The organism is Blastococcus sp. SYSU DS0753 (genome assembly GCF_054051175.1).
The window spans coordinates 1-57005 of the sequence record NZ_JBJHAT010000031.1 but is presented as its reverse complement, the minus strand read 5'-3'; the positions used below and the strand labels follow the sequence as shown (position 1 = coordinate 57005).

The 57005-nt window shown below is 75.1% G+C and carries 49 protein-coding genes and 1 riboswitch; of the genes, 28 read left to right on the top strand and 21 right to left on the bottom strand.

Annotated elements, in window-relative coordinates; translation table 11 throughout:
• Nucleotides 1-104 precede the first annotated feature (104 nt).
• The gene (locus ACI799_RS18595) at nucleotides 105-1394 is read right to left on the bottom strand and encodes a hypothetical protein (RefSeq protein WP_456613661.1); all 1290 of its coding nucleotides are present in this window, start codon (nucleotides 1392-1394) and stop codon (nucleotides 105-107) included.
• Nucleotides 1395-1462: 68 nt separating this feature from the next.
• Here ACI799_RS18595 and ACI799_RS18590 point away from each other — a divergent pair, with 68 nt between their 5' ends.
• The gene (locus ACI799_RS18590; RefSeq protein WP_456590734.1) at nucleotides 1463-3202 is read left to right on the top strand and encodes a hypothetical protein; all 1740 of its coding nucleotides are present in this window, start codon (nucleotides 1463-1465) and stop codon (nucleotides 3200-3202) included.
• Here the strand turns inward: ACI799_RS18590 and ACI799_RS18585 are convergent.
• Entirely contained in the window at nucleotides 3094-4458 is a 1365-nt protein-coding gene (locus tag ACI799_RS18585) for a glycosyltransferase family 4 protein (RefSeq protein ID WP_456590737.1), read from the bottom strand. The two genes, ACI799_RS18590 and ACI799_RS18585, sit on opposite strands and share 109 nt — an antisense overlap.
• Nucleotides 4459-4534: 76 nt before the next feature.
• Here ACI799_RS18585 and ACI799_RS18580 point away from each other — a divergent pair, with 76 nt between their 5' ends.
• From ACI799_RS18580 to ACI799_RS18570, 3 genes are all read left to right on the top strand, one after another.
• On the top strand, nucleotides 4535-5260 hold the full coding sequence (locus tag ACI799_RS18580; RefSeq protein ID WP_456613660.1) for a class I SAM-dependent methyltransferase: 726 nt from the start codon (nucleotides 4535-4537) through the stop codon (nucleotides 5258-5260).
• Between the two features lie 253 nt (nucleotides 5261-5513).
• The gene (locus ACI799_RS18575) at nucleotides 5514-6485 is read left to right on the top strand and encodes a DUF3068 domain-containing protein (RefSeq protein WP_456613659.1); all 972 of its coding nucleotides are present in this window, start codon (nucleotides 5514-5516) and stop codon (nucleotides 6483-6485) included.
• Between the two features lie 38 nt (nucleotides 6486-6523).
• On the top strand, nucleotides 6524-10720 hold the full coding sequence (locus tag ACI799_RS18570) for an alpha-(1->3)-arabinofuranosyltransferase domain-containing protein (protein WP_456613658.1): 4197 nt from the start codon (nucleotides 6524-6526) through the stop codon (nucleotides 10718-10720).
• Nucleotides 10721-10727: 7 nt separating this feature from the next.
• Here the strand turns inward: ACI799_RS18570 and ACI799_RS18565 are convergent, their stop codons facing one another.
• The 3 genes from ACI799_RS18565 to ACI799_RS18555 all read right to left on the bottom strand — a co-directional run bounded on the left by ACI799_RS18565 (nucleotide 10728) and on the right by ACI799_RS18555 (nucleotide 14525).
• Nucleotides 10728-11933, bottom strand: a complete 1206-nt coding sequence (locus tag ACI799_RS18565) for an acyltransferase family protein (RefSeq protein ID WP_456590730.1) — start codon at nucleotides 11931-11933, stop codon at nucleotides 10728-10730.
• Nucleotides 11934-11935: 2 nt separating this feature from the next.
• Nucleotides 11936-13801 carry a hypothetical protein gene (locus ACI799_RS18560; RefSeq protein WP_456613657.1) on the bottom strand — a complete coding sequence of 622 codons (1866 nt, stop codon included), beginning with the start codon at nucleotides 13799-13801 and terminating at the stop codon, nucleotides 11936-11938.
• A gap of 91 nt (nucleotides 13802-13892) precedes the next feature.
• Complete coding sequence (locus ACI799_RS18555) at nucleotides 13893-14525, bottom strand: TetR/AcrR family transcriptional regulator (protein WP_456613656.1); 633 nt, start codon at nucleotides 14523-14525, stop codon at nucleotides 13893-13895.
• A gap of 92 nt (nucleotides 14526-14617) precedes the next feature.
• Between ACI799_RS18555 and ACI799_RS18550 the strand changes: the two genes are divergently transcribed.
• The 6 genes from ACI799_RS18550 to ACI799_RS18525 all read left to right on the top strand — a co-directional run bounded on the left by ACI799_RS18550 (nucleotide 14618) and on the right by ACI799_RS18525 (nucleotide 21867).
• Nucleotides 14618-15997 carry an MFS transporter gene (locus ACI799_RS18550; RefSeq protein WP_456613655.1) on the top strand — a complete coding sequence of 460 codons (1380 nt, stop codon included), beginning with the start codon at nucleotides 14618-14620 and terminating at the stop codon, nucleotides 15995-15997.
• Between the two features lie 35 nt (nucleotides 15998-16032).
• Nucleotides 16033-16791 carry a class I SAM-dependent methyltransferase gene (locus ACI799_RS18545; RefSeq protein ID WP_456600338.1) on the top strand — a complete coding sequence of 253 codons (759 nt, stop codon included), beginning with the start codon at nucleotides 16033-16035 and terminating at the stop codon, nucleotides 16789-16791.
• 92 nt (nucleotides 16792-16883) lie between these two features.
• Nucleotides 16884-18437 (top strand): gluconokinase, encoded by a 1554-nt coding sequence (locus tag ACI799_RS18540; RefSeq protein ID WP_456590725.1) that lies wholly within the window; start codon nucleotides 16884-16886, stop codon nucleotides 18435-18437.
• A gap of 16 nt (nucleotides 18438-18453) precedes the next feature.
• Nucleotides 18454-19914 carry a GntP family permease gene (locus ACI799_RS18535; protein WP_456590724.1) on the top strand — a complete coding sequence of 487 codons (1461 nt, stop codon included), beginning with the start codon at nucleotides 18454-18456 and terminating at the stop codon, nucleotides 19912-19914.
• Nucleotides 19915-19972: 58 nt separating this feature from the next.
• Complete coding sequence (locus tag ACI799_RS18530; RefSeq protein WP_456590723.1) at nucleotides 19973-21547, top strand: FMN-binding glutamate synthase family protein; 1575 nt, start codon at nucleotides 19973-19975, stop codon at nucleotides 21545-21547.
• Between the two features lie 134 nt (nucleotides 21548-21681).
• Nucleotides 21682-21867, top strand: a complete 186-nt coding sequence (locus ACI799_RS18525) for a hypothetical protein (protein WP_456600336.1) — start codon at nucleotides 21682-21684, stop codon at nucleotides 21865-21867.
• 31 nt (nucleotides 21868-21898) lie between these two features.
• Here the strand turns inward: ACI799_RS18525 and ACI799_RS18520 are convergent, their stop codons facing one another.
• Both ACI799_RS18520 and ACI799_RS18515 read right to left on the bottom strand, forming a co-directional pair.
• Entirely contained in the window at nucleotides 21899-22519 is a 621-nt protein-coding gene (locus ACI799_RS18520) for an FMN reductase (RefSeq protein WP_456613654.1), read from the bottom strand.
• A complete protein-coding gene (locus tag ACI799_RS18515) occupies nucleotides 22516-23697 on the bottom strand; it encodes an LLM class flavin-dependent oxidoreductase (protein WP_456613653.1) in 1182 nt (393 codons plus the stop codon). Before ACI799_RS18515 ends, ACI799_RS18520 begins: the two co-directional genes overlap by 4 nt.
• Before the next feature lie 216 nt (nucleotides 23698-23913).
• Between ACI799_RS18515 and ACI799_RS18510 the strand changes: the two genes are divergently transcribed.
• The 3 genes from ACI799_RS18510 to ACI799_RS18500 all read left to right on the top strand — a co-directional run bounded on the left by ACI799_RS18510 (nucleotide 23914) and on the right by ACI799_RS18500 (nucleotide 26450).
• A complete protein-coding gene (locus ACI799_RS18510; protein ID WP_456613652.1) occupies nucleotides 23914-24837 on the top strand; it encodes a DivIVA domain-containing protein in 924 nt (307 codons plus the stop codon).
• A 100-nt stretch (nucleotides 24838-24937) separates the two neighbouring features.
• Entirely contained in the window at nucleotides 24938-25447 is a 510-nt protein-coding gene (locus ACI799_RS18505; RefSeq protein WP_456590718.1) for a universal stress protein, read from the top strand.
• 82 nt (nucleotides 25448-25529) lie between these two features.
• Entirely contained in the window at nucleotides 25530-26450 is a 921-nt protein-coding gene (locus ACI799_RS18500) for an SMP-30/gluconolactonase/LRE family protein (RefSeq protein ID WP_456613651.1), read from the top strand.
• Nucleotides 26451-26459: 9 nt separating this feature from the next.
• Here ACI799_RS18500 and ACI799_RS18495 read toward each other — a convergent pair whose 3' ends face one another.
• On the bottom strand, nucleotides 26460-27113 hold the full coding sequence (locus ACI799_RS18495) for a TetR/AcrR family transcriptional regulator (protein WP_456600332.1): 654 nt from the start codon (nucleotides 27111-27113) through the stop codon (nucleotides 26460-26462).
• Nucleotides 27114-27251: 138 nt separating this feature from the next.
• Between ACI799_RS18495 and ACI799_RS18490 the strand changes: the two genes are divergently transcribed.
• The 6 genes from ACI799_RS18490 to ACI799_RS18465 all read left to right on the top strand — a co-directional run bounded on the left by ACI799_RS18490 (nucleotide 27252) and on the right by ACI799_RS18465 (nucleotide 33269).
• Nucleotides 27252-28739: a flavin-containing monooxygenase gene (locus ACI799_RS18490; RefSeq protein WP_456590715.1), complete on the top strand. Its 1488-nt coding sequence runs from the start codon at nucleotides 27252-27254 to the stop codon at nucleotides 28737-28739.
• Nucleotides 28739-29575 carry an SDR family NAD(P)-dependent oxidoreductase gene (locus ACI799_RS18485; RefSeq protein WP_456590714.1) on the top strand — a complete coding sequence of 279 codons (837 nt, stop codon included), beginning with the start codon at nucleotides 28739-28741 and terminating at the stop codon, nucleotides 29573-29575. Before ACI799_RS18490 ends, ACI799_RS18485 begins: the two co-directional genes overlap by 1 nt.
• 40 nt (nucleotides 29576-29615) lie before the next feature.
• Complete coding sequence (locus ACI799_RS18480; RefSeq protein ID WP_456613650.1) at nucleotides 29616-30617, top strand: GNAT family N-acetyltransferase; 1002 nt, start codon at nucleotides 29616-29618, stop codon at nucleotides 30615-30617.
• A gap of 46 nt (nucleotides 30618-30663) precedes the next feature.
• On the top strand, nucleotides 30664-31320 hold the full coding sequence (locus ACI799_RS18475) for a class I SAM-dependent methyltransferase (protein WP_456613649.1): 657 nt from the start codon (nucleotides 30664-30666) through the stop codon (nucleotides 31318-31320).
• Nucleotides 31321-31437: 117 nt separating this feature from the next.
• Nucleotides 31438-31564, top strand: a riboswitch (cyclic di-AMP (ydaO/yuaA leader).
• A 210-nt stretch (nucleotides 31565-31774) separates the two neighbouring features.
• Complete coding sequence (locus ACI799_RS18470) at nucleotides 31775-32644, top strand: aggregation-promoting factor C-terminal-like domain-containing protein (protein ID WP_456613648.1); 870 nt, start codon at nucleotides 31775-31777, stop codon at nucleotides 32642-32644.
• Nucleotides 32645-32885: 241 nt separating this feature from the next.
• Nucleotides 32886-33269 carry a hypothetical protein gene (locus ACI799_RS18465; RefSeq protein ID WP_456590710.1) on the top strand — a complete coding sequence of 128 codons (384 nt, stop codon included), beginning with the start codon at nucleotides 32886-32888 and terminating at the stop codon, nucleotides 33267-33269.
• 3 nt (nucleotides 33270-33272) lie between these two features.
• On the opposite strand, the gene ACI799_RS18460 is transcribed toward ACI799_RS18465, so the two are convergent.
• From ACI799_RS18460 to ACI799_RS18440, 5 genes are all read right to left on the bottom strand, one after another.
• Entirely contained in the window at nucleotides 33273-34004 is a 732-nt protein-coding gene (locus ACI799_RS18460) for a TSUP family transporter (RefSeq protein WP_456613647.1), read from the bottom strand.
• A 2-nt stretch (nucleotides 34005-34006) separates the two neighbouring features.
• Entirely contained in the window at nucleotides 34007-34441 is a 435-nt protein-coding gene (locus tag ACI799_RS18455) for a hypothetical protein (protein ID WP_456590708.1), read from the bottom strand.
• Between the two features lie 102 nt (nucleotides 34442-34543).
• A complete protein-coding gene (locus tag ACI799_RS18450) occupies nucleotides 34544-34945 on the bottom strand; it encodes an STAS domain-containing protein (protein ID WP_456590707.1) in 402 nt (133 codons plus the stop codon).
• 46 nt (nucleotides 34946-34991) lie between these two features.
• On the bottom strand, nucleotides 34992-36407 hold the full coding sequence (gene pntB / locus ACI799_RS18445) for a Re/Si-specific NAD(P)(+) transhydrogenase subunit beta (protein WP_456590706.1): 1416 nt from the start codon (nucleotides 36405-36407) through the stop codon (nucleotides 34992-34994).
• Nucleotides 36404-37990 carry a Re/Si-specific NAD(P)(+) transhydrogenase subunit alpha gene (locus ACI799_RS18440; RefSeq protein WP_456598145.1) on the bottom strand — a complete coding sequence of 529 codons (1587 nt, stop codon included), beginning with the start codon at nucleotides 37988-37990 and terminating at the stop codon, nucleotides 36404-36406. The genes pntB and ACI799_RS18440 overlap by 4 nt, the downstream gene beginning before the upstream one ends.
• 294 nt (nucleotides 37991-38284) lie before the next feature.
• On the opposite strand from ACI799_RS18440, the gene ACI799_RS18435 reads away from it, so the two are divergent.
• Both ACI799_RS18435 and ACI799_RS18430 read left to right on the top strand, forming a co-directional pair.
• On the top strand, nucleotides 38285-40360 hold the full coding sequence (locus ACI799_RS18435) for a putative bifunctional diguanylate cyclase/phosphodiesterase (RefSeq protein WP_456613646.1): 2076 nt from the start codon (nucleotides 38285-38287) through the stop codon (nucleotides 40358-40360).
• Nucleotides 40357-41193, top strand: a complete 837-nt coding sequence (locus tag ACI799_RS18430) for an HDOD domain-containing protein (RefSeq protein ID WP_456590703.1) — start codon at nucleotides 40357-40359, stop codon at nucleotides 41191-41193. The genes ACI799_RS18435 and ACI799_RS18430 overlap by 4 nt, the downstream gene beginning before the upstream one ends.
• Nucleotides 41194-41355: 162 nt before the next feature.
• On the opposite strand, the gene ACI799_RS18425 is transcribed toward ACI799_RS18430, so the two are convergent.
• From ACI799_RS18425 to ACI799_RS18415, 3 genes are all read right to left on the bottom strand, one after another.
• On the bottom strand, nucleotides 41356-42504 hold the full coding sequence (locus tag ACI799_RS18425; RefSeq protein ID WP_456590702.1) for an acyl-CoA dehydrogenase family protein: 1149 nt from the start codon (nucleotides 42502-42504) through the stop codon (nucleotides 41356-41358).
• Nucleotides 42505-42510: 6 nt separating this feature from the next.
• Nucleotides 42511-43686, bottom strand: coding sequence for an acyl-CoA dehydrogenase family protein (locus ACI799_RS18420; protein ID WP_456590701.1), 1176 nt, complete (start codon nucleotides 43684-43686; stop codon nucleotides 42511-42513).
• Between the two features lie 177 nt (nucleotides 43687-43863).
• Nucleotides 43864-45492, bottom strand: a complete 1629-nt coding sequence (locus tag ACI799_RS18415) for a carboxylesterase/lipase family protein (RefSeq protein ID WP_456590700.1) — start codon at nucleotides 45490-45492, stop codon at nucleotides 43864-43866.
• Nucleotides 45493-45633: 141 nt separating this feature from the next.
• On the opposite strand from ACI799_RS18415, the gene ACI799_RS18410 reads away from it, so the two are divergent.
• Nucleotides 45634-47100 (top strand): mannitol dehydrogenase family protein, encoded by a 1467-nt coding sequence (locus ACI799_RS18410; protein WP_456613645.1) that lies wholly within the window; start codon nucleotides 45634-45636, stop codon nucleotides 47098-47100.
• Nucleotides 47101-47141: 41 nt separating this feature from the next.
• On the opposite strand, the gene ACI799_RS18405 is transcribed toward ACI799_RS18410, so the two are convergent.
• Nucleotides 47142-48314 (bottom strand): 4-hydroxybenzoate 3-monooxygenase, encoded by a 1173-nt coding sequence (locus tag ACI799_RS18405; RefSeq protein ID WP_456613644.1) that lies wholly within the window; start codon nucleotides 48312-48314, stop codon nucleotides 47142-47144.
• A gap of 50 nt (nucleotides 48315-48364) precedes the next feature.
• Nucleotides 48365-49141, bottom strand: coding sequence for an IclR family transcriptional regulator (locus ACI799_RS18400; RefSeq protein WP_456600322.1), 777 nt, complete (start codon nucleotides 49139-49141; stop codon nucleotides 48365-48367).
• 68 nt (nucleotides 49142-49209) lie between these two features.
• Here ACI799_RS18400 and pcaH point away from each other — a divergent pair, with 68 nt between their 5' ends.
• From pcaH to ACI799_RS18370, 6 genes are all read left to right on the top strand, one after another.
• Nucleotides 49210-49956: a protocatechuate 3,4-dioxygenase subunit beta gene (gene pcaH, locus ACI799_RS18395; RefSeq protein ID WP_456600321.1), complete on the top strand. Its 747-nt coding sequence runs from the start codon at nucleotides 49210-49212 to the stop codon at nucleotides 49954-49956.
• Complete coding sequence (pcaG, locus tag ACI799_RS18390; protein ID WP_456600320.1) at nucleotides 49953-50606, top strand: protocatechuate 3,4-dioxygenase subunit alpha; 654 nt, start codon at nucleotides 49953-49955, stop codon at nucleotides 50604-50606. Before pcaH ends, pcaG begins: the two co-directional genes overlap by 4 nt.
• 37 nt (nucleotides 50607-50643) lie before the next feature.
• Complete coding sequence (gene pcaB / locus ACI799_RS18385) at nucleotides 50644-51969, top strand: 3-carboxy-cis,cis-muconate cycloisomerase (RefSeq protein ID WP_456600319.1); 1326 nt, start codon at nucleotides 50644-50646, stop codon at nucleotides 51967-51969.
• Complete coding sequence (pcaD, locus tag ACI799_RS18380) at nucleotides 51966-52745, top strand: 3-oxoadipate enol-lactonase (protein WP_456613643.1); 780 nt, start codon at nucleotides 51966-51968, stop codon at nucleotides 52743-52745. Before pcaB ends, pcaD begins: the two co-directional genes overlap by 4 nt.
• A complete protein-coding gene (gene pcaC / locus ACI799_RS18375; RefSeq protein WP_456590692.1) occupies nucleotides 52742-53146 on the top strand; it encodes a 4-carboxymuconolactone decarboxylase in 405 nt (134 codons plus the stop codon). Before pcaD ends, pcaC begins: the two co-directional genes overlap by 4 nt.
• 115 nt (nucleotides 53147-53261) lie before the next feature.
• Nucleotides 53262-54137, top strand: coding sequence for a hypothetical protein (locus tag ACI799_RS18370; protein ID WP_456613642.1), 876 nt, complete (start codon nucleotides 53262-53264; stop codon nucleotides 54135-54137).
• Between the two features lie 65 nt (nucleotides 54138-54202).
• Here ACI799_RS18370 and ACI799_RS18365 read toward each other — a convergent pair whose 3' ends face one another.
• From ACI799_RS18365 to ACI799_RS18355, 3 genes are all read right to left on the bottom strand, one after another.
• The gene (locus ACI799_RS18365; RefSeq protein WP_456590690.1) at nucleotides 54203-54871 is read right to left on the bottom strand and encodes a CoA transferase subunit B; all 669 of its coding nucleotides are present in this window, start codon (nucleotides 54869-54871) and stop codon (nucleotides 54203-54205) included.
• Nucleotides 54871-55680 (bottom strand): CoA transferase subunit A, encoded by an 810-nt coding sequence (locus ACI799_RS18360; protein ID WP_456590689.1) that lies wholly within the window; start codon nucleotides 55678-55680, stop codon nucleotides 54871-54873. The genes ACI799_RS18365 and ACI799_RS18360 overlap by 1 nt, the downstream gene beginning before the upstream one ends.
• Before the next feature lie 168 nt (nucleotides 55681-55848).
• Entirely contained in the window at nucleotides 55849-56835 is a 987-nt protein-coding gene (locus ACI799_RS18355) for an anti-sigma factor RsbA family regulatory protein (RefSeq protein ID WP_456590688.1), read from the bottom strand.
• Nucleotides 56836-57005: the final 170 nt, after the last annotated feature.

Sequence of the window (57005 nt, the reverse complement as noted above, 5' to 3'; positions counted from 1 at the left end):
GGACGGACGGCTGCGGTCGGCCGCCCGCGGAGGCCGCCGACCGACGACGTGGTCCTCCTGCCCTGTCCGGCCCGCGAGTAGTCGTCCCGTCCCGGCGGTGTGGATCACGCCCGCGGGGCCGGCACCACGCCGTCGGCGGTCATCGCGGGGACCGCGCGGGCGCGGTGCAGCCGGGTCAGCCCCACCCCCACGAGCAGCAGGGCGGTCAGCAGGGCCGTGGAGACCAGGGAGAGCAGCGTCAACCGGCCGGCGGCGGCGAGGGCCGAGACCACGACCGTCTCGAGGACGGCGGCCGACCACACCGCGACGCCGGCGAGCCGGTCGGCCGCGGCGATCCCGGAGAACAGCAGCAGCTGGGCGAGCGCCAGCAGCGTGCCCAGCGCCGCGAAGAGCCATGTGGCGCTCCCGAGCTCGTCGCCGTACGCCGCACCCCCGATCAGCGGGAGGGCAGCTCCGCCCAGGGCGGCGGTGCCGGCCGTCAGCAGCGCGCCGACGGCCGCCACGGCGGCCAGCGCCGAAGGCAGCACCGCGTGCCGGCCGGCGGCGTCGCCCAGCCGGGGGAGCAGGACCACGCCGACGCCCTGCGGCAGCCAGAACGCGACCTTGGCGATGATCGAGGCGACGGCGTACTCACCCGTCGTCGCGCCGGGCAGGTGGTGGCGGGCCAGCAGCACGTCGAGGTTGAGCAGCACCACCAGGCCGAGCAACGCGCCGGCCGCCCGCAGCGACGCGGCGAGGGGCCGGCCCAGGCCGCGCACCAGCCCCGGTCGGCCCGCGGCCACCCAGCCGCCGAGCGCGGCGAGGGCCGCCCCGGCGGTCATGCCGGCGAGCGCGCCCGACGAGCTGCCGCCGATGAGCAACCCGGCGAGCCCACCGCTCAGCTTGCCCGCGCCGAAGGCCACCGTCAGGACGGCCAGCCGGCGGAACCGCCCCACGCCCTGCAGCAGCCCCTGGTACCCCACGACCATGGTCTGCGGGAGGAGCAGCAGCGCCAGCCACACCGCGGCGCCGGCGGTGGGGAGGTGCAGGAGGGCCACCAGCAGGGGTGCGAGCGCCAGCGCTCCGGCGCTGACGCCCAGGCCCACGGCCAGGGCGGTGCTGTGCAACCGGCCGGTCGTCCGCGGGTCGCCCGCGCGTCCGCCGAGGACCAGCGCGGCGGTGGTCTGGACCCCGGTGCCCGGCACCGCGCCGACGAGCACGACGCCCAGCAGCGCGGCGAGCTCCCCGTAGGCGGCGGGGGCGAGCAGCCGGGCGGCGAGCACGGTGAACACGTAGGCGAGCGCGTTGGCGCCCAGGAATGCCACGGTCACCAGGGCCGCCGAGCCGAGCGCACGGGGTGACCGCGCCGCCGGGCCGACGTCCCGCCGGCGATTGCTCGATCCCAGTGCGCTCACCCCCATACTCTGCGCTCGTCCGCCGGGAGCCCGGCGTGCCGGCTGTCGGGACGGAGGTGCGAGCGCACGTGGACCAGCGATGGGCCCGGCCCGACGCATCGCCGTGGCCCGCGCGGGTGCTCGCGCTGGCCGTGGCCCTGCTCGTGACCGGTCCGGCGCTCGCCCCCGGCTTCGTCCTCCTCCGTGACATGGTGTTCGTACCGAGGCAGGATCTCGACCTGGACGCCCTGGGCCTCGGTGGTTCCCTGCCGCGCGCCGTGCCGGTGGACGCCGTCATGGGTCTGCTGACGGCCGTCGTGCCCGGGGACGTGGTGCAGAAGGCGGTCCTCCTGGGCACGGTCTTCGCCGCCGTCCTCGGCGCCGCGCGGCTGGTTCCGCCGGGTGCCGACGGCCGGCGCGGAGTCGCGGCCGCCGTCGCGGGGCTGGTGTACGGGTGGAGCCCCTACCTCGCCGAGCGGCTGCTCATGGGGCACTGGGCGCTGCTGCTCGCCTACGCCGCGCTGCCCTGGATCGCCCGGGCGTCGCTGCGGGTGCGCGAGCGCCTGCCGGGCGCCCTGCCCCGGCTGCTGCTGGTCTGCGCGCCGGCGGCGCTCACCCCGACGGGCGCCCTGCTGGCCGCCGGCCTCGTGCTCGTGCTGGTCGGTCGCGAGCGGCTGCTCGTGGCCGGGAGCGGGGTCCTGGTGCTCTCCCTGCCGTGGATCGTGGCCGGCGCGCTGCACCCCGCGGGCGGCGCCTCCGATCCCGCGGGCGTGGGCGCCTTCGCCGCGCGCCCGGAGGGCTGGGGCGGAACGCTGCTGTCGGTGCTCGGGACCGGCGGCATCTGGAACGCCGGCGCGGTCCCCGGCAGCCGCACCTCGGTGCTCGTCCCGCTGCTCACCCTGGTGCTGCTGGCCGTGGCCGCGGTCGGCTGGACCACCCGGGAGGCGCTGACCGGGCCCGCGCGCCGGCTGCTGCTGCTCGCCGCAGCCGGCGTGGTGCTGGCCTGTGCCGGCGCCGTCCCCGGCCTCGCCGACCTGTTCGAGTGGGTGGTGCGGACGGTGCCGGGCGCCGGGCTGCTGCGGGACGGGCAGAAGTGGGCGGCGTGGTGGGCGCTGGCCCTGGCCGTCGGTACCGGGCTCGGCGCCCGCCGCCTCGCCGCGGCGGTCACGGCGCGGAGCGGTTCGCCGGGCCTGGGCGGGGTCGCCGTCGCGGCCGTGCTGGCGCTCCCGCTGGTCGCCCTGCCGGACCTGGCCTGGGGCGCCGGGGGCCGGCTGCAGCCGGTCAGCTACCCGGCCGACTGGGAACGGGTCCGCGAGCGGTTGTCGGCCGAGGACGCCACCGGCGACGTCCTCGTGCTGCCCTTCGGCAGCTACCGGGCGTTCGAGTGGAACGCGGGCCGGCCGCTGCTGGATCCGGCGCCTCGCTGGCTGCCTCGCCCGACCGTCACCGACGACGAGCTCGTGGTCGGTGGCCGGGCGGTGGCGGGGGAGGACCAGCGGGCGCGCGCGGTGGCCGCGGCCGTCGACGACCCGCGGGCGCTCGCCGACCTCGGCATCGGTTGGGTGCTCGTCGAACGGGGCACCCCCGGCCGCCCCGTGCCCGCCGCCGTGATCGGGTTGCCGCTGGTGGTGGACGGTCCCGATCTCCGGCTGCACCGGGTGCCCGGCGCCCGGCCGGCGCCCGAGCCGTCCTCCGTCCGGGTGACGGCGGTGGTGGCCGCTCACGCGGTGGCGCTCGGGGTCTGCGTGGGCTCGCTGTTGTGGATCTTCGCCGGGACATCTAGCGTGACGGGCCGTCGTCGACTCCTGCGGAAGCGAGCCCCCCGATGAAGACCCTCATCGCCGTCGTGATCGCCCTCGGTGGCGGGGCCGGTCTCGCCGTCGCCGCCGTTGCCGGTGTCTCCGCCGCGGTCGACCCCGACAACTCCCTCGAGCAGGCCGGCCAGCAGGTCGACGTCCTCGACTACGGCGCGCGCTGACCGCCTGACAGCGACAGCTGCCGACAGCACGTCGGCGAAGCCCTTCACGCTCGCGTCCCAGCTGTACCCCGCTGCGTGTCGGGCGGCGGCCTCGCCCATCCGGCGGCGGGTCGCCTCGCCCGCGAGCAGTCGCTCCACGGCCTCGACCATCTCGTCGAGGTCGTCGACGAGCACCCCCGTCCGACCGTCGACCACCGACTCCCGCAGGCCACCGGCCGACCGGTACCCCACCGTCGGCACCCGGTGCGCCCCGGCCTCGGTCACCACCAGGCCCCAGCCCTCCTTGACCGACGGGCACAGGTGCACCCAGGCCCGGGCCAGCTCCTCGTGCTTGACCTGCTCGTCGAGGTAGCCGTGGAAGTCCACGAGCTCGCGGACACCGAGCCGCTCCGCCGCGGCCCGCAGCTCGTCGCCCCACCATCCCTCACCGATGACGGACAGCCGCAGGTCCGGCCACCGCGGACGCAGCCTGGCCACCACCTCGAGGGCGTGCTCCACCCGCTTGTGCGGGACGAGGCGGCACAGCACCACCAGCCTGGGCGTGGGGGAGGGCCGGGACGTCACCGGCGGCGGCTCCTCGACACCGTTGGGCACGACGGCGATCCGGTCGGCCGCCACGCCCAGCCCGACGAGCTCGGCGGCCGTGGCCCGGGAGACGGCGATGTACGGGGACCGGCGGTACACCGCCGGGGCCACCCGGGACTCCAGCCACCAGCCGAGCGCACCGCCGAACCGCCCGAACACGATGGGCCACTGCTCGCGGTGCACGTGGTGCACGAGGTTGAGGACCGGGGCCCGGGTCACCAGCGTGCTGGCGAACGGCAGGCCGTTCTGCACGTCGACCACCAGTCGGGGCCGGTGCCGCCGGACGAACGCGAGGGCGTGGGGGTACACCGAGAACCGTCCGCCGCGGCGCACCACCCGGACGCCGTTGAGCGTCTCCTCGGCCGGGGCCCGCTCGTGGGCCGCGCAGAACAGCGTGACGCGCAGGCCCGTGGCCGCGAGCCCCTCCGCCATGCGGTGGACGTACCGTTCGGAGCCCCCGCCCTCGGGGTGGCTCAGGTCCCGCCAGTTGACGAAGAGGACGTCGATCGCCGTTGATCGCATGGGCACCGCGGGAGAGTACCCGCCGGTACCAGGCTTTCGGCCAGTCCCTTCACCGAGAGGATGGGGTGCTACAGGAATGGCGCGCACCGCCACGTTCGCCCGGTCGATCACACTTTTCCGGGCATTTCTCCGGGAGCAGTCCGACCCGGACCTGTTCTACGGAACGCTGGCCCGGGACTCCGTGCGGCAGCTCGCGGAGCACGTCGACCTGCGGGGGAGGGCCGTGCTCGACGTCGGCGGCGGCCCGGGGTACTTCGCCCGGGAGTTCCGGGCGGCCGGGGCCCGTTACACGGGGCTGGAGCCCGACGCCGGCGAGCTCGTCGCCCGGGGGGAGCCGGAGTCCGGCACGGTCCGCGGGAGCGGCGAGGCGCTGCCGATCCGCACCGGCAGCGTGGACGTCTGCTACTCGTCGAACGTGCTGGAGCACGTCGCGCACCCCTGGACCATGACGGCCGAGATGGTCCGCGTGACGAGGCCCGGGGGAACGATCTTCCTCTCCTTCACCCCCTGGTGGTCCCCGCACGGCGGCCACGAGACCGGGCCCTGGCACTACCTGGGCGGGCACCGGGCGCGACGCCGGTACCGGCGCCGCGAGGGCCGGGAGCCGAAGAACCGGTTCGGCGAGTCGCTGTTCCCGGTGTCCGTGGGGGCCGCACTGCGGTGGGCGCGGCGCTGCCCGGACGTCGACGTCGTCACGACCTACCCGCGGTACCACCCGTGGTGGGCGCGCTGGGTCGTGGCGGTGCCACTGCTGCGGGAGGTCGTCTGCTGGAACCTCGTCGTGGTGATGCGCCGCCGGTGAGCCACGCCGCCGCGGAGCGGTTCCCGGAACCGCACCAGTGCGATCCGCCGCCCCCGGTACCCGGGGTTACCTGCGTCCGAGTCGCCCGACCGGGTGAGGAGGCGGCGGGCCTGGTACGGCGCGGTATCCGCCAGCCGGTTGGGCGTGGTACTGCCTCGTATCGGCTGGTCTTTGCCTTTTGGCTACCCGCCAGTAGTGTTGCCGCGCCGCGATGCCAGTGGAGCTGTCGCGCCGATGCAGAGGAGCCAACCGCATGCGAGGACGCGTCATCGGGCTGATCTTGCTGGGTGCGGGGGCGTTCCTGATCGCCGCGGCGCTCTCCGTGCGGCTGATCCTGGCGCCCACCATGGTGAAGCTGCCGCTGGACCAGACGGCGGAGCCCACCGCCTCCGGTAGCGGCGTGAGCTTCTTCGACCTGGGCGAGATGCGGCAGCTGCGGGGTCTGGAGGCGGAGGTCCAGCAGCGCGTGCAGGGCGATCCGGACTCCGCGGATGCCGGCGACGACGTCGCCGTCTGGAGCTTCGGGTCGACGGTGAGCGGTACCGACGGGACGCTGCTCAACGCCTCCACCTACCGGGTCTGCCTGGACCGCACCGAGGCCGTGGCCGTCGACTGCGACTCCGACCACGTCGACGACGACCGCAGCAAGGACGTCGAAGGGCTCACCCTCACGTTCCCCTTCGGCACCGAGCAGCGCGACTACGAGCTGTTCAACCCCACCACGGGCAAGGCGTTCCCCGCCCGCTTCGAGGGCGTCGAGGAGCTGGAGGGGCTCGAGGTCTACAAGTTCGTCACGACGGTGCCCGAGACCGTGATCCGGGAGACCGAGGTCCCCGGCACGCTCGTGGGTGACCCCGACGCGGGCACCGTCGAGGCCCAGGTGGTCTACAGCAACGAGCGGACCGTCTGGGTCGAGCCGACCAGCGGCGTCGTCGTGACGGCGTCCGAGTCGCCGAACACGGTGCTGCGCGGGCCCGACGGCACCACCGGCGTGACGATGCTGGCCGGCACCTTCAGCGGCACGGAGGAGACCATCGCCGACGGGGTGCAGCGCGCCGAGGACAACCGCAGCCAGATCACCCTCATCCAGCAGACCGTTCCCCTGGTGCTCGGAGGGGTGGGTCTGGTCCTGCTCGTGGGCGGGGCCGTCCTCGTGGCCCGGGACCGGCGCAGCGGCCGGCCGGCGCACGCCGACGGCGGTCCGCGGGCGGCCACCGGCCACTGATCGGCCGGGGAGGGGGTGCCCCCTCCGGAGGTGCACCCATGGCCACGACCCTCGCGCGCGAGCCCGCCGGATCCCGTCCGGCGGGCTCCGCGCGTTCCCCGGCGCCCGTGCCGCCGGCCGTCCGCAGCGGTGGCAGCAGCCTCGTGTGGCGCGTCCGGCTGGCCACCGTGTGCGCTGCCCTGACCGCGCTCGCGCTGACGCAGTCGTCCGGCCGCCTGGTCCCCGACACCAAGGTCGACCTCTACGTCGACCCCGCGGGCTTCCTGTCCCGGGCGCTGCAGCTGTGGGAGCCCGAAGGGTTCGCGGGCCAGGTGCAGAACCAGGCCTACGGCTACCTGTTCCCCATGGGGCCGTTCTTCGTCCTCGGCCAGGGCGCCGGCATCCCCCTGTGGTTGGTCCAGCGGCTCTGGTGGGCGGTGCTCCTGTGCACCGCGTTCCTGGGCGTGGTGTTCCTGGCCCGCCGGCTGGGGATCGGCACGCCGGCCACCGCGCTGCTGGCCGGGCTGGCCTATGCGCTCGCGCCCCGGATGGTCTCCCTCGTGGGCTCGGTCAGCATCGAGGTGCTCCCGATGGCGCTCGCGCCGTGGGTGCTGCTGCCCCTCGTCGGGGCCGCCGGGCACGGCTCGGCACGCCGCGCGGCAGCGCTCTCGGGCCTCGCGGTGTTCTGCGTCGGCGGGGTGAACGCGGTGGCCACCGCTGCCGTCCTGCCGCTGCCGGTGCTCTACCTCCTCACCCGCCAGCCGGGCCCCTTCCGCCGGCGGCTGGCGGCCTGGTGGGTGGCCGCCGTGGCGCTCGCGTCCAGCTGGTGGGCCGTCCCCCTGCTGCTCCTGGGTCGGTACAGCCCGCCGTTCCTCGACTACATCGAGACGGCCGCGACCACCACGGCCCCGACGGATCTGACGACGATCCTGCGCGGGGCCTCCCACTGGGTCCCCTACCTCGCCACGCCCACCGGTCCCTACTGGCCGTCGGGCTGGGCGCTGGCGCGGGACGCGTTACCCGTCGCCGCCACGGTGGTCCTGGCCGCCGCCGGGCTGTTCGCGCTGACCCGCAGGGGCCTGCCGGAGCGGACCTGGCTGGTGCTCGGGCTGCTCGCCGGGGTCGCCCTCGTCTCGCTCGGTCATCTCGCGGCCGTCGACGGGCTGCTCGCCGGCCGGCTGCACGATGCCCTGGACGGCGTGCTGGCCCCGCTCCGCAACGTGCACAAGTTCGAACCCGTCCTCCGGTTGCCGCTGGTCCTCGGGCTGGCCCACCTGCTCGCCGTGCTGCTCCGTCGGGCGCGCGAGCACCGGACGGCCCGGTCCGGGCGCCCGGCCTGGTGGGGGCGGGCGGGCCGCGAAGGGGCGCGCGCCACCCTCGCGCTGCTCGCCCTGGCGCTCCTCGCCACCACCTCGCCCGCGCTGGCCGACCGAATCCCCGCGCAGGGGGCCTTCGTGGCGATCCCCTCCTACTGGCAGGAGACCGCCGACTACCTCGCGGACGCGCAGCCCAGCGGGCGGGCACTGCTGGTGCCGGGGTCGTCGTTCGCCACCTACGCGTGGGGGTCCACCGGCGACGAGCCCCTGCAGGCCCTGGCGGAGTCCCCCTGGGAGGTGCGCAGCGCGATCCCGCTGACCCCGCCCGCGCACATCCGCCTCCTCGACGCGGTGGAGGAGCGGCTGGCCCGCGGCGCGGGGTCCGCGGGGCTGACCCGGTTCCTCGCCCGCGCCGGCATCTCGCACCTGGTGCTGCGCAACGACCTCGACGCCGGCCCGGCCGGTGCCACCCGTCCTGCGCTCGTGCGCCAGGCGCTGCGCGACTCCCCGGGCATCGAGCTGGTCGCCGAGTTCGGACCGGACCACCCCGCGGAGATGCCGGTCGCGGGCACGCGCTTCGACGCCGGACTCCAGGAGCCCAGCCCGGCGGTGCAGATCTTCACCGTGAGCGACCCGGCGCCGACGGCATGGACCGCGCCGCTGTCCGACGCGGTCACCGTGCACGGCGGTCCGGATGCGGTGCTGGCGCTGGAGGAGCAGGAGCTGATCGAGGGCCGGCCGGCGGTGCTCGCGGGCGCCGACGTCGCGGGGGCAACCGGCGCGACCATGGTCAGTGACGCACTGGTCCGGCGGGAACGCACCTTCGGTCGGCTGACCGGCGCCGAGTCGGCGGGGCTCTCCCCGGACGATCCGCTCCGGCTGGCCGGCGTGGCGACCGACTACCCGGTGGCGGGGCCGGCCCTCAGCACCGTCCGGTACAGCGGGGGTACACCGAGCGCGGGGAGCTCCGCCTCGGACCCCGGCACCAGCGGCGGCGCCCGACCCGACGCCTCGCCGTGGGCGGCGGTGGACGGCGATCCGCGGACGGCGTGGCGCCCTGCCGACGACGCGACGGAGCCGGGGGCCCTGTGGTGGCGGCTGGAGACCGATGCGGAGTTCCTCGCCGGCACCGTCACCGTCACGCTGGATCCGTCGGCCGCGGAGCTGCCGCACCGGATCCGGCTCACCACCGACGCCGGCGCCTTCGACGTGGCAGTGCAGGACACCGACCAGCCGCAGCAGCTGCCCCTGCCACCGGGGCGCACGACCTCGCTGACCATCGCTCCCTCCGGGGGAGCGGCCGGGGTCCTCGCGCTGGCCGAAGTCGAGCTGCCCGGCGTCGCGGTGAGCCGCACCGTCGTCACGCCGGAACCGGCCGGGCAGGTCGACGTGTACGCGTTCGACACCTCCGGTCCGGGCCGCGCCGGCTGCCTCGTGGCCGCGGACGGCCCCCGCTGCGCGGCCGCGCTGCCCACCGGGGCGGAGGAGCCGCAGGGGCTGGACCGGGCCTTCACCGTGACCCGGCCGGCCGCCTACGAGCTGTCCGTGACGGCGGTGCCGCGGCCGGGCCCCGCGCTCGACGCGCTCCTCGCCCGGATCCGGGGGACCGACGTGGCGGTGACGGCGAGCAGCAGCGCCGTCGAGGATCCCCGAGGCAGCGCCGCGGCCGCCGTGGACGGCGATCCGGGCACCGCGTGGCTCGCCGATCGCGCTGACGGGACCCCCTCGCTCGAGCTCCGGTGGAGCGAACCCCGCACGGTCGACTCGGTGCGGATCGTCACCCGTGCCGGTCTGGCGGCTGCGGTCCCGACCGCGGTGACGATCGAGGCCGGCGGCGGCCTGCCCGCGCTCCTCGCCCTCGACGACGACGGCAGCGTCCGGTTCGCCCCGATCACCACCGACCGGCTGCTGGTCGGCCTCCGGCGGCCGCTCGAACTGTCGTCGTTCGACCCCTACAGCCGCACGACCGAGCGGCTCGGCATCGGCGTCAGCGAACTGCAGGTGGGCGAGCCGAATCCTGCGCCGCAACTCGAGGCGCCGGTCGTGGTTCCGTGCGCGGAGGGGCCCGTGGTCACCGTGGACGGGACGACGTTCCGCACCTCCGCCCGCACCACCGTCGGCGCGCTCGCCTCGTTGCAGCCGCTGCAGCTCTCGGTCTGCGGGGACGAGGGGACCGTGAGCCTCGCCGGCGGCGAGCACCGGCTGGTCGCTCCCGGCACCGACCTGCTGACCGTCGACACGGCGACGCTGACGAGGTCCGGCGCCCCCGCGGACGGGATCGACCGGCGGCCGGCCGATGTGGTCCGCTGGGACGCCGAGCACCGCCGGGTCGAGGTCGGCGCCCGTGGCGAGAGCACGCTCCTCGTGGTGCCGGAGAACACCAACCCGGGCTGGAGCGCGACCCTCGACGGGCGGCCCCTGGAGAAGGTGGCGGTGGACGGGTGGCAGCAGGGGTACGTGCTGCCACCGGGCCCGGCCGGGACGGTCGCCCTCGATTTCGGTCCCGGTTCCGCCTACCGGACGGCGCTCGGGGTCGGGGCGGGTGCCGTGCTCCTGCTCGGTGCGCTCGCGGCTCTGCCCGCGCGCCCCCGCAGGGCCCGCCCCGAGCGCGGCGGGAGCCGGGCTGCGGCAGCCGTGCTCGTGCTCGCGGCGGTGGCGGGCATCGCGCTGGTCGGTGGGCCGGTGGGGATCGGTGCGCTGGCGGTCGCCTACGTCGCCGGTCGCTGCGCCGGACGGCACCGCCACCTGGTCCTCGGCGGGGCGGCCGCCGGCGCGCTGGCCGTGTCGGGTGCGCTCCTGCTGCTCGCCCCCGGCAGCACGTCGACGGTGCGCCAGGTGTGCGCGCTGGTCGCCGTTGCCGCCGTCGTCGCCGGGGTGCTGCCCGACCCGCCGCGGTGGATCCGTACGGCGCCGGTCGGCGGCCGCCACCGGGAGGGGTGAGCCCAGGTCAGCCGCGCGTCGCCCCCGCCGGCGGGGTCGGTCCGGCGGGGATGCCGGCCGCGTGGCCGCCCGCGCCCGTGCCGGCGCCGTCCGCCCGGGCGCCCGGGCGGTCGGGGACGAGGTTGCGCCCGCGCAGCACGAGCGGTCGCTCGATCACGCGGTAGACCACCGCGGCGACCGCGACGGCGACGAGCCACGTCACCGGAAGCACGACCACGAGCGGGTGGGTGAAGACGTCCCACAGGACGATCAGCAGCGGCATGTGGAAGAGGAACAGCCCGTAGGAGCGCTCACCCAGCCAGTCCAGCGGGCGGCTGGCGAGGAAGCGGCGTCCCCGGCCCGCCGTCTGGTCGCCGAACACCAGCGGCCAGACCGCCAGCGCGGCGACGCCCGTGTAGAGCACGTGCTTGGTGATCCCCTGTCCGGCGGTCAGCGCCGAGGAGAGGTCGACGGGCCCGGTGAACGGCCCGGCCGCCACCCAGAACAGCGCCGCGGCCGCGCCCCAGCACGTCCACGGGCTGCCGCCCAGCTCGTGCGCCCAGCGGACCGGCGCCCAGTCGGGCGAGGCCACGGAGAGCACCGCGATCGCCATGCCCGCCCCGAACCACGACGCGTAGGCCGGCAGCCACAGCGTCAGCGAACCGAGCAGGTACGGGTCCGAGGCCGCCCAGGCGAACCAGGCGAAACCCAGGAGGGAGGCCACGGCCAGCGCGGCCAGCAGGAGCCCGGGTCGCCACCGACCGCCGCTGAGCCGGAGCAGCCCGGCGACGATCAGGGGGAGCAGGACGTAGAAGGAGACCTCGGTGCACAGGCTCCAGGCGTGGTCCAGGCCGTCGGCGTGCCAGCTGCGCGAGTAGATCTGGGTGAGGGTGAGGAAGCGCAACCAGTCACCGCCGCCCATCTCCCGGTTCCCGGGGAGGAACAGCATGGCCAGGACGACGCACACCCAGTACGCCGGCAGGATGCGCAGCGCCCGTCGCCACAGGAAGGCGGCGGTGCGTGGCGCCGGACGCCCCTCCGCCGCGGCGCGGAAGAGCGGCTGGGAGAGCAGGAAGCCCGAGAGCGCGAAGAACACCGCGACGCCGACGTCCAGCCGGGCCAGGGCGTAGCCACCGGTGTCGGCGGTGTACGAGCCGGTCCAGAAGGCCGCGTGCGTGGTGACCACGGCGGTGGCCGCGAGCGCGCGGAGGCCGTTGAGCGCCGGATAGCGCACGGTCAGTTCCCGCCGGGGGTGAGGGCCAGGGGCTGTCCGACGGCCACCGACGCGACGCACAGCGGGGCCTGGGGGTCGGCCACCTCGATGACGACGCTGTCGACGGGGCCGCTCACCTGCACGAACAGGTTGTGGACCCCCGCCTCCGCGAGGCCGGCACCCACGGTGTCCCCGGCCCGCACGGTCACCAGGTTCCCCACCCCGGCGAAGTAGGCGATCTGCACCAGCCACCGGTCGTCGGGCGTCCCCCGCGGCAGCTGTACCTCGGCCGGTTCCTCCCCGGCGGGCCAGCCGCAGTCCGGGGTGGGCCCGGAGCCGGACGTGCTCACGGGGTCGACGACGGCCAGCTGGCCGTGGCCCTGGTCGTCCAGGGCCACCACCTCGTCGACGACCTGCCCCTCGGCCAGGAAGGGTGGGAGCCGGGGGAGGCCGGCCAGGACGACCGACGCGCGGTTGGCCGGCGCCAGCCGCTCGGGGACGACGTGCTCGGGCACCGGGGCATCGGCGAGGACGAGGTCGACGCGCCCGGTCAGCGCCCCCTTGGCGTTGTCGACGAAGTCGCGGCCGGCGTTGGTCGACCAGTGCCGGGCGAAGCCGGCGGTCGAGAGCACGGCCCCGGCGAGGAGGGCCGAGGCGACCCCCAGTGCGACTCCGGTGCGCGTGAGCCGAGCCGTTGCCTCGGCCGTCCGGCCGCGGGTGGTCCAGGCCCGTCGGATCAGGACGGTGGGTGCCTCCCGGACCGGCAGGAAGGCGAGCCCGACCGCCAGCGCCGCCACGAGGGCCGTGGTGGCCGGCGGAACCAGGTCGGCCGCCACCGCACCCGCCGTGGCGCCGGAGGACGCGGCGCCGATCACGGCGGTGACGACGACCACCGCGGCGAGCAGCCAGGCGCGCAGCGCCCCCCGGCGGACCAGCACGGACGCGAGGACCACCACGGCCAGGGCCACGGGGGCGCCCCAGACGAGGCCGACCGGCGGGTCGGGCGTGGCCAGCGGCGCCAGCACGGTCTCCCAGCGCCAGGGGCCGCCGACGAGACCGGGGAGCACCGTGTGCGCGAGGACGCCGGGCAGCGTGCGGAGGCCTTCGCCCAGGGCGGCCCCGTCGACGAGCGGGTCATCGGAGAGGAGCAGGCGCGCGCCGAGGCCGACGGCCACGGCGGCGGCGTGGGCCGCCCAGGCGATCCGCCACCGGGCGAGGGTGCGCAGCCTGGCCCGCAGCGGGCCGGTGGTCGCCCAGAGCACGGTGCCGGCCAGGAGCAGCAGCGGCACCAGCGCGGCCTCCACGGCGAACAACACCCCGGCCGCGACGGCCAGCGCGCTGGTGAGGGCCCGTGCGGGCGAGCTCGAGCGCAGGAAGTGCACGTGCCCGCGGACGGCGACGAGGAGGGCCAGCTGGAGCGGGAGCTGCACCACGGCCGCGCTCCACCACGTCCCGCCCACGAGCGTGAGCGAGCTGGTCAGGTAGACCGTCAGCGGGAGCAGCACCGTCGGCCGGCGGCCGAACAGCTCGACCAGCAGCCGGTACAGGAGGAGGTCCACGAGCAGCTGCCCGAGGAGCTCGAGCCCCACCAGCGCCGGCCAGGACAGCGGGGCGATGGCCGCGACGCCCCGGGCCAGGCCCACGGCGCCGGGAGGTCCGGGGACGTCGACCGGCAGGCCGGCGGCCACCGCGGCCGCGAGGAAGTCCGGCCCGGTGAGCCAGCCGCTCGCCGCGGCCCAGCCCCGGAGGGCGAGGTGCCCGGCGATGAGCACGGCCGCGACCACCGGGACGACGGTCGCCCGGTCGATGCGCAGCTGCACGACGGCGGTCCCCGGACGCGACGGTGCCTCCGCAGGCGCGCCGGCGTCGACGCGCGGGGGTGCGCTCATGGGGCTCCGTCCACTGTGACCCGGGTTCCGGGGCAGCGTAGACAGCGCGGCTACCGAGCGGTAGTACCCGCCGGTACCACCTCGGACACCGCTAGGGACGGCGCTCGAGCAGCCCGACCACCGTCGCCGTGGCGGCGTCGACGTCCTCGGACAGCTGCGCGGCCTCCCCGCGTTCCACCCGTGCCAGCATCAGCTCGTTGACGCCGCCCACTGCGGCGAGCACCAGTTCCCGACCGACCGGGCGCACCTCGTCGGGGTGGTCCTGCGCCAGCCCGCCGGCCACCTCGCAGATGAGGTCGACGTACTGGTCGAACACCTGCCGGCGCAGCGCCCGGGCCCGCGGGCCGGCCGCCTGCACCTCGACCAGCGCCGCCCAGGCGACGGCCGGCCCGGCGGCGAGCGTCTCCAGGTAGGCGCCGATGCCCGCGCGCAGCCGGCCGCGCCAGGGGAGCCCGGCCGCGTGCGCCTGCTCCTGCGCCCGGCGCACCGTGTCGAGCACCTTCTCGTTGGCCCGGCTGTAGAGCTCGAGGAGGCACTCCTCCTTGTCGCGGAAGTGGGCGTAGACGATCGTCTTCGACACCCGGCCCTCGCGCGCGATGTCGGAGATCGTGGTGGCCTGGTACCCCTTCTCCGCCATGCAGGTGGCCAGGGCCCAGAGGATCCGTCCGCGGCGGTGACCGTCGTCCACGGAGGGATCGTCGGTGGGGTCGACCAAGGGGTCCATCGGCTCGCAAGAGTAATGCGCCGGGAGGGTCCGGTGAGGGAACTCACCGGCCCGGCGTGGAATGGCCGACCGCGTTGCGGTGTCCTGTCCAGGTGACCTCCGTCCCGGCCGCCCGCCCGTCGGCCCGCGCCTACGCGATGTGGCTGGTCGGGCTGCTGGCGTACGCCGTCGCCGTCTTCCACCGGTCCTCGCTCGGCGTGGCGGCGGTGGAGGCGCAGGAACGGTTCTCGGCCGGGGCGTCGGCGGTGTCGCTGTTCCTCGTGCTGCAGCTGGCCGTCTACGCGGCGCTGCAGGTGCCGGTGGGCGTGGCGCTGGACCGGTTCGGATCCCGCCGGATGATCCTGGCCGGGGCCGTGACGATGGCCGGAGGCCAGCTCCTGCTCGCGCTGGCCACCGACGTGCCGACGGCCGTCGCCGCCCGGGTGCTGGTGGGCGCGGGGGACGCGATGACCTTCATCAGCGTGCTGCGCATCGTCGCCCTGTGGTTCCCCGGGACGTCGGCGCCGCTGATCACCCAGCTCACCGGCATCCTCGGGCAGATCGGATCGGTCGCCGCGGCGTACCCGCTCGTGACGCTGCTGCACGCCACCTCGTGGACGGCGACGTTCCTCGGTGCCGCAGCGACCGGCGCGCTCGTCGTCGTGCTCGTGGCAGCAGCGCTGCGGGACGCCCCGCCCGGCACGGTCCGCCCGGTGGCGCCACCGGTGGCGGAGCTCCGCCGCGGGCTGGTCGACACCTGGCGGGAGCCTGGAACCCGGATCGGCCTCTACACGCACCTGGTCACCCAGTTCTCCGGCACCGTGTTCGCACTGCTCTGGGGCTATCCGTTCCTGGTGGTCGGGCAAGGGCTCGCGCCCGGCACGGCGGCCGGCCTGCTCACCCTCCTGGTGCTGGTCGGGATGGGCGTCGGGCCGGTGCTGGGCAAGCTGTGCGCCCGCTGGCCGCTGCGCCGCTCGGTGCTCGTCTTCGGCATCCTGACCGCCACCGCCACGATCTGGACCGTCGTCCTGCTGTGGCCCGGGCGTGCCCCGCTGTGGCTGCTGGTCGTGCTCGTGGCGGTGCTCGGCACCAACGGTCCCGGCTCGATGATCGGGTTCGACTACGCCCGCACGGAGAACCCGGTCGAGCGGCAGGGCAGCGCCAGCGGTGTGGTCAACGTCGGCGGGTTCGTCGCCTCGCTCCTGACGATCCTGGCCGTCGGGGCGGTGCTGGACCTGCTCACCCCCGGCGCGTCCACCGACTACGACCTGGACGCCTTCCGGGCGGCGTTCGCCGTGCAGTACCTGTTCTGGGCGATCGGCCTGGCCGGGGTGGTCCGGCACCGTCGGGAGCTCCGCTCGCGGCTGGCCCGGGACGGCGTGGTCCTGGTACCGCTGCACGCCGCCGTCCGCGTCCGGCTGCGCTCGGCCGGGCGCTCCGCGCAGCGGCCGGGGGCGGGGCGGGACCGGAGCCGGCGGCCCGGGGACCGGTAGCGTCCGGCGTCCGGGTCATGAGATCGGTGGGTGCGATGAGCTTCGACCAGGTGCGCAGGGACTGGACGACCCTGGGGGCGGAGGACCCGCTCTGGGCCGTCCACGTGGCCGCGGACAAGCGTGGTGGGCGATGGGACGCCGACGCCTTCCTCGAGCTCGGCCGCCGGGACGTCGGGGTAGCGCGCGAGCAGCTGGCCGGGCTCGGGCTACCCACCACGTGGGACCGCGTCCTGGACTTCGGCTGCGGTGCCGGCCGGCTGAGCCAGGCGCTCGCGGAGCACGCGCGCGAGGTGGTGGGCCTCGACGTCTCCGCGCCGATGCTGGAGACCGCTCGCCGCCTGGACCGCAGCGGCGGACGCGTCCGCTTCGTGCTCGGGGAGGACCCCGACCTGCGGGCCTTCCCGGACGAATCGTTCGACCTCGTCTACACCGAGCGGGTCCTCCAGCACCTGCCGCGCCCGGTCCTCGAGACGTACCTGGCGGAGTTCGCCCGCGTGCTGCGCCCCGGAGGCGTGGCCGTGGTGCACTGCACCACCCGGCCGATGTGGACCCTGCGTGGTGTCGTGTGGCGGGTGGCGCCGGCGCCGCTGGTGCGGTGGGCGCAGCGGCGCCTGCTCGGCTACCCCGCACCGATGCGGATGACCGGGGTGCCCGAGCGGCGGGTGGCCGACCTGGTCGCGGTGCACGGGGCGGAGGTTCTGGACGCCGCCCCGGTCGACGAGCCCGCGACGCACTGGCGGGCACGGCGCTACGTCGTCCGGCGCCGCACAGCCGGAGGTGCGCCCGCCGGCTGAGATCGGCGCCGCCCGGCGCCGCGAGCGGTTGCCACGCCGTGCGCGGTGCGGGCACGATGCGGCCAACGGAGGGGCCGGTCAGGGGGGTGTTCGTGGACGTCGTGGTCGGGCTGGACTCGGGCACCACCGCGACGAAGGCGGTCACCGCGGGCACCGACGGCCGCATCCGCGACGTCGCCAGCGTGGCCTACCCGCTCCTCGTGCCGGCCCCCGGCCGGGCCGAGCTCGACGCCGTGCGCCTGGCCGCGGCGGCCGTCGAGGCGCTGGGCGAGGTCGCCGCCCTGGCCCGGGACCGGGGGGACTCGGTCGTCGCCGTCTCGCTCAGCGCGGCGATGCACGGTCTGGTGCCCATGGACGACGAGGGGAGCCCGCTCGGCCCGGTGGTGACCTGGGCCGACGACCGCGCGGCGCAGTGGGCCCAGGCGCTGGTCGCCGACGGCCGCGCCCCGGACCTGCACGCCCGCACCGGCACCCCCGTGCACGCGATGTCCCCGCTGGTCAAGCTGTCGTGGGAACGGGCCGAGGACGCCGACCGGGTGGCCGGGGTGCCCCGCTGGGGCGGGGTGAAGGAGCTGGTGGTGGCCGCCCTGTGCGGCGGGGGGCACGTGGTCGACCGGTCCTGTGCGTCGGCCACCGGGCTCTACGACCTCCGCGCCGGGCGGTGGGACGAGGAGGCGCTGAGCATCGCCGGCGTCCGCCCCCGCCAGCTCGGCGAGGTGCTGCCGACGACGGCGGTGCTGCCCGGCCTGCGCCCGGAGGTGGCCGCCGCCACGGGGCTGCCGCCCGGTCTGCCCGTGGTGATCGGCGCCTCCGACGGGGTGCTGGCCAATCTGGGTGTCGGCGCGGTGAGCCCGGATGTCGCCGCGGTCTCGCTGGGCACGAGCGGGGCCATGCGCGTCGTCGTCCCCCGCCCGACGGTCGACCCGGGGCGCCGGTTGTTCTGCTACGCCCTCACCGACGACGCCTGGGTGGTCGGCGGCGCCATCAACAACGGCGGGTCGGTGGTGCGCTGGGCCGCCCAGGCGCTGGCCGCCGGCCCCGAGGACGCCGAGGGCCCCGCGGGCGAGGCCGCCGACGACCTCGACGCGCAGCTGCTCGAGGAGGCTGCCGCGGTTGCGGTCGGCAGTTCGGGCCTGCTGTGCCTGCCCTACTTCCTCGGCGAGCGGGCGCCCTGGTGGCGGTCGGGGATGCGGGGGGCCTACCTGGGGCTGCGGCGCGAGCACCGCCGGGCGCACCTGGTGCGCGCCGCCGTCGAGGGCGTCTGCCAGCAGCTGGCGCTGGTGCGGGACGCCTTCGCCGCGACGGACGTGCCGGTGCGGGAGGTCCGGGCGACCGGCGGCGCGGTGGCCTCCCCGCTCTGGATCCGGACGCTCGCGGCGGCCCTCGACCTGCCGGTGCGGGTGGCCGACTCCCCGGAGGGCACCGGCCTGGGCGCCTGCCTGCTGGGGTGGCACGCGCTCGGGGAGCTGCCCGACCTCGGTGCCGCCACCGCGCTGGTCGCCGTGCACGAGCCGGTGCTGCCGGACCCCGACGCCGTCGCCGTGTACCGGCGGCTGCGCCCCCTCGTCGACCGGTCCACCACGGCCCTGGCCGACGTCCTGACCACGCTCGACGCCCTGGACGAAGCCCCGAACCCCCCGACCTGAGCCTCGTGGAGGAGCCATGCCCGACGCAGAACCGGCGCTGAGCGCCGGAGTGCTGCTGCTGATCGCCGCGATCGCGGTCGGCGTCCTGCTCTTCCTGATCATGAAGGTGAAGCTGCACGCCTTCCTGGCCCTGATCCTGGTCAGCCTGGCGGTGGCGCTGGCGGCACAGGTGCCGCTGGAGGACGTGGTCACCACCATGACCGCCGGTTTCGGCTCCACGCTGGCCAGCGTCGCGCTGCTCGTGGGGATCGGGGCGATGCTGGGCCGGCTCTTCGAGCACAGCGGCGGGGCCCAGGTGCTCGCCGACAGCCTGATCAAGCGCTTCGGCGAGCAGCGGGCACCGCTGGCCCTCGGCATCGCCGCGCTGCTGTTCGGCTTCCCGATCTTCTTCGACGCCGGGCTCGTCGTCTTCCTGCCCATCGTGTTCACCGTGGCCCGCCGGCTGGGGGGTTCGCTGCTCACCTACGGGCTGCCGGTGGCCGGTGCGTTCGCCGTCATGCACGCCTTCGTGCCGCCGCACCCGGGCCCGGTCGCCGCGGCCGGGCTGATCGGTGCCGACATCGGCCTGGTGCTCGTCTTCGGCCTGCTCATCGGCGTCCCGACGTGGTTCCTGGGCAGCTACCTGTTCGGGCTCTGGGCCGGGCGCCGGTTCGAGCTCCCCGTCCCGACCATCCTGGCCGGGGAGCCGAAGACGGCGGACGACGCCCCGGACCCGTCGGTCGAGGGCAGCTCGCCCGGGATCGCCACCGGCGGGCGGGCCGCCACCGGGACGGCGACCCGGCCCGCACCGCCGCGGTTCGCCACCGTGATCTCGGTGCTGCTCCTCCCGATGCTGCTGATCTTCCTCAACACCGGCCTGACCACGCTCGCCGCCGAGGGGATCGTGGACGAGGAGTCGGCGGTGGTCCGCTGGGGTCAGCTGATCGGGGCGACGCCGATCGCGCTGCTGATCACCGTGCTGCTGGCCATGTGGGTGCTGGGTCGGCGCCGCGGCGACAGCGGCGCAGAGGTCGAGTCGGTGCTCAACAGCGCGCTCGGGCCGGTCTGCGCGATCATCCTGATCACCGGCGCCGGCGGCATGTTCGGCGGCGTGCTGCGCGCCAGCGGCATCGGCACCGCGCTGGCCGACGTCCTCGGCGACATCGGCCTGCCGGTCATCGTGGCGGCGTTCGTCGTCTCCGCTCTGATCCGGGTGGCGCAGGGCTCGGCCACGGTCGCGCTGACGACCGCGGCCGGCCTGATCGCCCCCGTGGTGGCGGCCACCGACGGGCTCAGCTCCGTGGACCTCGCGCTGATCGTCATCGCTATCGCCGGTGGTGCGACGGTGCTCTCGCACGTCAACGACTCGGGCTTCTGGCTGGTCAGCCGGTTCTTCCAGATGGACGAGAAGACCACCCTGAAGACCTGGACGGTGATGGAGACGCTGCTGGGCACGATCGGTTTCGTGCTGGCGCTGGTGCTCAGCATCTTCCTCTGACCGTGGCGCCTCCGACGGACGAGCTGTCGGGCCGGGCCGACCGTGGCAGGGTGGAGGAATGACGCTCGCCTCGCGCGCCGCCGCGGCCGGCCTCTCCGCCCTGGCAGCCGTCGCCGCCCGTGACCTGATGCAGCGCGAGCACTCGCTGCTGCGCAACTTCCCGGTGATCGGCCATGCGCGCTACCTGATCGAGTCGATCGGGCCGGAGCTGCGCCAGTACCTCGTGGCCGGCAACAACGAGGAGCGGCCCTTCACCCGTGACCAGCGGCGCTGGGTCTACGCCTCCAGCAAGCAGGAGAACAACTACTTCGGCTTCGGCACCGACAACGACCTCGAGTTCACCGCCGGCTACCCGGTGATCAAGCACGCCACCTTCGGGGTCTCCGTGCCGGCCACCGACGTGCACACCGGGCAGGGCGTCGCCCTCCCCTGCGCCAAGGTGCTGGGTGCCGCGCGGGGCCGGGCGGGGGCGTTCCGGCCCGAATCGGTGGTCAACATCTCCGCGATGAGCTTCGGCTCGCTGTCGGGTCCGGCGATCGAGGCGCTCAACCGCGGTGCCGCGCTGGCCGGTTGCCTGCACAACACCGGCGAGGGCGGCATCTCGCGGCACCACCGGCACGGCGGCGACCTGGTCTTCCAGATCGGGACGGCGTACTTCGGCTGCCGCGACGAGCACGGGCGGTTCGACCTGGACCGGCTCAAGGCCCTCGTGGCCTCCGCGCCGGTGCGGGCGCTGGAGATCAAGCTCAGCCAGGGCGCCAAACCGGGCCTCGGGGGAGTGCTGCCGGCGGCGAAGGTGTCGGCCGAGATCGCGGAGGCGCGCGGCGTCCGGGAGGGCGTCGACTGCATCAGCCCGTCCCGGCACGCGGAGTTCTCCGATCCCGACAGCCTGCTGGACTGGGTGGAGCTGCTGGCCGCCGAGACCGGCCTGCCGGTCGGCATCAAGTCCGCGGTCGGGGACCTCTCCTTCTGGGAGGAGCTGACCGACCTGATGGCGTCCACCGGCCGGGGCGTCGACTTCGTGACCATCGACGGTGGCGAGGGCGGTACGGGCGCCGCGCCGCTGATCTTCACCGACACGGTCTCGCTGCCGTTCCAGGTGGGCTTCGCCCGGGTCTACTCGGTCTTCGCGCGCAAGGGGCTGCACGACTCGGTCGTCTTCATCGGGGCCGGCAAGCTCGGCCTCCCGGACAACGCGACCGTCGCCTTCGCGCTGGGCTGCGACATGGTGAACGTCGGCCGGGAGGCGATGCTGGCCATCGGCTGCATCCAGGCGCAGAAGTGCCACACCGACACGTGCCCCACCGGCGTCGCCACGCAGAACGCCTGGCTGGTGCGCGGCCTGGACCCGGAGCTGAAGTCCGTCCGGGCCGGCAACTACGTGCGCACCCTGCGCCGCGACCTGCTCAAGGTCGCCGAGGCGTGCGGCGTACCCCACCCGGGGCTCATCGAGACCGACTCGGTCGAGATCCTCACCGGGCGCACCGCCTCGAGCCCGCTCGCGTCGGTCTACGGGTACGAGCCGGGCTGGGGGCTGCCCTCGGCCGCCGACCGCGCGGCGATCACGGCGATCATGTGCGGGCATGGCGAGCAGGGCGGCACCGCACCGCCGTCCGAGGACGCCGTCGGCTGAGTGAGGGCCCCGCGCTCCGACGCGTCGCCGGCCCGACGCCGATGGCGCCGAGGTCCAGGAGTGGGCCGGCCCCGGCCGGGGAAGACCAGGGAGCACCCGCACCCGACACCGGTCGGCCGTCCGGAGGAGAGCCCATGAACCGCACGTCCCTGCCCACCCGTCGCTGGCGTTCGGCCGCGGCGGGGATCGCCCTCGCGGCCGCGGCGTTCACCACGACCGCCTGCGGCGCCGAGGAGCCCACCGAGGAGGGCGGCATCGTCGAGCAGGAGGAAGGCGGCGGCGAGGGCGAGCAGGAGGAGGGCGAGGAGGAGGACGACTGACCCGACGGGCCGGCCGCCCCGCCGGCGGGCCTCAGCTGCCGCGGAGCAGGTCCTCGAACGAGGTCGTCGGGTCGGCGAAGGGATCCGCCGGGACGGCCGGGGGGCGGCCGGCGACCAGGTCGGCGAGCTCGCCTGCCGCGCGGCGCACCCGGCCGGAGAGGCCGGGGCCGGCGTCGGTGCCGCCCGCCCAGTCCTCGGGCGCGGCGAAGACCGCGGTCGGGACCACCGTCGCGCGCAGGTAGGCGAAGAGCGGGCGCATCGCGTGCTCGAGCGCCAGCGAGTGCCGGGCGGTGCCCGCCGTCGCCCCCAGCAGCACGGGCCTGCCGGTGAGGGCGTCCTTGTCCAGCACGTCGACGAAGGTCTTGAACAGCCCGCTGTAGGACGCCGAGAAGATCGGGGTCACGGCGATGAGCCCGTCGGCCCCGGTCACCGTGTCGACCGCGCGGCGGAGCCCCTCGTTCGCGAAGCCGGTCAGCAGGTTGTCGGCGAGGTCGCGGGCGTGCTCGCGCAGCTCGACGACCTCGACGGTCGCGGTGATGCCGCGGTCGGCCAGCGCGGCTCGCGCGGCCGCGGTCAGCCGGTCGGCCAGCAGCCGGGTCGACGACGGGTTGCTCAGCCCGGCGCTGACGACGGCGAGGGTGCGCGTGCTCATCGGACCTCGATCTCCTCACGGGCCTGGCCCGTGACGCTGTCGCCATCGGCGTGCACGGTGGCGTCCTTCGCCCCGCCGGCCGCGGCGACGCGGGAGGCGTGGGTGGGGGCGTCCGGCACGTGCGCCGGCTTGAGAGCGGCGAACTCGCGGCGCAGCACCGGCACGACCTCCTCGCCGAGGATGTCCAGCTGCTCCAGCACCGTCTTCAGCGGCAGGCCGGCGTGGTCGATGAGGAACAGCTGCCGCTGGTAGTCCCCGACGTAGTCGCGGAAGCCCAGCGTGCGCTCGATCACCTGCTGCGGGCTGCCCACGGTCAGCGGCGTCTGGGTGCTGAACTCCTCGAGCGACGGGCCGTGGCCGTAGACCGGGGCGTTGTCGAAGTAGGGGCGGAACTCGTCCACCGCGTCCTGGCTTTTCTTGCGCATGAACACCTGCCCGCCCAGGCCCACGATCGCCTGGTCGGCGCTGCCGTGGCCGTAGTGCTCGAAGCGGCGGCGGTAGAACTCCACCATCCGCTGGGTGTGCTCCGCCGGCCAGAAGATGTGGTTGTGGAAGAAGCCGTCGCCGTAGTACGCGGCCTGCTCGGCGATCTGCGGGGAGCGGATCGAGCCGTGCCACACGAACGGCGGGACGCCGTCCAGGGGCCGGGGCGTGGAGGTGAAGCCCTGGAGCGGGGTGCGGAACCGCCCCTGCCAGTCGACGACGTCCTCGGTCCAGAGCCGGCGCAGCAGCGCGTAGTTCTCCACCGCCAGCTCGATCCCGTTGCGGATGTCCTGCCCGAACCACGGGTAGACCGGTCCGGTGTTGCCGCGGCCCATCATGAGGTCGACCCGGCCGTCGGCCAGGTGCTGCAGCATCGCGTAGTCCTCGGCGATCTTCACCGGGTCGTTCGTGGTGATCAGCGTCGTCGACGTCGACAGCTGCAGCCTCTGCGTCCGCGCCGCGATCCACGCCAGCGTGGTCGTGGGGGAGGAGGAGAAGAACGGCGGGTTGTGGTGCTCGCCGAGGGCGAAGACGTCGAGCCCGACCTCCTCGGCCTTCTGGGCGATGGTCAGCACCGCCTTCAGCCGCTCCGCCTCGGTGGGGGTGCGGCCGGTCGTGGGGTCGGTGGTGATGTCGCTGACGGTGAAGACGCCGAACTGCATCTCGATCTCCAAACTGGTTGAGAGTGCAATCATCTCAGCCGGGTCAACGCGGCGTGCCGCGGCTCTATGCCCGGTCGCCCCTCCGGGTGGCCAGCGCCGGTGAAAGCGATCCGTAACCGATCCGGCACGCCCTGCCGTGGCGCCACCGGGTTGCCCGCGACACGGGTCACGGAGCAATCACGGCCGCCCGCGCGCCGTGTGGCCCTCTGGCAGATTCCGCTTCACCTACTTCCCAGGGGGGCCATCCGGATGCTCCGGCGTGTCGAGTTCGTCGCCAACCGTGCCCAGGACGAGGGGGTGCCGCCGGACGGGAGCGCTCCGCGGCCCTCGCAGCCGGCGAGCGATCTGGAGGCCTTGCTGGACCACCGGCCCACCTTCCGGGGCTCCGTGCGTGGCTACGACCGGCTCCAGGTCGACAACTACGTCGCCTGGGCCGAGGGCGAGCTCGCCGCCGCGCACCGCGAGCGCGAGCACCTGCTGGACCGGGTCGTCGCCTGCGGCACCGAGCTGGAGATCTCCCGGCGGCTGCTCGCCGAGCAGCCGGTCGGTCGGGACCGTCCGGTGGTCAGCGCACGGGTGGGGGAGGTGCTGCGGCTGGCCGAGGACCAGGCGGCGCAGGTGCTGGACGCCGCCGAGGTCGAGGCGGCGCAGCTGCGGGCCGATGCCCGCCTGGAGGCCGACGCCCGGCTGCGCAAGGCGCACGAGATCAAGGAGCTGGCCATCGACGTCGCCGACCAGCTCCGCGTGAACGCGCAGCGGGACCGGGCCGAGGGTGCAGCCGTCCTGGAGAAGGCCCGCGCCGACGCCGAGGAGCTGCTGCGCGCCGCGGCGGCCGAGCGGGACCGGCTGGCCGCCGAGGCCGCGGCGGAGCGGGACCGGCTGGCCGCCGAGGCCGCGGCGGAGCGGGACCGGCTGGCCGCCGAGGCCGCGGCGGAGCGGGAGCGCGTCGCGGAGCAGGCCCGGCGCGACCGGGCCGCTGCCGAGGAGGCGGCCGGCGCCCGCCTGGCCGCGGTGCGCGTGGAGTTCGAGGACCTGTGCCGGCAGCGCGACCAGGCCCGGGAGTCGCTGCGGTGCCTGACGGACCGGATCGGCGCGGCCCTGCAGGCGGTCGGCGTCCCGCCGGCCGAGGAGCTGGCGCTGCTGGGCGCGCGGCGCGAGCCCGTCGCGGGCTGACGGCGCGGCGCGGCGGCGCCGGTGACGTGACCGGCCCCGCGTGATGAGAGGCTGACCCCCACGGTGATCGCACCGGCGCGCGCCAACAGGGAGGTCAGCGGTGGACGAGGTCCGTGAGGTCGTTCAGGTCGAGGGTGGCGTCGTCGTCGGGCACGACGGTTCCAAGTGTGCGCAGGAAGCGCTGCGGTGGGCCGGTCGGCTGGCCCACCGCGCCGACGTCGACCTGCACGTGGTGCGCGCCTGGTCGATGACGACCGCACCGCGGCCCGCGACCTGGGAGCCGGGCTACGTGCCGCCGCTGCCCGACTGGGAGCAGGCGGTGCACGACGAGCTCACCGCGCACGTGGCCGCGGCCGGTCTGGACCCCGCGGTGCGGGTCACCGGCCACGTCGTCCACCGCGCGCCGGTGCCCGGCCTGCTCGCCGCCGCCGAGGGGGCGGCCCTGCTGGTGGTCGGTGCGCGTGGCCGCGGTGGCTTCTCCGGGCTCCTGCTCGGCTCGGTCAGCGACCAGCTGGTCCACCACGCCGCCTGCCCGGTCACGGTGGTGCGCACCGGGGCCCAGGGGCGGGACTTCACCGCCGACGAGGTCGGCGCCGCCGTCGGGGAGTGACCCCGGCGGCCCGGGGCGGGCGTCGGGCAGACTGCCGCTGACCTGCGGACCCACCGCGGGCAGGCGGCGGGAGGAGACGCGCGTGCGCGACTTCGCGGGCACGACGGTGGTACCGGTCGGCGAGGGGCCGGAGGACGTGCTCGTCGACGCGGCCGGGCGGGTCTGCACCGGTCTGGCCGACGGCCGGGTCGTGCGCACGGCAGGCCCGGGCGCCCCGGTCGAGACGGTCGCCCGCGTGCCGGGCCGTCCGCTGGGCCTGGAGTTCCTCGGGGCGGACGAGCTGCTGGTGTGCGCGTCCGACGCCGGGCTGCTGGCGGTCTCGCTGGCCGACGGGGCGGTGCGGACGCTGGTCGACCGGGTGGCCGGCCGCCGGCTGGAGGCGGTGAACAACGCAGCCGTCGCCGCGGATGGCACGATCTACTTCACCGACTCCTCCCAGCGGTTCCGCATCCCGCAGTGGCGGGCGGACCTGGTCCGGCGGACCGCCAGCGGCCGGCTGTTCCGCCGCACCCCCGACGGCACCGTGACCGAGCTGCTCGGCGGGCTGGAGTTCGCGAACGGGGTCGCGCTCGCCGCGGACGAGTCCTGGGTGGCGGTCGCCGAGACCGGCGCGGCGCGGCTCCGGCGAGTGTGGCTGACCGGCGCCCGGGCCGGCGCGAGCGAGGTGTTCGTCGACGACCTCCCCGGCCACCCCGACAACATCGCGCTGGGATCCGACGGGCTGGTGTGGATCACCCTCCCCAGCCCGCGCGTCGCGGCGCTGGCCGCCATCCACCGGCTGCCCGCACCGCTGCGGGCGCTGCTGAGCGCGCTGCCGCCGGCTCTGCAACCCAGCCCCGGCCGGACGCTGGGGGTGCTCGCCGTCGACGAGCACGGGGCGACGGTGCACCGGTTCAGCGGGGAGATCCCCGGGTTCGAGATGCTCACCGGGGTGCGCGAGTCCGGCGGCACCCTGTGGTTCGGCAGCCTCACCGGCAGCACGGTGGCCACGGTCGCCGTCTGACGGCCGGGATCAGTCCGGCGCCGTCGTGCCGTAGACGGCGGGGAGCCAGATGCCGAGCAGGACCTCGACGACATCCTGCTCGGCGACAGCGGGGCCGTCCCCGCTGAAGGTGGCGTAGAGCACCCGCTCGTTCATCGAGGTCAGGGCGACGGCGAGGTCGCGCGCAGCCGGCCCCGGCGGCGCGGCGCCCCGCGCGCGCTCGGCGTCGATCGCCGCCGCCGAACGCTGCACCCAGCGCTCGAGCACCGCCGACCACAGCGCGCGCACCTCGTCGTTGGTGGAGCGGGCCTGCGCCCAGGCGACGGTGAGCGAACGGTGGGTCCGGAAGGTGTCGTAGTAGGCGCCGATCGCGCGTGCCCAGCCGTCCCGCGCCCCGGCCGCCGGGGTGTCGAACGCCCGGCGCATCGCCGTGTCGGCCTCGGCCACGACGCGATCGAGCAGCGAGAGCAGTACCGCGTCCTTCGACGAGAAGTAGAAGTAGAACGTCGGGCGGGAGATGCCGGCGCCGCGCGCGAGGTCGTCGACCGAGATGGCCGCCAACGGCCGTTCGGCGAGGAGGCGCTCGGCGGTGGCGAGGATCGCGAGCTCCCGGTCGTCGCCGGAGGGCCGGACTGGACGCCGTCCCCGCCCAGCGGCGGGCACATGACTCGCGGCAGCCGGCACGGAGCGGAGGATAGCCGCACGCGGCCCCGGCTCGACACCCCGTTGACTCGCTCGACACTGCGTCGATAGCGTCGGCGGGCCACCCGCGGCGCGGGGTGCGGCCGAACGGCCCGGCGGAGCGAACCGGAGAGTGCTGGCATGACCACCGAGCACGTGGACGTCCTGATCGTCGGCGCCGGGCTCTCCGGCGTCGGGGCCGCCTGCCACCTGGAACGGGAGCGGCCGGGGACCAGCTACGCGGTGCTGGAGTCGCGGGCGGCGCTGGGCGGGACCTGGGACCTGTTCCGCTACCCGGGCATCCGGTCGGACTCGGACATGTTCACCCTGGGCTACTCCTTCCGCCCGTGGCGGGAGCCCGAGTCGATCGCCGACGGGCCGACCATCCGCCGGTACATCGAGGAGACCGCCCGCGAGTACGGCGTCACGGAGAGGATCCGCTACCACCATCGCGTCGTGTCGGCGGAGTGGTCGAGCGCCGAGGCCCGCTGGGCGGTCACCGCCGAGCGCGCCGACACCGGCGAGACGGTCACCCTCACGTGCACGTGGCTGTCGGTCTGCTCCGGCTACTACCGCTACGACCAGGGGTTCCGGCCGGAGTTCCCGGGCGAGCAGCGCTTCCGGGGGCAGCTGCTCCACCCGCAGCACTGGCCCGAGGGCATCGACCTGACCGGCAAGCGGGTCGTCGTCGTCGGTAGCGGCGCCACCGCGGTCACGCTGGTGCCCAACCTGGCGGAGCAGGCCGAGCACGTGACCATGCTGCAGCGCACGCCCAGCTACGTCATGTCGCTGCCCGGCCGTGACCCGATCGCGCAGAAGCTGCGGGCGCGGCTGCCGGAGCGGGTGGCCTACTCGGTCGTGCGGTGGAAGAACGTGCTCACCAGCACCGCGCTCTACCAGCTCAGCCGGCGCCGGCCGGCCCTGGTCCGCTCGCTGATCCGTCGCATGACGCAGAAGCAGCTGCCGGGGGTCGACGTCGACACGCACTTCAACCCGCCCTACGACCCCTGGGACCAGCGGCTGTGCCTGGTGCCCGACGGAGACCTGTTCCGCGCCCTCCGCCGGGGCACGGCGTCCATCGTCACCGACCGGATCGCGACCTTCACCGAGGAGGGGATCGAGCTGACGTCGGGCGAGCACCTGGCGGCCGACGTCGTCGTCACCGCGACCGGCCTGAACCTGCTGCCGGTCGGCGGGATGCGGATCGTGGTCGACGGGGAGCCGGTCGAGCTGCCCGAGCGGGTGTCCTACAAGGGCATGATGCTCTCCGGCGTGCCCAACTTCGCCATGGTCATCGGGTACACGAACGCCTCGTGGACCCTCAAGGCCGACCTGGTCAACCGCTACGTCTGCCGCCTGCTGGACCACCTCGACGAGCACGGCTACGCGTCGGCCACGCCGGTCGCCCCGCCGGAGGGCGGGGGAGCGCCCTTCCTCGACCTCGCGGCGGGCTACGTCCAGCGCAGCCTCGCCGGCCTGCCGCAGCAGGGGCGCCGCACACCCTGGCGGCTGCACCAGAACTACCTGCGGGACGTCGCCATGATGCGCCGGGGCTCGCTGGAGGACGAGGGCATGACCTTCCAGCCGCGCGTGCCTGCAGCCGCCCACGCGGATCGGGTCGTGGCCTGATGGGGCCCTACGCCTTCGCGGGCGGGACGGCGGTCGTCACGGGCGCCGCCAGCGGGATCGGCGAGGCGCTGGCCGCGCAGCTGGCCGACCGGGGCAGCCACCTGGTGCTGCTGGACCGCGACGCCGACCGGCTGGCGGCGGTGGCCGGGCGGATCGCCGCCGACCACCCGGCCCTGCGGGTGGCGACGCACGTGGTCGACCTGGCCGACGACGAGGCGACAGCGCGGGTGGCCCGGACGCTGGTGGCCGAGCACCCCGAGACCACGCTGCTGGTCAACAACGCGGGGGTCGCCCTGGGCGGTCGCTTCGACCAGATCGGGCTGGCGGACTTCGAGTGGGTCCTGGCGGTGAACCTGCGCGCCGTCGTCCGCCTCACCCACATGCTGCTGCCCGTGCTGAAGACCCACCCCGGCGCCCACGTCGTCAACGTCTCCAGCGTCTTCGGCATCTTCGCCCCGGCCGGGCAGGTCGCGTACGCGACGAGCAAGTTCGCCGTCCGCGGGTTCAGCGAGGCGCTCCGCCACGAGCTCGCCGACGACGGCATCGGCGTCACGGTCGTCCACCCGGGTGGGATCCGGACGCGGATCGCCGAGAGCGCCCGCACCGGCGCGGGCGTCTCGGTGGAGGAGTACGAGAAGGGGCGGGCGCAGTTCACCAAGCTGCTGCGGATGCCGCCGGAGGACGCCGCCGCCCGCATCGTGGCGGCCGTCGAGCGCCGCCGCCCCCGGCTGCTGATCGGCTGGAGCGCCACGGTGCCCGACGTGCTGGTCCGCCTGCTGCCCGGCACCTACTGGCGGCTGATCGCTCGCCGGGCGACCGCGCGGCCGAGGGGCTGAGCGCCGGAAAAGGTATTGCCGGTGCCAGTAGAACGGGGACGTGACCGACCCCTCCTGCCGGATCGTCGAGCTCGGCCCCGACGACGACCTCTTCCCCTCCTGGTGCGAGGTGTGGGCCGCCTCCGGCCGGGCCGCCCGGCCGCAGGACCCGCCCCGGCCGGCGCAGGAGGACGTCGCGCTGGGGCGGGAGCTCGTCGCGCCCGGTGGCTCCCGGGACGGCACCCACCGGGCCGCCCTGGTGGACGGCGCGGTCGCCGGCGCGCTCCGGCTGATCCTCCCGCGCAAGGACAACCCGACGCTGGCGGTGGTGGACCTCGCGGTGCACCCGGCCTCCCGGCGCCGTGGCCTCGGGAGCGCGCTGCTGGCCGAGGCCCGGGTACTCGCTGCCGCGCACGGCCGCAACTCGCTGGTGAGCGAGGTGGACGAGCCCGGCGCCGGGGCGCCGGGCCGCGCCTTCGCCGAGCGGCACGGCTGGTCCTGCGACCTGGTGGAGACCCGCCGGGAACTGGTGCTGCCGGTCGACGAGGACCGGCTGGGGGCGCTCGAGGCCGCGGCCGGCGCCGGGTACGAGATCGTCACCTGGCGGGACCGCACCCCGGACGCGCTGCTGGCCGACCGGGCGCTGCTGGAGCGGCGCATGACCACCGACGCACCCCACGGCGATCTGCCGGTGGGGGAGGAGGAGTGGGACGGGGACCGGATCCGCGAGTACGAGCGGACCCACGTCGCCCGGGGCCGGACGGTGCTCAGCGCGGGCGCGGTGATCGGCGGCCGGCTGGTCGGCTTCACCGACCTGCAGATCCCGCTCGCCCAGCCGGCGCTCGCCCACCAGGGCGGCACGCTGGTGCTCCGTGAGCACCGGGGGCACCGGCTCGGCGCCCGGATGAAGGCGGCCGTGCTGCGGGAGCTGGCAGCGGGGGTCCCCGGCGTCCGGCGGATCAGCACCTACAACTCCGAGGGCAACACGCCCATGGTCGCGGTCAACGAGGCGCTGGGTTTCCGCCCCGCCGGCGCGCTGTCGTCCTGGTCGACCCGCCTCTGAGCCGGGCGGTCCCACCGCCGCCGGCCGCGTGCGGTTGACTGCCGGGGTGGACCGTTCCATCCCTGCGGAGTTCGTCCGCGCCCACACCCGGCCGGTCCGGCCGGACCTGGTGCCCGAGGTGGAGCTGCTGGTCGCCGCCGACGTCGTCGCCCTGTGGGAGGCGATGGAGACCGAGCACGGGCGCACCTCCACGGACCCGCCGTTCTGGGCCGCGGCCTGGCCGGGCGGCCAGGCGCTGGCCCGCCACGTGCTCGACCACCCCGGCCTGGTGGCCGGGCGCACCGTGCTGGACCTGGGGGCGGGCAGCGGCCTGGTCGCGGTCGCGGCGGTCCTGGCCGGCGCGACCGCGGTGCTCGCCAGCGACGTCGACCCGTTCGCGCTGACCGCGATCGCCGTCAACGCCGAACGGAACGGCACCCCGGGCATCACGCCCGCCGGCGACGTGCTCGGGGGCGAGCCGCCCGACGTCGCGGTCGTCCTCGCCGGCGACGTCTGCTACGACCGGGAGATGACCGACCGGGTGCTGCCCTTCCTCGAGGCGGCCCGGGCCGGCGGTGCCGAGGTGCTGATCGGTGATCCCGGGCGGGTGTACCTCCCCGAGGACCGGCTGGAAGCGCTGGCGGTCTACGACGTGCCCGACACCGAGCCGTCGCCCACCGGGCCGGTGCCGGTGCGCCGGACCACGGTCTGGCGGCTCCCCTGACGGTCACCTCCCGTTCCTTTTCCCGCCAGGGGATTGTCACGAACGGATAACGCTGGTTACCGTGGGTCCCGCCCGGCCGGTCGTTCTCTCCCCATCCGGGGGAGGTCCGCCGGGCGCCGCCGAGTCGCCCGCCGAGGGCGAGCCGGGGACCCACCGAAGTACTGGGGTGAATCGCGCGCCGGGGCACGTCCTGGCGCGGGTAGGGCCGCTTCCCGCCCGAATCCGTCAGCTAACCCGGTAGGCGGCACGACGGAAGAAACGGAGAGCCGCCGCATGGCGAGCCTGCGGGCCCACCTTGCACGGAACCGCAGCCGGTACGGAGCCTCGCGCGCGCCTTCCCCGCGCTGAGCGCCCGGGCGTACGCCCGACACCGCTGCCCCTCGACCATCCCCGCAGCAGTTCCCGCCGCCGTCGCCGGCCCTGCCGCCCCCTGCCCCTGGAGCAGTTCCTCCCCATGAACCTTCGCGCCACCTCGATCACCCGTGCTCTCCGCCCCACGACCGGGCGCCGTTCGACGAAGACGGTCCGCCGTTCCGCGCTGCTGCTCCTGGCGGTCGCCGCGGCAGGCGGCCTGCTGGCCAACGGCGTCGTCGCCGACGAGCCGGTCGCCCAGGCCGAGCCGGAGCTGGCCTCCGTCAGCGTCGCCGAGCAGCTCGGCATCACCGACGAGACCCCCGCGCCCGACGTGACGGTGGCCGCGGCCGACACCCTCGGCCAGCTGGCCGCGAGCCGCAGCGAGCGCGCGGCCGAGCAGGCCGCCGCAGCGGAGGCGCGGGCCGCGGCCGAGCAGGCCGAGCTGGACCGCCGTGCCGCCGAGGAGGCCGCCCGCCGCGCCGCCGAGGAGGAGGCCGCGCGCAAGGCCGCTGCCGAGGAGGCCGCCCGCAAGGCCGCTGCCGAGGAGGCCGCCCGCGTGCAGGCGGCCCGGGAGCAGGCCGCCCGCACCCCGGCGCCGGCCGCACCAGCCCCGGCCCCGGCCCCGGCCCCGGCTCCGGCTCCTGCCCGGAGCGCTCCCGCGCCGGCCGCCGCGGCCCCGGCCGGCTCCTTCCAGGAGTACGCGATGGGCAAGCTCGGCGGCTCGGGCAGCGAGTTCAGCTGCCTGGAGAGCCTGTGGGGCAAGGAGAGCGGGTGGAACCCGAACGCCCAGAACCCGCGGAGCACCGCCTACGGCATCGCGCAGTTCCTCGACTCCACCTGGGCCGGGACCGGCATCGCCAAGACCTCCGACGGCTACCGGCAGATCGACGCCGGCCTGATCTACATCAACAACCGCTACGGCTCCCCGTGCGGCGCGTGGTCGCACTCCCAGGCCACCGGCTGGTACTGAGCGGGCCTCTGCCCCCGCCCCTCGCCCGCGCGGGGCGGGACCCTGCGGCGAGGCCGTTCCAGCACGTCACCACGCTCGGGTGGTCTTCGGACGGGGGCGTCCCCGCTGAGGCATTGGAGGCTTTACCTGCGTCGTCGGCCCCGAGGACGCAGGTAGAGCTTCCAATGCCCGGGGTCGGCTCAGCGCAGCCGAGCCTCGGCTCCAGGCCTAAGGTCGGTGCAGCGTGCACGGAGGGGGAGCGATGACCGAGGCCGACGACGCCGACCGGACCACCCCGCAGAGCGGGATCGTCGGGCGGTCGATCGACGAGTTCGTGAACCAGTTGCGGTTCTTCTCCGACCGCGCCCGCAACCTCGCCGGGAATGCGACGTCCCGCCTCCCGCTGCCGGCCCTGCCCAGCCCGCCCGGGGCGATGTCGGCGGCCCAGCTGCGCGCCGTCAAGGAGATGGTGACCGCGCAGCGCACCTCGATCGCCGCCATGCGCGCTCAGCTCGACGCGTTCGACCAGCAGCTCGCCGTCTTCGAGCGGATCCTCGACCCCCTGGTCGAGTGGAGCACGACCTGGGCGCGGCTGGAGGAGGCCGTCGGCGACATCGTGCGCCGGGAGCCGCCCGTCGAGCAGTGACGGTCAGCCCGCCAGCGACCTGACGAGCAGCACCGCGCCGGAGAGCAGGCACAGCACCAGGGCGGCGCGGCGCATGGCCGGCAGGGCCAGCCGCCGGCGCAGGGGTCCGGCGAGGAGGAAGCCGGTCAGCACGAACGGCACCAGCCCCGCACCGGTGAGCAGCCCGCCCCCGTCGAGCTCGCCGCCGGCGACCAGCACGCCGAGGGACAGCAGCGTCGTCCCGACGAAGAACACCGACAGGTTCGCCCGCTGGGCGGCCGGGGTGGGCGCGCGGTAGGTGACCACCAGGGGCGGTCCGGGCGTCGCCGCGACAGTCGAGAGCGTCCCGGAGGCGAAGCCGGCGACGGTGAGCGCGCGCCGCCCGCCCGGCAACCGCACCCCGGCGAGCGACGCGCCACAGGCGAGCAGCACGACGACAGCAACCGTTATCCCCAACAACCGGCCGTCGATGACCTGCACCAGCCCCAAGCCGACGACAACGCCGGGGGCCGAGGCGAGCATCGCACCGCGGAGGTTGTCGAACTCCAGTGCGGACCGTTCGCGCCACACCACCGGCAGCAGCGCGGTCAGCGTGCCCACCAGCAGCGGGCCGGGCACGAGAGCGGGCTGCACCAGCAGCACCAGCGGTCCGGCGAGGAGGCCGAAGCCCATGCCGGTCGCCGTCTGGACGACGGACGCCACCAGCACCGCCAGGCCGCACGCCAGGAGTGCGAGCGGGTCGGTGGCCAGCTCCACGCTCAGTAGCCGTCGTCCTCGTCCTCCGGCGGACGACGACGGAGCAGGCCGGTGACCGAACCCACCCGGCTCTGCGCCTGGCGCAGCCCGTGGACCAGGGGCATGAGGTCGTCGTGGATCCGGCGCAGCGTCTCGGGCACGGTGTCGACGGCGGGGTCGTCGAGCACGCGACCGACCCGCTCGATGCCGGGGCGCAGCGCCCGCACCGGCTCCTCCAACTCCTCGAGCAGGCTCTCCAGGCGTTCGGTGATCCGCTGCGCGGAGGCGATCGTCTCCCGGGCGGACGTGGTGGCGGCGGTCAGCTCGCGGACCGTGCCGTTGAGGTCGGCCAGCGTCCGGGGGAGCTGGGAGAGCGCCTCGGTCTGGGCCTGCAGCAGCGCGAGCAGCTCGCCGAACCCGGGGATGCGGGGCATGCCGAGACCGCGGAAGGGATCCACCTGGCAACCGTCGGCGACCGGTGCCGCGGGCGCAACCCGGCGACCGGGCGTAGCGCCGGCGACCGGCCGCGCCGGGCGGTGGGGACCCTTGCGCGCGGTCGATCAGGCGGCGTCGGTGAACGCGACGCGCGCCCACCGGTCGAGCGCCAGCAGCTGCCAGGCCCGCTGGACGAGCGGAGGCGCGTCGCGCAGCTCCACCCGGACTCCGGCGTCGGCCAGGGACCGGGCCCAGCGGGCGATCGCCCGGCAGCCGGCCACGTCGGCGAACCGGAGCCCGGAAAGATCCAGGGTGCAGGCGTCGCCCTCGATCGGGACGGCCCCCAGGATCCCCGCCAGCCGCTCCGCGCAGGCGACGTCGAGGTCCCCGACCAGCGCAATCCCGTACCGGTCGACGTAGGCGCGGAAGGCCGGCGGCGCGGACGGTGCGCTGAGCTGCGCCGCCGGGCGCACGTGGTCGCACCCCCGCGGCGACGCGCCCTCGCTCAGCGGAACGTGCGCGTGCATGTGCACAGCGTAGGCGCTTCGGGGGCGGCGGGCCAGGCCGAACGGCTCACAGCGCCTTGAGGATCGCCTCCACCTGCTCCCGGGCGTCGCCGAAGAGCATCCGGCTGTTGTCCCGGAAGAACAGCGGGTTCTGCACGCCGGCGTAGCCCGTGTTCATGGACCGCTTGAACACGACCACGTGCTCGGCCTCCCACACCCGCAGCACGGGCATGCCGGCGATCGGGCTGGTGGGGTCGTCGGTGGCGGCCGGGTTGACGGTGTCGTTGGCGCCGATGACCAGCACCACCGAGGTGTCGGCGAGGTCGTCGTTGATCTCGTCCATCTCCAGGACGACGTCGTAGGGCACCTTGGCCTCGGCCAGGAGCACGTTCATGTGCCCGGGCAGGCGCCCGGCCACCGGGTGGATGCCGAAGCGCACGTCGACGTCCTGCGCACGCAGCTTGCGGGTCAGCTCGGCGACGGCGCTCTGCGCCTGGGCGACCGCCATGCCGTAGCCCGGGGTGATGACCACCGACTTCGCGTTCCGCAGGAGCTCTGCGGTCTCCTCGGCCGAGATCTCGGTGTGCTCGCCGTAGTCCACGTCGGAGGCGGCCGCCGCGCCCTCGTTGCCGAACCCGCCCGCGATGACCGAGAGGAACGAGCGGTTCATCGCCTTGCACATGATGTAGGAGAGGTAGGCGCCGGAGGAGCCGACCAGGGCGCCGGTGATGATCAGCAGGTCGTTGCCCAGCAGGAAGCCCGATGCGGCAGCGGCCCAGCCGGAGTAGCTGTTGAGCATCGAGACGACGACGGGCATGTCACCGCCGCCGATCGAGGCCACCAGATGCCAGCCCAGCGCCAGGGCGAGGACCGTCACGACCGACAGCACGAGCAGGTTCGGCTCGACCACGAAGACGACGGTCAGGACGGCGAACAGCGCCAGTGCGCCGAGGTTCAGCCAGTTGCGCCCCGGGAGCATCAGCGGGTTGCTCTTCATGCGCGCGGAGAGCTTGAGGAAGGCGACGATCGAGCCGGTGAAGGTCACCGCGCCGATGAAGACCCCGACCACGACCTCGCCGGAGTGGATGCCGGCCTCGGCCCCGGTGAGCAGGGGGCCACCGTCCTGCGGCTCGACGCCCTCGACCGACAGGTAGCCGTTCCAGCCGACGAGGACTGCGGCCAGGCCGACGAAGCTGTGCAGCAGCGCGATGAGCTCCGGCATGCCGGTCATCTCGACCTTGCGGGCCCGCCACAGACCGATCGCGGCACCGATCGCCACGGCGACGACGAGCAGGGTGAGCCCGACGGCCGAGATGTCCTGCGTGGCCACGCCGATGGTGGCCGCCAGGGCGATCGCCATGCCGGCGATGCCGTAGGCGTTGCCCGCCTTGGCGGTCTCGTGCCGCGACAGCCCGGCCAGGCTCAGGATGAACAGCAGGGCGGCGACGATGTAGGCCGCGGCCGCGGCGCTGGTGGCGGTCATCGCGCGGCCGGGAGGGTGGTGCGGGCCGGAGCGCCCGTGCCGCGGGAGAACATCCCCAGCATCCGGCGGGTGACGGCGAAGCCGCCGAAGACGTTGATGCTGGCCACCAGGGTGGCGATGAAGGCGAGCGCCAGGACGACGCCGTCGCCGCTGCTCAGCTGCAGCAGTGCGCCGACCACGATGATCCCCGAGATCGCGTTGGTCACCGACATCAGCGGGGTGTGCAGGGCGTGGTGCACGGCCCCGATGACGTAGAAGCCGACGACGACGGAGAGCGCGAACACCGTGAAGTGCCCCACCAGCTCGTCGGGGGAGTAGGCGGCCACCAGGAACAGCAACGCCGCGGCCAGTCCCACGAGGGCGAACCGCCGCGCCGGCGCGGGCGTCTTCTGCGGCACGCTCGGCGCCCCTGCGGTGGCGCCGGCCGGGGGAGCGGGCGGAGGTGGTGGTGCCGCGGAGACCTGCACCGGTGGCGGGGGCCAGGTCTTCTCGCCCGCGCGCACGACGGTGATCGCCCGCTGCACGACGTCGTCGAAGTCCAGGACGAGGTGCCCGTCCTTGGCCGGGGTCAGCAGCTTCAGCAGGTTGACCAGGTTGGTGCCGTACAGCTGGGAGGCCTGCGCGGGGAGCCGGGCGGGCAGGTCGGTGTACCCGATGATCGTGACCCCGTTCTCGGTCACGACCACCTCGTCGGGCACGGAGCCGGCCACGTTGCCGCCCTGTGCCGCGGCCATGTCCACGATCACCGAGCCCGAGCGCATGGCGGCGACCATCTCCTCGGTGATCAGCCGCGGGGCGGGCCGGCCGGGGATCAGGGCGGTGGTGATGACGATGTCGACGTCCTTCGCCTGCTCGGCGTACATCTGCGCCGCCCGCCGGTTGAAGTCCTCCCCCATCTCCCGGGCGTAGCCGTCGGCGCTGACCTCCTGCTCCCCCGCGGGGACGGCGACGTACTCACCACCCAGGGAGCGCACCTGCTCGGCCACCTCCGGGCGGACGTCGGTGGCCCGCACGATCGCGCCCAGGCTGGACGCGGTGCCGATCGCGGCCAGCCCGGCCACACCCGCGCCGGCGACCAGCACCTTGGCCGGGGGGACCTTGCCCGCCGCGGTCACCTGGCCGGTGAAGAACCGGCCGAACACGTTGGCCGCCTCGACGACCGCCCGGTACCCGGCGATGTTGGCCATCGAGGACAGCACGTCCATCGACTGGGCCCGGGAGATCCGGGGCACGGCGTCCATGGCCAGCGCCGTGATCGGGCGGGCGGCGAGCGCGTCCACCAGGTCGGGGTTCAGCGCGGGGGCCAGCAGGCTGATCAGCGTCGCGCCGTCGGCCAGCCGCCCGATCTCGCTCAGCGAGGGGGCGTTCACGCGCAGCACGACCTCCGCACCCCAGGCCTCGGTTCCCGAGCCGACCCGCGCACCGGCCTCCGCGTACGCCTCGTCCGGGAAGCTGGCGGCCGCCCCGGCGCCGGTCTCGACCACGACCTCGTAGCCCAGCCGCACCAGCTGCGTGACCGTCGCCGGGGTCGCCGCCACCCGGGTCTCGCGGGGCCGCGTCTCGCGCGGGACTCCGATCTGCATCGTGGCGCTCCATTCCTCGGTGGGCAGGCCTCGTCGCCTGCTCGCCAGTGCTGGGGTCGTGCGCGGTGCTCGGTTGGTTGGACGGATCTTGCCTGCTGACGCAGGGTCGCGGTGCCCGGCTCCGTGAGTGTGAGGCACGGCACGTCCGCAGCCCGGCCGCGCGGTGACCGACCGTGTGTCCCTCCCCCCGACGGGGGGCTACGCCCCGTTGCCGGGTGCAGACCACCCCCCCGACCCGCCGAAGGTCTCCTGTCGGAGCGGACATGGACGTCCGCGCCGCGGGAGGGGAGGACCGTGTCCGTCAGCATGAACCGGCCCGGCGACGACCGCGTCCCACCGGAGATCGTGACCTCGGTCTTCTACAGCGCCACCGTCAGCGACACCCTCGCCATCGTGGTCGCCGAGATGGTGGCCGGGCGCCCCAGGGTCAGCTGGGGCAACGTCGGTGCCGTGGAACTGCTGGGCTACGGCCTGGACGATCTCCGCGCGCTCCCCGTCGAGCAGCTGTTCCCCAGCCTGGGGGGCGGGGAGCTCAAGCTGCTGCTGCGGCGGGAGCGGACGGCCCGGATGACGCTGCCCGTCCGCACGGCGAGCGGCGCCGCCATCGAGGCCCAGGTGACCACGACGCCCTCGCCCCGGGGCGGGATGTGGACCGTGCGCATCGTCGACACGGCCAACGAGCAGGAGCGCGCGCTCCGGGCGACCGCGGACGCCCACGAGCGCCGCTTCTCCACGCTCACCGAACGGTCGCCGGTGCCGACGCTGCTCTCCGAGCAGGGTATGCGGCTGGCCCACGTCAACGACGCATTCTGCAGCCTCGTCGGCCGTCGCGCCGAGGAGTTGCTGGGCACCGGCTGGATGGCCACGGTGCACGAGGACGACCTCGACACGGTGATCGAGCAGGTCTCGGCGGCGCTGGACGGCGAGGAGGTCGAGGCGCAGGCCCGCCTGCTCCGCGACGACGGCACCGTGCGCACGACCGTCATCCGATTCGCCCACCTGTTCACCCCGGGCGTGGGCGCGGGATTCGTCGGCACGATCGAGGACATCACCGACCGGCTCGCGTTCGAGGCCACGCTGGCCCACCAGGCCAACCACGACCCGCTGACCGGGCTGCCGAACCGGACGCTGCTGGCGCAGTACGTCGCCGAGCGGTTCGTGCCGGGCGCCGGAACCCTGGCCTGCCTGTTCCTCGACCTGGACAACTTCAAGGTCGTCAACGACTCGCTCGGGCACACCGCCGGCGACGAGCTGCTCACCGAGGTCGCCAGCCGGCTGCGGTCGGTGGTCCGCCCCGGGGACCTGGTGGCGCGGTTCGGTGGCGACGAGTTCGTGGTCGTCTGCGAGGAGGTCGACCAGACGGCCGCGGTCGCGCTCGCCGAGCGGATCACGGCCGAGCTGGCCCGGCCGGTGCGGCTCGGGGGCGTCGACGTCCGCCCCTATGCGAGCGTCGGGGTCACCGTCCAGACCGAGGAACACGCCGGCGCCGAGGAGCTGATCCGGGACTGCGACATCGCCATGTACCAGGCCAAGGCCGGGGGCAAGGGGCGGATCACCGTGCTGGACCAGCGGGCGCGCGAGGAGGCCCGCGACAAGCTGCGCCTGGTCGCCGAGCTGCGGGACGCCATCGAGCGGCGCGACATCACGCTGCTCTACCAGCCGATCTTCAGCACCGAGGACGGCCACCCGGTCGCCGTCGAATCCCTGGCGCGGTGGACGCACCCCGAGCGCGGCCCGATCAGCCCGGCGGTGTTCGTGCCGCTGGCGGAGGAGAGCGGGTTGATCGCCGGCCTGGGGCTGCTGGTGCTCGACGAGACCTGCCGGCAGCTGGCGGAGTGGGACCGCCGCATGGGGGGCGCCGCGCCGCCCCGGGCGAACGTCAACGTCTCGGCCCTGCAGCTGGATGCCAACCTCCCTCCGCAGGTGGCCGACGCTCTCCGGCGGCACGGGCTGGACGCGTCCCGGATCTCCGTGGAGATCACCGAGTCGGCGCTGATGCAGGACCCCGACTCGGCCCGGGAGACCCTGCACCAGCTGCGCGACCAGGGCGTCGAGCTGGCGATCGACGACTTCGGCACCGGCTACTCGTCGCTGGCCTACCTCCGGCACCTGCCGGTGGACTGCCTGAAGGTGGACCGCTCCTTCGTGGCGGAGCTGGCGCACGGCCACACCGAGATCGCCTCCGCGGTCATCGCACTGGCCCGCAGCCTCAACCTGAGCACCGTGGCCGAGGGCGTCGAGACCCCGGAGCAGGCGACCGAGCTCGGCCGGCTGGGTGCCACCTACCTGCAGGGCTTCAGCCTCTGCCCACCCATGACCGGAGCGGACACCGCCGCCTGGTTCGCGACCCACGGAGCGTGCGCCCGATGACCGTGACCCCGCTGCCGGCCCGGGCGGAGGTGCCCCCCGTCTTCGACCTGGAGAAGGTGCTCGCGGGCATCGACACGATGGCGGCCCAGCGCCCCGTGGCGGCGCAGATCGTGTCGGTCGCCAACTCCGACGACACCAGCGCGAAGGCGCTCTCCCACATCCTGGCGTCCGACGTCGCCCTGGCCGGCCGGGTGATGAAGCTGGCCAACTCCGCCTACTTCGGCATGCGCGGACGGGTCACCTCGCTGCAGTTCGCCGTGACGGTGGTCGGCTTCACCACCGTCCGGACGATGGCGACCGTCGCGCTCACGGAGCTGGACGACGAGTCGCGGCTCCCGGAGAACTTCTGGGACGTCACGACCTGCCTGGCGTTGGCGGCCTCGACCTTGGCCCAGCGGTTCGGTGAGCGCTCGCAGGAGGCGCTCTGCGTGGGCCTGCTCGCCCAGATGGGTGCGGCGCTCCTGCACCACAACGACCCCGAGGGCTACGGGGCGCTGGTGGCCGAGCACCCGGCCTTCGCCGCGCGGCGCACCGCCGAGCTGCACCGCTACGGCATCAACAGCGTGCGGTTGACCGCCGTCGCCCTCGAGCAGTGGGGCTTCCCGCACAGCATGACCAACCGGCTCAACCAGGTCGACGACCTCACATCGGTCGAGGGTGGCCTGCTGCGCGCCGCCTTCGAGGTCGCCGCGCGCCTGACCACCGAGGACTACGAGGCGGTGCCGATCGTGCGGCTCACCTGCGGGCAGGTGCGCGAGGACGACCTGGTGCCGGTGCTCGACTCCGTCCGGGCCGATGCCGACGAGCTCCGCCGGGCGATGCTCGGCGACTGAAAGAGGACCCCCTCCTCCCCACCCTTCGCAGGCTCAGGGCGGGACCCGGGAGGGGGCCACGCGACGGAGCCCCGCCCCCCCGGGATGGGGGACGGGGCTCCGTCGGCCCCCTGCAGGGCCCCGCTGCGAGCGTGCGAGCGGTGGGGGGCAGGGGGTGTTTCTTCAGACCGCGTAGGGCGCGCCCAGCGGGTCGACGGTCTCCCGCTCGCCCACGGTGCGGGCCAGCCGGGCGGCGGCGAAGTCGCCGTCGCCGAGCAGGTGGTCGATGGCGGTGAGCCGGCTGGTGTAGTGCCCGACGGAGTACTCCGCCGTCACGCCGATGCCACCGTGCAGCTGGATGGCCTCCTTGCCGACGTGCCGGCCGGCGCGGCTGGTCTGCAGCCGGGCCCGGTCGGCGGCGGAGACGACGTCGCCGCCGGCATCCGTGACCATCGACGCCCACAGCGCGGTGCTCCGGGCCAGCTCCAGGGACACGTACATGTCCGCCGCGCGGAAGGTGAGCGCCTGGAACTTGTTGAGCGTGACCCCGAACTGCTTGCGGGTCTTGAGGTACTCCGCGGTGATCCGCAGCGCGGTGTCCATCGCCCCGATCGCCTCGTGGCTGTAGGCGATGCGCGCCTCGGCCAGCGCCCGCTCGATCGCGGCCGTCTGGTCTCCGCCGGTACCGAGCAGGGCCGCCGGGGTGCCGTCGAAGCGGACGTTGGCGGCGCGGGTGCCGTCGTGGGTGCGGTAGCCGGTGCGGGTCAGACCCGCGGCGTCGCCCTGCACCACGAACAGCCCCGTGCCGCCGTCCACCGCGGCGGAGACGACGAGGACGTCGGCGCGGGCGCCGGTGGGCACCGGCTCCTTGACGCCGGTCAGGGTCCACCCGTCGCCGGACTGCGCGGCGGTGACCGCCGACGCCGACGCGCTCCACCGCGTGCCGATCTCCGCGTGGGCGAAGGCCGGCACGCAGGTGCCCTCGGCGATGGCCGCGAGGAGCTCGCCCTTCTGCTCGTCGGTGCCGACGGCGGCGATCAGCCCACCGGCCAGCACGACCGCCTCGATGAACGGCTCCGGGGCGATGACCCGGCCCATCTCCTCGGCGACGATCGCCACCTCGATCGGCCCGGCGCCCATGCCGCCGTGCTCCTCGGCGAAGGGCAGACCGAGCAGCCCCATCTCGGCCAGCCGCGACCAGGTCTTCTCGTCGAAGCCCGGGTCGTTCGCGACCACCTTGCGACGCTGCTCGCTGTCGGCGTACGTGCGCGCCAGCAGGCCGCGCACGGCCTCCCGCAGGTCGTTCTGCTCGCTGTCGAAGTCGAAGTTCACGTCAGATCACAGCCCCAGAATCGTGCCGGCGATGATGGTGCGCTGAACCTCGTTGGAGCCTCCGTAGATGGAGACCTTCCGGTAGTTCAGGTAGTGCGGCGTCGCGACGCGCGCCCAGTCCGGCACGTCGGAGCCCTCCTCGGCGAACGAGGCGACCGAGAGCGGGCCGGCGATGTCGACCAGCAGCTCGGTGGCGGCCTGCTGCAGCTCCGACCCCTTGAGCTTGAGCACCGACGAGGCCGGGTGCGGCTTGCCGTCGGCGGAGTTGGCGACGACGCGCAGCGCGGTGAGCTCCAGGGCCACCACCTCGTTCTCGATCTCGGCGATCCGCCGGGCCATGAACGGGTCCTCCAGCAGCGGGCGGCCGTCGACGGTGATCTCGCGGGCGTAGTCCTTCGCCTGGGCGAGCATCTTCTTGGTCGCGCCCACGCGGGCGATGCCGACGCGCTCGTTGCCGAGGAGGAACTTGGCGTAGTCCCAGCCGCGGTTCTCCTCGCCGATGAGGTTCTCGGCGGGGACGCGCACGTCCTCGAAGAACACCTCGTTGACCTCGAAGCCGCCGTCGATGAGCTCGATGGGGCGGAGCGTGACGCCGGGGGTGTCCATCGGGAAGACCAGCATCGAGATGCCGCGCTGCTTCTTCTCCGCGGTCGGGTCGGTGCGGACCAGGCAGAAGATCCAGTCGGCGTGCTGGCCCAGGGTCGTCCAGGTCTTCTGCCCGTTGACCACCCAGTCGTCGCCGTCGCGGACGGCGGTGGTGCGCAGCGAGGCGAGGTCGGAGCCGGCGTCGGGCTCGGAGAAGCCCTGGCACCACCAGATGTCGAGGTTCGCCGTCTTGGCGAGGAAGCGCTCCTTCTGCTCCTGGTTGCCGAAGGCGGCGATGACCGGGCCGATCATGCTGGTGTTGAAGGCCAGCGGCTCGGGGACGCCGGCCAGCTGCATCTCCTCGCGCCAGATGTGGCGCTGCAGGGGCGTCCAGTCCCGGCCGCCCCACTCGACCGGCCAGTGGGGCACGGCCAGGCCCGCGGCGTTGAGCGCGCGCTGGGCCTCGACGTACTCCTCCTTGGTCACGTGCCGGTGGGACGTGACCTTGTCGCGGATCTCCTGCGGCACCTGGGTGGTGAAGAAGGTCCGCATCTCCTCCCGGAAGGCCTCGAGCTCCGGGGACAGCTGCAACCGCATCGGTCCTCATTTCCTGACGGCGGCACTCGTCGTCGCGCCCGCCGTCTCGACGTGTGCCTCGGACGATCCCACATGCGGTACCGGCCAGTAGATGCGGCACCCCCGGCGGGGCGAAAAGCGGGCGGCACCGGTTCCCGGAGAGGACTCCCCCCGGGAACCGGTGCCGCTGCCCGCGCTCTAGGACAGGGTCGACCAGAACGCGCAGTTGGCCTCGGCGGCGACGTCGACCGGGCCGATCCCCCCGTCGGAGGCGATGTCGAGGCCCTGGACGTCGGCCGGGGCCCGGTACCGGGTCCACGTCGGGACGCCGGGGCCGTTGGGGTTGCCGTGGGCCGCGAAGTTCGTCCAGTAGCGCACCATCGCCGTGGAAAGCTGCTCCTGTTCGGCGTCCAGCCCGTCGCCGAACAGCCCCGGGAACAGGTACGGCAGCTCGGTCGCGTGCTGCGCGTCCTCCGGGTACGCCGGGTACGGGAAGTCCAGCAGCGGGTCGGCCGTCTCGTCGCGGAACTGGTAGGCGAACACCGGGGCCGGCACCGGGGGACGGGCCAGCGTGTCGTAGGCGTCGACGTGCTCGCACGTCGACAGCGCGCTGCCGGCGTCGCTGTTGACGGCGGCCAGGGCGCGCAGCGGTGAGGGGTAGGCGCTCGCCGGGTACTGCGCCAGGACGGCTCCGGCGCCCTCGCCGAAGACGCTGCCGAGGACGACCCGGTAATCGGCCTCGGTGAAGCCGTCGGCGTCGTTCGCCAGCGCTGCCACGGCCGGGTTCAGCGGCGTGAACAAGGTGTTCTCGTCGCTGAGGTTGCCGTGCATGACCGGCACGCGCGCGTGGTCGCCGGCCGCGATCGCCTCGGCCGGCTGCACCGGCAGCGCCGATCCGCCGACGACGAAGGAGCCGCCCGGCCAGGCGGTGAGCAGCTCCTGCACCGGCGTGGCCCGCAGGCACGCGGCGACGTCCGCCGCACTGGCGCAGCCGACGGCCTCCGCGACCGAGGCGCCCGTGGCCTCGGCCGTCTCCAGGGTGTCGTACGGGGTCGTGCAGCTGTAGCTCTGCGCGATGGCCCGGTCGAACAGACCCCGCGCGGTCGGCGAGGTGAGCTGGGCGCAGACCGCCGAGCCGCCGGCGGACTCGCCGAAGATGGTGACCCGCCCCGGGTTGCCGCCGAAGGCGCGGATGTTGCGCTCCACCCAGCGCAGCGCCGCCTGCTGGTCGAGCAGCCCGGCGCTCCCGGAGGCGACGTCCCCGTTCTCCCGCGAGAGGTCCTCCTGGGCCATGAAGCCCAGCGGGCCGAGCCGGTAGTTGATCGTCACCACGACGACGTCGCCCTCGACGGCGAGCTTCGCGGCGTCGTAGGCCGCGCCCGTGCCGGTCCGCCAGGACCCGCCGTGGATCCAGACCATGACCGGCAGGTTCCGCCGCTGGGTGTCCAGCCCCGAGGGGGTCGTGACGTTCAGGTAGAGGCAGTCCTCGTCGACCGACGACCAGGGGTTGGTGGCGCTCGGTTCCTGTGGGCAGGGGCTGCCGGGTGCCGTGGCGTCCCGGACGCCCTGCCAGGGCTGTGCCGGTGCCGGCGGGCGGAATCGGAGCTCGCCCACCGGCGGGGCGGCGAACGGGATGCCCTGGAACAGCCGGTAGTTCCCGGTCGAGGTGCCCTCGACGGCGCCCTCCGTGGTCGGCACGACCAGGGGCGCGGGATCGGGTGCGGCGCCGGCCGGCCCAGCGGCGGCGAGGGCGCCGGCGGTGAGAGCCGCGCCCGCGGCGACGGCGAGCAGCGAACGGCGGAAGGATCGGGGGACGTGGGTGCGCACTGGACCTCCTGCGGTCGGCGAGCCCACCCGGTGTGAGCTACGCCACCATGCGCGCACGGTAGCGCGAGGTCCCGCGAGCGGGGCGCCGAGGTGATCGGCCGGGTGCCGTTACCCGGATCGCTCCCGGGGAATGGGCAGTGCGTGGCCGTTCCCCTGACCGAGCGCACCCGCGGCACGCTGGGCCCACCGGTCTCCACGCCGTCCTACGACCGGGGCCGGCTGCGCGTCGGGATCGTGCACCTCGGGGTGGGCGGCTTCCACCGCTCCCACCAGGCGATGTACCTGGACCGCCTCATGGAGCAGGGGCGGGCGCTCGACTGGGGGATCTGCGGCGTCGGCGTCCTCCCGGCCGACCGGCGCATGGCCGAGGCGATGGCCGCCCAGGACTGCCTCTACACGCTGGTGGTGCGGCATCCCGACGGCACCGAGGAGGCGCGGGTGGTCGGCTCGCTCGTCGAGTACCTGTTCGCCCCCGACGACCCCGACGCGGTGGTGGCGCGGATGGCCGACCCTGCCGTCCGCGTCGTCACCCTGACCGTCACCGAGGGCGGCTACAACGCCTCGGCGGTGACCGGGGAGTTCGACGGGACCGACCCCGGCGTGGTCCACGACCTGCGGCCGGGTGCCGCGCTGCGGACCTCGTTCGGCCTGGTCGTCGAGGCGCTGGTGCGCCGGCGCGCCCGCGGGCTCCCGCCGTTCACGGTCGTCTCCTGCGACAACATCCCGGGCAACGGTCGGCTGGCGCGGGCGAGCTTCGCGGCCTTCGCCCGGCTGCGGGACCCGGAGCTGGGGGAGTGGGTGGCCCGGGAGGTGCCCTTCCCGGACTCGATGGTCGACCGGATCACGCCGGTCACCACGGATGCCGACCGGGCCCGGCTGGCCGACCGGTTCGGCATCGAGGACCGGTGGCCGGTGGTGTGCGAGCCGTGGACGCAGTGGGTGCAGGAGGACTCCTTCGCCTGCGGCCGCCCGCCGCTGGAGGAGGTCGGCGTCCAGCTCGTGGACGACGTCGCGCCCTACGAACTCATGAAGCTGCGGCTGCTCAACGCCGGGCACCAGATGCTCGCGCAGACCGGTCGGCTGGCGGGCCTGCGGTACGTCCACGAGGCCTGCGCCGATCCGCTGTTCCGCCGGCTGCTGGAGGGCTACCTGCGCGAGGAGGCCGCGCCGACCCTGCGCCCTGTTCCCGGCATCGACCTGGAGCGGTACCGGCAGACGCTGCTGGAGCGGTTCGCCAGCCCGGCGATCGCCGACACGCTCGACCGCATCCGCGCCGAGGCCTCCGACCGGATCCCGCAGTTCCTGCTGCCGGTGCTGCGGGCGAACCTCGCCTCGGGCGGCGAGATCCGCCGCTGCGTCCTCGTGCTGGCCGCCTGGGCCCGCTCCCTGGAGGGCCCGGACGAGGAGGGGTGCCCGCTGGAGGTCGTGGACTCCCGCCGTGACGGGTTGGTCGCCGCGGCGAAGGCGGCGGACCCGCTCGCCTTCGTCGCCGACCGCACCCTGTTCGGGGACCTCGTGGACGACGCCCGCTTCGCCGCTGCCTACCGCGCCACGCGCCTCGCGCTGCGTGGCCGCGGAGTCCGGGCGGCCCTCGCCGACCTCGCCTGAGGGTCCGCGCCCGGGCCGGCGGCCGGCTCCCGGGGGCGGGGTCAGTGCTCGATCGGCAGCCCGGTGTAGTTCTCGGCGAGCTCGCGGGCCGCGGCCTCCGAGGAGCAGACCCGGCGCAGCTGGGACAGCTGCAGCTGGGCGTCGAAGTCGTCACCGGAGGTGTGCAGCATCGAGGTCATGAACCAGGAGAAGTGGGTGGACCGCCAGACGCGGGTCAGCGCCCGGTCGGAGTAGCTGTCGACCAGGTCCGTCTGCTTCTCGGCGAGCAGTCGCACCAGCGCCTGCGCGAGCAGCGTCACGTCGGCGACGGCGAGGTTGAGCCCCTTGGCGCCGGTCGGCGGGACGATGTGGGCGGCGTCCCCGGCCAGGAAGAGCCGGCCCCGGCGCATGGGTGCGCTGACGAACGAGCGCATCGGCAGGATCGACTTCTCGGTCACCGTGCCGGTGTTGATCTCCCAGCCGTCCAGGGCGAACCGGCGGGAGAGGTTGTCCCAGATCCGGTCGTCGGACCAGTCCTCGATCTTCTCGGCGGGGTCGACCTGGAGGTAGAGCCGGGAGACCCTGGGGGAGCGCATCGAGTAGAGCGCGAACCCCTCCGGGTGCCAGGCGTAGATCAGCTCGTCGGTGGCCGGTGCGGCGTCGGCCAGGATGCCGAGCCAGGCGTAGGGGTAGGTGCGCTCCCACGTGCGCGCGCCGGGGCCGGCCTGCACGACCGGCCGGGAGACGCCGTGGAACCCGTCGGTGCCCGCCACGACGTCGCACTCGAGCACCTGCGCCACGCCGTCGGAGTCGGTGAACCGGATCCGCGGGGAGTCGGTGTCGACGTCCTCGACCACGACGTCGGAGACCTCGAACAGCAGCGGCGGGCCGCCGGCCAGCTGCGCGGCGATGAGGTCCTTGGTGACCTCCGTCTGGCCGTAGACCCACACCGTGCGGTCGCACAGCGAGGGAAAGTCCAGCTGGTGGCGGGTGCCCGGGTACTGGAGGTGGATGCCCCGGTGCTCCAGGCCCTCCCGGTGCAGCCGGTCGCCCAGCCCGGCGGCGGTCAGGGTGTCGACCGTGTGCTGCTCGAGGATCCCGGCCCGGATGCGTGCCTCCACGTACTCCCGGGAGCGGTTCTCCAGGACGACCGAGTCGATGCCCTGCAGCGCGAGCAGCCGGGACAGCAGGAGGCCGGCGGGGCCGGCGCCGATGATGCCTACCTGGGTGCGCACGCCGACGAGTGTGGCTCCCTCCCGGGCTCCCCGGGACCCGAGCCTTCCGGTCAGTGGAATTCGAGCGAGCGGGCGAGCTCGCGACCGATCCCGCGGGCCGCCATCTCCAGGGCGGGGACCAGACGGGCGACGTCGCGCCGGTGCGGGGGCACCACGATGCCCAGCGCCGCGACGGCCAGTGGTCCGGCCTCCCGCTCCACCTGCACCGGCACCGCGACGGAGGCCGTGCCCGGCGACATCTCCTCGCAGGTGCGGGCGTACCGGCGGCGCCGGATCTCGGCCAGCTCGCGGGTGAGCCTCGCCGGATCGGTGACGGTGTGCCGGGTGAGCGGTCGCAGCGAGCGCAGCGACTGGTCGACCACGTCGTCGGGAGCAGCGGCCAGCAGCACCTTGCCCACGCCCGTGGCGTGCAGCGGCAGCCGGCTGCCGACCTGGCTGACCACCGGCACCGACTCCCGGCCCGAGACCCGGTCGACGTAGAGCGCGTGCAGCCCCTCCCGGACGGCCAGGTGCACGGTGTCGCGGGTGGTGGTGTGCAGGTCCAGGAGGAACGGGGCGGCGACCTGGCGGAGCTCGAGCTGGACGGGGGCCAGCAGGCCGAGGTCCCAGAGCTTGCGGCCGATCTCGTAGCGGCCGTCGGGGCGGCGGATCAGCGCGCCCCAGTCGGTCAGCTCGCCGAGCAGCCGGTGGGCGGTGGTCAGCGGCGTGCCCGAGCGGTCGGCGATCTCCGAGAGGGACAGTCGCGGCGTGCGGCTGTCGAAGGCGTCGAGGATCCCCAGCGCCCGCGAGGTGACCGACCGTCCCGGGGTGGCGCTGCGACCGGCCATGCTGCTCGTCTCCCGTCCAGTGGAAAGCTGGACTTGGGAGCGTAGCCGGGCGGCCGTACCGTCCGGCCATGACCGGGACCACGTCCGCCGACGGCCTGCACCTGCCGCGGTACCTGCGCGAGGACGCCGGGGTGCGCACCCCCGTGGGCTTCCCCGGCTACCGGAGCACCGCCCTGCGGGCCCCCCTGCGGACGCCGGTGGACCTGCCGCACCGGCTCACCGAGGTCACCGGTCCGGTGCTCGGCGAGGACCGCGTGCTCCCGCACGACGCCGACCTCACCCTGCGCAACGGGGGCGAGGCGATGGGCCAGCGGATCCTCGTCCACGGCCGCGTGCTGGACAGCGACGGCCGCCCGGTGCCCGACGCGCTCGTGGAGGTGTGGCAGGCCAACGCGTCCGGCCGCTACCGGCACGTCGTCGACAACTGGCCCGCGCCGCTGGACCCGCACTTCGACGGTCTCGGCCGGGTCGTGACCGACAGCCTCGGCCGGTACGAGTTCCTGACGATCAAGCCCGGCGCCTACCCGTGGGGGAACCACCACAACGCCTGGCGCCCCGCGCACATCCACTTCAGCCTCTTCGGCCGCGCCTTCACCCAGCGGCTGGTCACCCAGATGTACTTCCCGGACGACCCGCTGTTCGGCCAGGACCCCATCTTCAACTCCATCCCGCCGGCGGCGCGGCACCGGGCGATCAGCCGGTTCTCCCTCGAGCGCACCCAGGACAACTGGGCGCTGGCCTTCGAGTGGGACATCGTGCTGCGCGGGACCGACCAGACGCCGTTCGAGACCGACGACGACGGAGATGTCGCGTGACCGTGAACCCGCTGGACGTCCCGCCGGACCCGCCCACCCCCTTCCAGCCGCGCTCCGGGCAGCGCGGCAGCGGCTTCCTCACCGGCCCGTTCCGGCTGGGCACCACGCCGAGCGCGACCGTCGGCCCCTACCTCGCCATCGGGCTCACCTGGCCCGACGGCGAGTTCGCCGCCGCCGAGGGCAACCCGGGCGGCTTCTGGCTGCGCGGTCGCGTGTTCGACGGCGCCGGTGAGGTCGTGCCCGACGCCATGATCGAGACCTGGCAGGCCGATCCCGACGGCCGGTTCCCCTCGCCCGAGGACCCCCGCGGCGCGGCGTCCTACCCGGGCTTCCGCGGCTACGCCCGCGCGCAGACGATCACCGGGGAGTTCTCGGTGTTCACCCTCAAGCCGGGCCGGGTGCCCGACGGCGAGGGCGGGCTGCAGGCGCCGCACATCGACGTCTCGGTGTTCGCCCGTGGGCTGCTCGACCGGGTGGTCACCCGCATCTACTTCGCCGACGAGGTCGAGGCGAACGCCGAGGACGTCGTGCTGCGCTCGCTGCCCGACGAGGCCGCGCGGCAGACGCTGCTCGCCGCCCCGGGCGGTGACGGCTACCGCTTCGACGTCCACCTGCAGGGCGAGCGCGAGACGGTGTTCTTCGCGGTATGAGCCCGCCCGAGGGCCCTCGACGCGGTAGGAACGGGACGTGACCGGTCTCTTCAGCGCGACCTTCGCCCGCGGCGGCGCGGCGACCGCCGTCTCCGACTCCGCCTGGTTCGACGCGCTCCTCGACGTGGAGGCCGCCCTGGCGCGCGCCGCCGCGGCGACGGGGCTGGTGCCCGCCACGGCCGCCGACGCGGTCACGCGCGCCTGCGCCGAACCCGCGGCCCTCGACCTGGCCTCCGTGGTCGCGCACGCCGCCGATGCCGGCAACCCGGTGCCGCCGCTGGTGCGGGTGCTGCGGGCCGCGGTGGGGGAGCGCCACGCGGTGGCCGTCCACGTCGGCGCCACCAGCCAGGACGTCGTCGACACCGCGCTGGTGCTCATGAGCCGCCGGGCGATCGCCGCGATCGACCGTGATCTCGCGCTCGCGGCCGAGGCGGCGGCCGGGCTGGCCCGGGCCCACCGCGACGACGTCCTCATGGGACGCACCCTTCTGCAGCAGGCGCTGCCCACCACCTTCGGCCTGAAGGCCGCCGGCTGGCTCAGCGGGCTGGACGGCGCCCGGCTGCGGCTGGCTGAGGTGGTGGCGTCGCTGCCGGTCCAGTACGGCGGGGCGGTCGGCACCCTGGCCGCCACCGACGGGTCGGGGACGGCGCTGCGGGCAGCGCTCGCCGCCGAGCTCGGGCTGGTCGCCACCGCCGCCCCCTGGCACACCGTGCGGCTACCGGTCGCCGACCTGGCCGGCGCGCTCGGCGCCACCGCCGGCGTGCTGGCCACCGTGGCCGTCGACGTCGTGCTGCTCGCGCAGAGCGAGGTGGCCGAGGTCGCCGAGACCGGCGCCGGCCGGGGCGGCTCGTCCGCCATGCCGCACAAGCGCAACCCTGTCGCAGCCATCTCCGCCCGCGCCTGCGCCCGGCGGGCCCCCGGCCTCGTGGCCACCCTGCTGGGTGCGATGGAGCAGGAGCACGAGCGCGCCGCCGGAGCCTGGCACAGCGAGTGGCCGGCCCTGACCGACCTGCTGTCGACGGTCGGCTCGGCCGCGGCCTGGCTGGTCGAGAGCCTCGCCGGCCTGCGCCCCGACCCCGCCCGCATGGCGGCGACGGTGGCCGCGGCCCGCGACCCGGAGCTCGCCGGGGCGCTCGCCGACGCCCTGACCCCGCTGCTCGGCCGCGACGCGGCGCACGACGAGGCGGCGGCCGCCGTGCGGGAGGCCGAGGCCACCGGGCGGCCGCTGGCCGACGTGGTGGCCGGCCGGGACGACGTCGACCTCGCCGCACTGCTCGGCGCACGGCCGGACGTCGGCGAGGCGGGCGCACAGGTCGACGAGGTCCTGGCCGAGCACACCCACCTCACCGAGGGAGCCCGATGAGCGCCGTCCCCGTCGCCCACACCGTCACCGGACCCGCCGACGCGCCCGTGGTCGTCCTGTCCAACTCCCTGGGCGCGGCCCGCGCGATGTGGGACCCGCAGGTACCCGCGCTGGCCGAGCGGTTCCGGGTGGTCACCTACGACGGCCGCGGCCACGGCGAGTCACCCGCGCCGGCCGGGCCGTACTCCCTCGACGACCTGGTCGACGACGTCCTGGCGCTGCTCGACCGGCTCGGGGCGCAGCGGGCGCACGTCGCCGGGGTCTCGCTCGGCGGCATGGTCGGCATGCGGATGGCGGCCCGCGAGCCCTCCCGCGTGCAGGGACTCGCCGTGCTGTTCAGCTCGGCGAGGACCGAGCCCCAGGGCTTCCTCGACCGGGCCGCGCAGGCCCGCGCCGAAGGCACCGCCGGCTTCGCCCCGACGGTGGTCTCCCGCTGGCTGACCCCTGGCTTCGCCGCGCAGCACCCCGACCTCGTGGCCCGGCTCGAGGCGATGGTGGCCGGCGCCGACGACGAGGGCTACGCCGCGTGCTGCGAGGTGGTCGGCGGCATCGACCTGCGCGAGGACCTGCGGCGCATCACCGCCCCGACGCTCGTCGTCTCCGGCGCCGAGGACCCGGCGCTGCCGCCCCCGCACCAGGAGGCGATCGCCGCGGGCATCGCCGGGGCGGAGCTGCTCACGCTCAGCCCGGCCGCCCACCTGGGCAACCTGGAGCGCGCGGCGGAGGTCACCGGCGCGCTGCTCCGCCACTTCGACGCCGCCGGAGGCGCCCGATGAGCGAGCTGCCCGACACCGACGCCGCCCGCCGCGAGGCCGGCATGCGCACCCGCCGCGAGGTGCTGGGCGACGCGCACGTGGACCGCGCCGTCGCCGCCACCACCCCGTTCACCGCGGACTTCCAGGACTTCATCACCCGCACCGCGTGGGGCGACCTCTGGCAGCGCCCCGGGCTGGCCCGCCGGGACCGCAGCCTGATGACGCTGTCGATCACCATCGCGCTGCGGCACTGGGAGGAGTTCGCCCTGCACGTGCGCGCGGCCGTGAACAACGGGCTCTCCGACGAGGAGATCGCCGAGGTCATCCAGCACGCCGCCGTCTACGCCGGGGTGCCCGCGGCCAACCACGCCTTCAAGGTCGCCGGCCCCATCCTCGCCGAGCTCCGCGGCACGTCCGCCTGATCGACCGTCGGCCGGTGGTGGTCTCCGCGCCCCGGAGACGACCACCGGCCGACACCCGCAGCCCGGCTGTGGACGGCGTCAGCGCGCTGCCGCGCGGTCGGCCACGCTTCTGCACGTGCCCGTCCCGCCCCATCGCCCGGTCGAGCTGCGCGGACGTGTCTTCCGTGGCTCCAGCGCGGTCGCAGCCGGCACGCTCAGCCGCGGCCAGCTGCGTGGTCCCGCGTGGCAGCGCTTGTTCCGTGACGTCTACGCCTGCGCCGCGCTTCCGGTCACGCACGCCCTCCGAGCCGGCGCGGCGGCTCAGCTGCTGGTGCCCGGCGCGGTGGTGAGCGGGAAGAGCGCGGCGGTCCTGTGGGGGTTGCCCCTCGCCGGACCCCTCGACGACGTCGAGCTCACCGTCCCAGCGGGGTCGACCGTGTGCCGCGAACCGGGTGTGCGGGTGCGGCGTCGTCACCTCGCGGCAGAACACGTCGCGCACCGGGCGGGCATCCCGCTGACGAGCGCCGAGCTCACCGTCGTCGACCTGGCCGGGAGGGGCCCGCTGGACGAGGCCGTCGTGCTGGTCGACCGGTTCGTCGACCTCGGGGTGACCCGGTTGGCGTGGGTGCGCGAGACCGCGGCCGCCGCGCGCGGGAGGGGCTGCCGCGAGGCGCGAGCCGCCGCTGAACTCGCCGACGGGCTGGCCGCGTCGCCGCAGGAGACCCGGCTGCGGCTGCTCCTGCACCGGTCGGGCCTGCCCCGCCCCGTCGCCCCGTTCAGCATCCGGGACGCCGAGGGGTTCGTCGCGCGCGTCGACTTCGCCTGGCCGGACCGGAAGGTGGCCGTGGAGTACGAGGGCGCCTGGCACGGGGAGACGCGGCAGCAGGTCGCCGCGGACCGCCGCCGGCTCAACCGGCTCACCGCGGCCGGGTGGACGGTGGTGTTCGTGACCGCCGCCGACCTGCACGACCCCGACCGTCTCCTGACCCGCCTCGCGGCCCTGCTCCGCTGAGCGGGTGTCGGCCCGCTGTCGCTTCCCGGCCGGGGAGACGACAGCCGGCCGACACTCGGCGCGGGTCAGACGGAGGCGGGCAGCGGCATCTCGCGGACGTCGTCGGCGACGGTGAGCGGGGCGCCGGTCGCGGCGACCACGTCGTCGGCGGAGACCCCGGGCGCCGTCTCGCGCAGGACCAGGCCGTCCGGGGTGACGTCGATGACGGCGAGGTCGGTGACGACGCGGTCGACGCAGGCCTTGCCGGTCAGCGGCAGGGTGCACTCCTGCACGATCTTCGGTGAGCCGTCGCGGGCCACGTGCTCCATCATGATGATCACCCGGCGGGCGCCGTGGACGAGGTCCATCGCCCCGCCCATCCCGTTGACCATCTTGCCGGGGATCAGCCAGTTGGCCAGGTCGCCGCGGGGGTTGACCTGCATGGCGCCCAGCACCGCGACGTCCAGGTGCTGGCCGCGGATCATGCCGAACGACATCGCCGAGTCGAAGAAGCTGGCGCCGGGCAGGAGCGTGACGGTCTCCTTGCCGGCGTTGATCAGGTCCGGGTCCTCCTCGCCCTCGAAGGGGTAGGGGCCGACGCCGAGGACGCCGTTCTCCGAGTGCAGGACCACGTGCACGCCCTCGGGCACGTAGTTCGGCACCAGGGTGGGCATCCCGATGCCCAGGTTGACGTACTGGCCGTCCTCCAGCTCCAGTGCCACACGGGCGGCCAGCTGCTCACGGGTCAGGGCCATCAGCGTGCTCCCTCGGTGGTGGCTTCCTCGCCGGCGGCGGCCGGGGTCTGCGCGCGGTCGGTGCGGGGCCGGGTCGTTCGCCGCTCGATCGGCTTGCGGTCGCCGCCGACGACCACCACGCGGTCGACGTAGACGCCGGGCAGGTGCACGTCCTCGGGCGTGATCTCGCCCGGCTCGACGAGCTCCTCGACCTCGGCGATCGTGATCCGCCCGGCCATCCCGGCGAGCGGGTTGAAGTTGCGCGCCGACTCGTGGAACACCAGGTTGCCGTGCCGGTCGCCCACGGCGGCGTGCACCAGCCCGAAGTCGGCGGTCAGGGCGGTCTCCAGCACGTACTGCCGCCCGTCGAACTCCCGCACCTCCTTCGGCCGGCTCACCTCCACGACGGTGCCCTCGGCGTCGTAGCGGAGGGGGATGCCGCCCTCGGCGACCAGCGTGCCGACGCCGGTGGGGGTGTAGAAGGCGGGGATGCCGGCGCCGCCGGCGCGCAGCCGCTCGGCCAGCGTGCCCTGCGGGGTCAGCTCGACCTCCAGCTCGCCGGACAGGTACAGCCGGGCCAGCTCCTTGTTGCCGCCGACGAAGGAGCTGATCGTCTTGCGGATCCGCCCCGCGTAGAGCAGCACGCCGAGGGCCTGGTCGTCGACCCCGCAGTTGTTGGAGATGGTCGTCAGCTGATCCGTGCCCTGCTCGAGGATCGCGTCGATCAGCGCGTACGGCACCCCGCACAGCCCGAACCCGCCCACCGCGAGCGTCGCACCCGCGGGGATGTCGGCCACCGCCTCCGCGGCGGAGGGAAGCACCTTGTCCACGTCAGCCCTCCCGTTCCACGAGGACGGTGATCCGTCCGTGGTCCGTGCGCGCCCGATCCACCACGCTGCTCCCATCGTCGCCCGGTCGAGGTCCCCAGTATCGCGGCCCGCGGGTGCGCCGCGCGGCCACCGTCCCCACTGGACGGAAACGGGGAACGGTGTGACGGCTCAGCGCAGGACGGTGGTGAGCCGGACGCGCACCCCGCCGTCGCCGGGGTGGTGCGCGCCACCGGAGATGTCCACGTGGTCGCAGAGCTGCCGGGCCAGCCACAGCCCCATGCCTCCCCGGGAGAGGTCCGACCCGTGCGCCGGCCCGTACCCGGCGAACGGGTCGTCCCAGCCCGGCCCACCGTCGGCGATGGTGCACACGATCCGGTCCGCGGTGGTCCAGAGGCGGAGGCTCACCGGCGGCAGCCCGTGCCGGACGGCGTTGGAGGTCATCTCGTCCACGGCGAGCAGGAAGTCCTCGACCAGGTCGGCGGGCGCCGCGACCCCGGCGAGCTGGGCGGCGACGGCGTGCCGCAGGCCGATGAAGTCGGCGACGTCGGCGGCCGCGAACCGCGGCGGCGTCGCCTCGAGCGGCTCGTCGGGCACCGGCAGCGTGCGCAGGTAGCTGGCCGGTTCGGTGTACGCGGGGTTGAGGGTGCGGCTCGCGGGCGTCACCAGGTGCGTGTGGGTGCGGGTCGCGGTGGCGAGCACCGGCTCGGGGAGGCGCTGGGTGTCGAACGCGCAGACGCCCCAGAGGTCCCAGCCGCGCAGCGCCTCGTTGATGACGGCGTCGTAGCGCTCCCACTCGAGCCACTGGCGCGGCGTGGTCCCGAAGTCCAGCTCGCCGAGCACCCGGACCCGCGCCGCCCCGGCGGCCCGCTGGCCCTCGGCCAGCCGGCGGAAAGCGGTGATGGCGGCCGGCGTCCGCGGCCCGTAGGCGTCGCCGCGGTCGAGGACCAGTACCCGCTCGTCGTCCAGCGCCTCGCGCAGCGCGGCGGCGGCCGGGGGCGAGGCGGCGACCACCGCGGCGTCGCCGGCGGCCAGGCCCGCGCGGAGGAACGGGCCCGCCGTGGCGACGAGCTCCTCCAGGGAGTCGTAGAGCAGCGCGTCGTGGGCGAAGCCCTCCGCCGCGGGGTGGCCGTGGCCACCCGCTGCCGTCCAGTCCACCTGTGCCCCTGCTCGTCGCGTCCGTCGCCCCGGGTCCGTACTCCACGGTAGGCCAGTACGCGGTCGCGGCGCGCCCGCACCCCGGGGGGGGGGGGGGGGGGGGGGGGGGGGGGGGGGCGGGGGGGGGGGGGGGGGGGGGGGGGGGGGGGGGGGGGGGGGGGGGGGGGGGG

What these genes read in the sequence shown, in the direction of transcription:
- ACI799_RS18465 (WP_456590710.1), top strand. Translation starts at nt 32,886, where the DNA reads ATGACCGAGGCCGACGACGCCGACCGGACCACCCCGCAGAGCGGGATC.
- pntB (WP_456590706.1), bottom strand. Translation starts at nt 36,407, where the DNA reads ATGACCGCCACCAGCGCCGCGGCCGCGGCCTACATCGTCGCCGCCCTG.
- pcaC (WP_456590692.1), top strand. Translation starts at nt 52,742, where the DNA reads ATGAGCGAGCTGCCCGACACCGACGCCGCCCGCCGCGAGGCCGGCATG.
- ACI799_RS18585 (WP_456590737.1), bottom strand. Translation starts at nt 4,458, where the DNA reads ATGCGATCAACGGCGATCGACGTCCTCTTCGTCAACTGGCGGGACCTG.
- ACI799_RS18575 (WP_456613659.1), top strand. Translation starts at nt 5,514, where the DNA reads ATGCGAGGACGCGTCATCGGGCTGATCTTGCTGGGTGCGGGGGCGTTC.
- ACI799_RS18420 (WP_456590701.1), bottom strand. Translation starts at nt 43,686, where the DNA reads ATGCGGTTGCAGCTGTCCCCGGAGCTCGAGGCCTTCCGGGAGGAGATG.
- ACI799_RS18485 (WP_456590714.1), top strand. Translation starts at nt 28,739, where the DNA reads ATGGGGCCCTACGCCTTCGCGGGCGGGACGGCGGTCGTCACGGGCGCC.
- ACI799_RS18570 (WP_456613658.1), top strand. Translation starts at nt 6,524, where the DNA reads ATGGCCACGACCCTCGCGCGCGAGCCCGCCGGATCCCGTCCGGCGGGC.
- ACI799_RS18430 (WP_456590703.1), top strand. Translation starts at nt 40,357, where the DNA reads ATGACCGTGACCCCGCTGCCGGCCCGGGCGGAGGTGCCCCCCGTCTTC.
- ACI799_RS18545 (WP_456600338.1), top strand. Translation starts at nt 16,033, where the DNA reads ATGAGCTTCGACCAGGTGCGCAGGGACTGGACGACCCTGGGGGCGGAG.
- ACI799_RS18520 (WP_456613654.1), bottom strand. Translation starts at nt 22,519, where the DNA reads ATGAGCACGCGCACCCTCGCCGTCGTCAGCGCCGGGCTGAGCAACCCG.
- ACI799_RS18530 (WP_456590723.1), top strand. Translation starts at nt 19,973, where the DNA reads ATGACGCTCGCCTCGCGCGCCGCCGCGGCCGGCCTCTCCGCCCTGGCA.
- pcaH (WP_456600321.1), top strand. Translation starts at nt 49,210, where the DNA reads ATGACCGGGACCACGTCCGCCGACGGCCTGCACCTGCCGCGGTACCTG.
- ACI799_RS18400 (WP_456600322.1), bottom strand. Translation starts at nt 49,141, where the DNA reads ATGGCCGGTCGCAGCGCCACCCCGGGACGGTCGGTCACCTCGCGGGCG.
- ACI799_RS18510 (WP_456613652.1), top strand. Translation starts at nt 23,914, where the DNA reads ATGCTCCGGCGTGTCGAGTTCGTCGCCAACCGTGCCCAGGACGAGGGG.
- ACI799_RS18555 (WP_456613656.1), bottom strand. Translation starts at nt 14,525, where the DNA reads ATGGACCCCTTGGTCGACCCCACCGACGATCCCTCCGTGGACGACGGT.
- ACI799_RS18560 (WP_456613657.1), bottom strand. Translation starts at nt 13,801, where the DNA reads ATGAGCGCACCCCCGCGCGTCGACGCCGGCGCGCCTGCGGAGGCACCG.
- ACI799_RS18535 (WP_456590724.1), top strand. Translation starts at nt 18,454, where the DNA reads ATGCCCGACGCAGAACCGGCGCTGAGCGCCGGAGTGCTGCTGCTGATC.
- ACI799_RS18515 (WP_456613653.1), bottom strand. Translation starts at nt 23,697, where the DNA reads ATGATTGCACTCTCAACCAGTTTGGAGATCGAGATGCAGTTCGGCGTC.
- ACI799_RS18470 (WP_456613648.1), top strand. Translation starts at nt 31,775, where the DNA reads ATGAACCTTCGCGCCACCTCGATCACCCGTGCTCTCCGCCCCACGACC.
- pcaD (WP_456613643.1), top strand. Translation starts at nt 51,966, where the DNA reads ATGAGCGCCGTCCCCGTCGCCCACACCGTCACCGGACCCGCCGACGCG.
- ACI799_RS18440 (WP_456598145.1), bottom strand. Translation starts at nt 37,990, where the DNA reads ATGCAGATCGGAGTCCCGCGCGAGACGCGGCCCCGCGAGACCCGGGTG.
- ACI799_RS18490 (WP_456590715.1), top strand. Translation starts at nt 27,252, where the DNA reads ATGACCACCGAGCACGTGGACGTCCTGATCGTCGGCGCCGGGCTCTCC.
- ACI799_RS18450 (WP_456590707.1), bottom strand. Translation starts at nt 34,945, where the DNA reads ATGCACGCGCACGTTCCGCTGAGCGAGGGCGCGTCGCCGCGGGGGTGC.
- ACI799_RS18365 (WP_456590690.1), bottom strand. Translation starts at nt 54,871, where the DNA reads ATGGCCCTGACCCGTGAGCAGCTGGCCGCCCGTGTGGCACTGGAGCTG.
- ACI799_RS18525 (WP_456600336.1), top strand. Translation starts at nt 21,682, where the DNA reads ATGAACCGCACGTCCCTGCCCACCCGTCGCTGGCGTTCGGCCGCGGCG.
- ACI799_RS18580 (WP_456613660.1), top strand. Translation starts at nt 4,535, where the DNA reads ATGGCGCGCACCGCCACGTTCGCCCGGTCGATCACACTTTTCCGGGCA.